Annotated in this window: 44 protein-coding genes; 13 read left to right on the top strand and 31 right to left on the bottom strand. The window is 41.8% G+C overall.

Annotated elements, in window-relative coordinates:
- Positions 1 to 156 precede the first annotated feature (156 nt).
- Positions 157 to 816: a uracil phosphoribosyltransferase gene (gene upp / locus HMPREF1505_RS06445; protein ID WP_009013109.1), complete on the top strand. Its 660-nt coding sequence runs from the start codon at positions 157 to 159 to the stop codon at positions 814 to 816.
- A 79-nt stretch (positions 817 to 895) separates the two neighbouring features.
- Here the strand turns inward: upp and HMPREF1505_RS06440 are convergent, their stop codons facing one another.
- The 6 genes from HMPREF1505_RS06440 to HMPREF1505_RS06415 all read right to left on the bottom strand — a co-directional run bounded on the left by HMPREF1505_RS06440 (position 896) and on the right by HMPREF1505_RS06415 (position 6,265).
- Positions 896 to 2,626: an MAG1210 family protein gene (locus HMPREF1505_RS06440; RefSeq protein ID WP_036923796.1), complete on the bottom strand. Its 1,731-nt coding sequence runs from the start codon at positions 2,624 to 2,626 to the stop codon at positions 896 to 898.
- A gap of 14 nt (positions 2,627 to 2,640) precedes the next feature.
- Positions 2,641 to 3,390: a LemA family protein gene (locus HMPREF1505_RS06435; RefSeq protein WP_013264589.1), complete on the bottom strand. Its 750-nt coding sequence runs from the start codon at positions 3,388 to 3,390 to the stop codon at positions 2,641 to 2,643.
- 234 nt (positions 3,391 to 3,624) lie between these two features.
- Entirely contained in the window at positions 3,625 to 4,260 is a 636-nt protein-coding gene (locus HMPREF1505_RS06430) for a hypothetical protein (RefSeq protein ID WP_036923795.1), read from the bottom strand.
- Between the two features lie 570 nt (positions 4,261 to 4,830).
- Positions 4,831 to 4,986, bottom strand: a complete 156-nt coding sequence (locus HMPREF1505_RS13150) for a hypothetical protein (protein WP_155948921.1) — start codon at positions 4,984 to 4,986, stop codon at positions 4,831 to 4,833.
- A gap of 61 nt (positions 4,987 to 5,047) precedes the next feature.
- Entirely contained in the window at positions 5,048 to 5,401 is a 354-nt protein-coding gene (locus HMPREF1505_RS06425) for a hypothetical protein (protein ID WP_004359294.1), read from the bottom strand.
- A gap of 456 nt (positions 5,402 to 5,857) precedes the next feature.
- Positions 5,858 to 6,265, bottom strand: coding sequence for a hypothetical protein (locus HMPREF1505_RS06415; protein WP_036862139.1), 408 nt, complete (start codon positions 6,263 to 6,265; stop codon positions 5,858 to 5,860).
- Between the two features lie 964 nt (positions 6,266 to 7,229).
- On the opposite strand from HMPREF1505_RS06415, the gene HMPREF1505_RS06410 reads away from it, so the two are divergent.
- Positions 7,230 to 7,958 carry a DUF1266 domain-containing protein gene (locus HMPREF1505_RS06410; RefSeq protein WP_036923793.1) on the top strand — a complete coding sequence of 243 codons (729 nt, stop codon included), beginning with the start codon at positions 7,230 to 7,232 and terminating at the stop codon, positions 7,956 to 7,958.
- Positions 7,959 to 7,988: 30 nt separating this feature from the next.
- Positions 7,989 to 8,519 (top strand): hypothetical protein, encoded by a 531-nt coding sequence (locus HMPREF1505_RS06405; protein ID WP_036923792.1) that lies wholly within the window; start codon positions 7,989 to 7,991, stop codon positions 8,517 to 8,519.
- Positions 8,520 to 9,424: 905 nt separating this feature from the next.
- Here the strand turns inward: HMPREF1505_RS06405 and HMPREF1505_RS06400 are convergent.
- From HMPREF1505_RS06400 to HMPREF1505_RS06385, 4 genes are all read right to left on the bottom strand, one after another.
- Positions 9,425 to 10,258, bottom strand: a complete 834-nt coding sequence (locus HMPREF1505_RS06400) for a LytTR family DNA-binding domain-containing protein (protein ID WP_036923791.1) — start codon at positions 10,256 to 10,258, stop codon at positions 9,425 to 9,427.
- Between the two features lie 76 nt (positions 10,259 to 10,334).
- Positions 10,335 to 11,345, bottom strand: coding sequence for a 2-oxoacid:ferredoxin oxidoreductase subunit beta (locus HMPREF1505_RS06395; protein WP_036923790.1), 1,011 nt, complete (start codon positions 11,343 to 11,345; stop codon positions 10,335 to 10,337).
- Positions 11,346 to 11,558: 213 nt separating this feature from the next.
- Positions 11,559 to 13,457, bottom strand: coding sequence for a 2-oxoacid:acceptor oxidoreductase subunit alpha (locus tag HMPREF1505_RS06390; protein ID WP_036923789.1), 1,899 nt, complete (start codon positions 13,455 to 13,457; stop codon positions 11,559 to 11,561).
- 69 nt (positions 13,458 to 13,526) lie between these two features.
- Entirely contained in the window at positions 13,527 to 14,531 is a 1,005-nt protein-coding gene (locus HMPREF1505_RS06385) for a glycoside hydrolase family 16 protein (RefSeq protein WP_036923788.1), read from the bottom strand.
- 1,051 nt (positions 14,532 to 15,582) lie between these two features.
- Between HMPREF1505_RS06385 and HMPREF1505_RS06380 the strand changes: the two genes are divergently transcribed.
- The 3 genes from HMPREF1505_RS06380 to HMPREF1505_RS06370 all read left to right on the top strand — a co-directional run bounded on the left by HMPREF1505_RS06380 (position 15,583) and on the right by HMPREF1505_RS06370 (position 17,817).
- A complete protein-coding gene (locus HMPREF1505_RS06380; RefSeq protein ID WP_036923787.1) occupies positions 15,583 to 16,362 on the top strand; it encodes a polysaccharide deacetylase family protein in 780 nt (259 codons plus the stop codon).
- A gap of 79 nt (positions 16,363 to 16,441) precedes the next feature.
- Complete coding sequence (locus tag HMPREF1505_RS06375; RefSeq protein ID WP_036923786.1) at positions 16,442 to 17,386, top strand: glycosyltransferase family 2 protein; 945 nt, start codon at positions 16,442 to 16,444, stop codon at positions 17,384 to 17,386.
- Positions 17,387 to 17,397: 11 nt separating this feature from the next.
- The gene (locus HMPREF1505_RS06370) at positions 17,398 to 17,817 is read left to right on the top strand and encodes a GtrA family protein (RefSeq protein ID WP_036923785.1); all 420 of its coding nucleotides are present in this window, start codon (positions 17,398 to 17,400) and stop codon (positions 17,815 to 17,817) included.
- A gap of 279 nt (positions 17,818 to 18,096) precedes the next feature.
- On the opposite strand, the gene HMPREF1505_RS06365 is transcribed toward HMPREF1505_RS06370, so the two are convergent.
- From HMPREF1505_RS06365 to HMPREF1505_RS06350, 4 genes are read right to left on the bottom strand one after another with little or no spacing between them, the layout of a single operon-like run.
- Entirely contained in the window at positions 18,097 to 19,221 is a 1,125-nt protein-coding gene (locus HMPREF1505_RS06365) for a glycosyltransferase family 1 protein (RefSeq protein WP_036923784.1), read from the bottom strand.
- Positions 19,214 to 20,395 (bottom strand): glycosyltransferase family 87 protein, encoded by a 1,182-nt coding sequence (locus HMPREF1505_RS06360; RefSeq protein ID WP_036923783.1) that lies wholly within the window; start codon positions 20,393 to 20,395, stop codon positions 19,214 to 19,216. Before HMPREF1505_RS06360 ends, HMPREF1505_RS06365 begins: the two co-directional genes overlap by 8 nt.
- A gap of 5 nt (positions 20,396 to 20,400) precedes the next feature.
- Positions 20,401 to 21,183, bottom strand: a complete 783-nt coding sequence (locus tag HMPREF1505_RS06355) for a glycosyltransferase family 32 protein (RefSeq protein ID WP_304412346.1) — start codon at positions 21,181 to 21,183, stop codon at positions 20,401 to 20,403.
- 10 nt (positions 21,184 to 21,193) lie between these two features.
- Complete coding sequence (locus HMPREF1505_RS06350) at positions 21,194 to 21,907, bottom strand: glycosyltransferase family 2 protein (RefSeq protein ID WP_036923781.1); 714 nt, start codon at positions 21,905 to 21,907, stop codon at positions 21,194 to 21,196.
- 171 nt (positions 21,908 to 22,078) lie between these two features.
- On the opposite strand from HMPREF1505_RS06350, the gene HMPREF1505_RS06345 reads away from it, so the two are divergent.
- On the top strand, positions 22,079 to 22,864 hold the full coding sequence (locus HMPREF1505_RS06345) for a glycosyltransferase family 2 protein (protein ID WP_036923780.1): 786 nt from the start codon (positions 22,079 to 22,081) through the stop codon (positions 22,862 to 22,864).
- 64 nt (positions 22,865 to 22,928) lie between these two features.
- On the opposite strand, the gene HMPREF1505_RS06340 is transcribed toward HMPREF1505_RS06345, so the two are convergent.
- The 5 genes from HMPREF1505_RS06340 to miaB form a co-directional block, all read right to left on the bottom strand.
- Positions 22,929 to 24,911 carry an LTA synthase family protein gene (locus HMPREF1505_RS06340; RefSeq protein WP_036923779.1) on the bottom strand — a complete coding sequence of 661 codons (1,983 nt, stop codon included), beginning with the start codon at positions 24,909 to 24,911 and terminating at the stop codon, positions 22,929 to 22,931.
- Between the two features lie 329 nt (positions 24,912 to 25,240).
- On the bottom strand, positions 25,241 to 26,056 hold the full coding sequence (locus tag HMPREF1505_RS06335) for a glycosyl transferase (protein ID WP_036923778.1): 816 nt from the start codon (positions 26,054 to 26,056) through the stop codon (positions 25,241 to 25,243).
- The gene (locus tag HMPREF1505_RS06330) at positions 26,053 to 27,027 is read right to left on the bottom strand and encodes a lysophospholipid acyltransferase family protein (RefSeq protein ID WP_036923777.1); all 975 of its coding nucleotides are present in this window, start codon (positions 27,025 to 27,027) and stop codon (positions 26,053 to 26,055) included. The genes HMPREF1505_RS06335 and HMPREF1505_RS06330 overlap by 4 nt, the downstream gene beginning before the upstream one ends.
- A 35-nt stretch (positions 27,028 to 27,062) precedes the next feature.
- Complete coding sequence (locus HMPREF1505_RS06325) at positions 27,063 to 28,922, bottom strand: ABC transporter ATP-binding protein (protein WP_036923776.1); 1,860 nt, start codon at positions 28,920 to 28,922, stop codon at positions 27,063 to 27,065.
- Positions 28,923 to 29,022: 100 nt separating this feature from the next.
- Positions 29,023 to 30,351, bottom strand: a complete 1,329-nt coding sequence (miaB, locus tag HMPREF1505_RS06320; protein WP_036861979.1) for a tRNA (N6-isopentenyl adenosine(37)-C2)-methylthiotransferase MiaB — start codon at positions 30,349 to 30,351, stop codon at positions 29,023 to 29,025.
- A 566-nt stretch (positions 30,352 to 30,917) separates the two neighbouring features.
- On the opposite strand from miaB, the gene HMPREF1505_RS06315 reads away from it, so the two are divergent.
- The 4 genes from HMPREF1505_RS06315 to HMPREF1505_RS06300 all read left to right on the top strand — a co-directional run bounded on the left by HMPREF1505_RS06315 (position 30,918) and on the right by HMPREF1505_RS06300 (position 35,071).
- Entirely contained in the window at positions 30,918 to 32,162 is a 1,245-nt protein-coding gene (locus HMPREF1505_RS06315; RefSeq protein WP_036923775.1) for a peptidase U32 family protein, read from the top strand.
- A 225-nt stretch (positions 32,163 to 32,387) separates the two neighbouring features.
- A complete protein-coding gene (locus tag HMPREF1505_RS06310; protein ID WP_036923774.1) occupies positions 32,388 to 32,804 on the top strand; it encodes a SufE family protein in 417 nt (138 codons plus the stop codon).
- A 414-nt stretch (positions 32,805 to 33,218) separates the two neighbouring features.
- Entirely contained in the window at positions 33,219 to 33,794 is a 576-nt protein-coding gene (locus tag HMPREF1505_RS06305; RefSeq protein WP_036923773.1) for an RNA methyltransferase, read from the top strand.
- A 446-nt stretch (positions 33,795 to 34,240) separates the two neighbouring features.
- Positions 34,241 to 35,071: a hypothetical protein gene (locus HMPREF1505_RS06300; RefSeq protein ID WP_036923772.1), complete on the top strand. Its 831-nt coding sequence runs from the start codon at positions 34,241 to 34,243 to the stop codon at positions 35,069 to 35,071.
- A 104-nt stretch (positions 35,072 to 35,175) separates the two neighbouring features.
- On the opposite strand, the gene HMPREF1505_RS06295 is transcribed toward HMPREF1505_RS06300, so the two are convergent.
- From HMPREF1505_RS06295 to rnr, 4 genes are all read right to left on the bottom strand, one after another.
- The gene (locus HMPREF1505_RS06295) at positions 35,176 to 36,177 is read right to left on the bottom strand and encodes a C1 family peptidase (RefSeq protein ID WP_036923771.1); all 1,002 of its coding nucleotides are present in this window, start codon (positions 36,175 to 36,177) and stop codon (positions 35,176 to 35,178) included.
- 162 nt (positions 36,178 to 36,339) lie between these two features.
- A complete protein-coding gene (locus HMPREF1505_RS06290) occupies positions 36,340 to 37,155 on the bottom strand; it encodes a hypothetical protein (RefSeq protein WP_036923770.1) in 816 nt (271 codons plus the stop codon).
- A 27-nt stretch (positions 37,156 to 37,182) separates the two neighbouring features.
- Positions 37,183 to 37,839, bottom strand: coding sequence for a hemolysin III family protein (locus HMPREF1505_RS06285; protein ID WP_036923769.1), 657 nt, complete (start codon positions 37,837 to 37,839; stop codon positions 37,183 to 37,185).
- A gap of 8 nt (positions 37,840 to 37,847) precedes the next feature.
- Entirely contained in the window at positions 37,848 to 40,145 is a 2,298-nt protein-coding gene (gene rnr, locus HMPREF1505_RS06280; RefSeq protein ID WP_036923768.1) for a ribonuclease R, read from the bottom strand.
- A 266-nt stretch (positions 40,146 to 40,411) separates the two neighbouring features.
- Here rnr and HMPREF1505_RS06275 point away from each other — a divergent pair, with 266 nt between their 5' ends.
- A complete protein-coding gene (locus HMPREF1505_RS06275) occupies positions 40,412 to 41,401 on the top strand; it encodes an NAD(P)-dependent oxidoreductase (protein ID WP_036923767.1) in 990 nt (329 codons plus the stop codon).
- 82 nt (positions 41,402 to 41,483) lie between these two features.
- Entirely contained in the window at positions 41,484 to 42,452 is a 969-nt protein-coding gene (locus HMPREF1505_RS06270) for a phosphatase PAP2 family protein (protein ID WP_036923766.1), read from the top strand.
- A 140-nt stretch (positions 42,453 to 42,592) separates the two neighbouring features.
- Here HMPREF1505_RS06270 and HMPREF1505_RS06265 read toward each other — a convergent pair whose 3' ends face one another.
- From HMPREF1505_RS06265 to HMPREF1505_RS06230, 8 genes are all read right to left on the bottom strand, one after another.
- Positions 42,593 to 43,726 (bottom strand): ATP-binding protein, encoded by a 1,134-nt coding sequence (locus HMPREF1505_RS06265; protein ID WP_036923765.1) that lies wholly within the window; start codon positions 43,724 to 43,726, stop codon positions 42,593 to 42,595.
- 368 nt (positions 43,727 to 44,094) lie between these two features.
- Positions 44,095 to 46,572 (bottom strand): TonB-dependent receptor domain-containing protein, encoded by a 2,478-nt coding sequence (locus HMPREF1505_RS06260; RefSeq protein ID WP_036923764.1) that lies wholly within the window; start codon positions 46,570 to 46,572, stop codon positions 44,095 to 44,097.
- Positions 46,573 to 47,096: 524 nt separating this feature from the next.
- A complete protein-coding gene (locus tag HMPREF1505_RS06255; RefSeq protein WP_036923763.1) occupies positions 47,097 to 49,118 on the bottom strand; it encodes a glycoside hydrolase family 97 protein in 2,022 nt (673 codons plus the stop codon).
- Positions 49,119 to 49,138: 20 nt separating this feature from the next.
- The gene (locus tag HMPREF1505_RS06250; protein WP_036923762.1) at positions 49,139 to 50,371 is read right to left on the bottom strand and encodes a glycoside hydrolase family 71/99-like protein; all 1,233 of its coding nucleotides are present in this window, start codon (positions 50,369 to 50,371) and stop codon (positions 49,139 to 49,141) included.
- Between the two features lie 516 nt (positions 50,372 to 50,887).
- Entirely contained in the window at positions 50,888 to 52,450 is a 1,563-nt protein-coding gene (locus HMPREF1505_RS06245) for a RagB/SusD family nutrient uptake outer membrane protein (protein WP_036923761.1), read from the bottom strand.
- A gap of 39 nt (positions 52,451 to 52,489) precedes the next feature.
- Positions 52,490 to 55,426 (bottom strand): TonB-dependent receptor, encoded by a 2,937-nt coding sequence (locus HMPREF1505_RS06240; protein WP_036923760.1) that lies wholly within the window; start codon positions 55,424 to 55,426, stop codon positions 52,490 to 52,492.
- 59 nt (positions 55,427 to 55,485) lie between these two features.
- On the bottom strand, positions 55,486 to 56,706 hold the full coding sequence (locus tag HMPREF1505_RS06235; protein WP_036923759.1) for a hypothetical protein: 1,221 nt from the start codon (positions 56,704 to 56,706) through the stop codon (positions 55,486 to 55,488).
- Between the two features lie 136 nt (positions 56,707 to 56,842).
- Positions 56,843 to 57,349, bottom strand: coding sequence for a DUF5004 domain-containing protein (locus HMPREF1505_RS06230; protein WP_004358977.1), 507 nt, complete (start codon positions 57,347 to 57,349; stop codon positions 56,843 to 56,845).
- Positions 57,350 to 57,671: the final 322 nt, after the last annotated feature.

Below are 57,671 nucleotides of genomic sequence, written 5' to 3'. Positions count from 1 at the left end.
AGTATTTGCTTAAAAGGTTAAAGAAATAAAAAAAACAAGAAGCATGGCTATATTTGCAAATCAGACTTTGCAAAACCTCAGATTTATTTCTTAATTTTGCCGAAATTTTGCAGAGCAAGTTGCTAACTTGCTTATCTATAACACCTAAGACTTAAAATGGACATCATTAATTTTTCAGAGCAGAACTCTATTATCAATCAGTATTTAGCAGAAATCCGTGATAAGGATTATCAGAAGAATCGTTTGCTCTTCCGCAACAATGTTATGCGTATCGGAGAGTTCGAAGCTTTTGAAATTTCTAAAACACTGAACTACGAACCAAAGGATGTTGTTACTCCATTAGGTACAGCTCAGGTTAATGTACCAACTGACAAGATTGTTTTGGCTACTATTTTCCGTGCTGGATTGCCTTTCCATAACGGTTTCCTTAACATATTCGACCATGCTGGTAATGCCTTCGTTAGTGCTTATCGAGAATATACGGATGCTGAACATCATGAGGTAGGTATTCACGTTGAATATCTTGCTACACCAGACATCAATGGTAAGACACTTATCATCGCTGACCCAATGTTGGCTACTGGTGGTTCTATGGAGTTAGGCTACAAGGCTATCCTTTCAAAGGGAACTCCTCGTCATGTGCATGTTGCTTGTCTTTTGGCTACACCAGAAGGTATCGCACATATCCGCAAAACTTTCCCTGAAGACTCAACAACCATTTGGTGTGCAGCAATTGACGAAGGATTGAACGAGCATAAGTACATTGTTCCTGGCTTCGGTGATGCTGGTGACTTGTGCTATGGTGAGAAGTTATAAATTACTCCATATACAACAAAGGACGATAAAAGCGAGATGCTTTTATCGTCCTTTGTTTTTTTATTCATTTCCTTCATCGTTATATCTTAGAGGCAATATGCCTTCTATAAACATCCAAGTGCGATTTCTGTAAGACATCACTGATATGGCTCATACGCTGTTTCTGACTCATATCGGTATCGTTTTGCGTCTCATCCTCCTGCATCATAATACGACCATTGCCCTCAACAGGTAAGAACTCATACCACTCCACGGGTACATCATGCCATGAACCGTCACCACCATACTTACTAATATATGACATACGACGTTCTGAACGGAAGCCATAAGCTGTCACGTTAATCAGCGTACTGCCATCCCCCTGTGCCGCAGAAGAAGTCTTCATAATACAAGGAGTTACACAATCAGGATGTTGGAAATTCTCCTGTCCCCAAAAGTTAGCCAATGCTTCATGCTCCCAGAACGAACTCTTCTGTTCCATATCATGTCCGTAGATATCCTTCTGTGGTCGTATCTGCTGATACATCGGTACACACAACAAGGGTGCAAAACTAAAGTAGATAGCACGGAAGTATCTCTCATTGATTTCGTAAAAGTCTTTCTTAGCCTTCTCAAAGTCAAAACTGCGATACTGAGCAGGGTTCATATCGAGGTCTAACATTTGTAGATGCTCTGGCATGATAGTATTAATCATGTAATGCTTATCGAAATCAAAGTCATCACCATAGCCCTCTTTCTCGTCCATCAACAATGCCATCATACTCTGTTGTGCCAATGGTGTGAAGAGTAAAGCATATTGCTGATTGTTATTACGATTACTTGTATTGAACGCAACCTCAAACTCTTCATTCGTCAACATCGCAAAATCGCCACTCTCAAGGTTGCGTGCTTTACGTCTCAACATAAACCGATCCCACTTATAACGTAACGAACCTTCTTTTCCTGCCAGCCCACTTGGCTTACGATAGAAGGTCAAGTCGGGTGCTGCTGTATTACCATAAATAAGCCTTGTACGCTCAAAATAATTAGGATAAGGCGCTGTTACACTGGCATGTAAGGTTTCTGAGTGAGACACAGTACGTGGCTTTCCATCAGGACCCGTCTCTGTTGTTGTCCAGAAAATGGTTTTCTGACCGTGATAAGTCTTCTCTCCCATCTCCATCTTTCGTGTTCGACAGATGACGAAAGGATTACCATTAATAAGTCCAGAATGGGAATAAAGCACAGAACGCTCGGTATTAAAAGAGTCGTTCCATCCGTATGTTTTACGAAGGTCTGCCAGTCGTTGTGTCGTAAAATAAGGGTCGAACTCCAGTCTGGGTACAGTCTTCGACATCATACGCGTAAAGACATCCCAGTCGTAAAGCCTATTCAGAGCAGCCATCTGATTCCATGCCTGTTCCTTCAAAGTTTTCACCTTATTATCTAATTCATTGTGCTGAGTACGTAAGGACTTCAATTTTGGATGTACCTTGAGTAATAGAAAGACAAGCAATAAGACCGCTCCTCCACCTATCATCAAGAGATGCTCCATTGGAAACTCATTCCATTTCACATATACAACAGCACCACCTGCCACCACAGCTATCCACAGAATGACACACACGATAGTCCACATCGTAATACGACCAGACACATCCGCAAGATTCTTCTCTCCTGCATAGATTTGTCGACACGTCTCACGATTAGCCTCAACATCAACCTGCGCCTCGTCAGCAAGTGCATTAAAGGTTTCATCAGCCACCTTCTTGAACTTATCTTTGAAGGTGCTGATGTATTCGTTTAGTGGATCATATATATCCTCTATCATTTACTTCTGTAGTATTAGAAGAACTTACCTCTCGCTGCCTCTCGTGTTTCTGCTGTTGCAGTAAATGGTATGCGAGTTGTATAACCCTGCTGAGCAGCAACAATCATCTTTGTTGGCCAAGAGAAGATATCAGTATTCCATTGTGTCACACGACTGTTATAAACAGTACGAGCTGCCGTAATCTCACGCTGCAAGTAGTTATTCTGCTGCATCGCATCAGCAATGGCATTGTGTGCTTTCAACTCTGGATAAGCCTCAACCTGTGGAAAGAGTCGACCGAAGGCTGTATTTACTTGTGCATTCACATCACTTCTGTTACCCTCGTTCACACCACCACTACGAAGAGCTGCAACAGCCTTCATCACGTCTTTATCAAGGTCGATAGCACGTTCTACCAATCCAACTACGTTCTGCAGTATCTGCACTCGCTGTTCCAAATAGTTGTCTATATTAGATGCCTCAGCCTGAATACGCTGTTCTAACTTCTGGAAATAGTTACGAGCTGATATCTTCATAAAGATAAAGATAACACCTGGAAGAATTCCCACCAAACAGCCTACAACACCTACAAGCAATGGATTTGTCATCGTACTACCCAATAACAGCACAAACAACAATACCAATACCGGACCAACTACCCACAAAGCAATCTGGAAAAGGGTTGAACCAAAACCAACTTCAACAGGAAGTTGCTTGTCTATTACATGTACATCACGGCCAGCATCATTAACTGGTCCTGTCACTTCGTCTAATGAATTTGCCATAGCTTAAATCGTTCTTTGTTTTCAATAATATCTGTTTTTAGGCTTCAAAGATACATTTTTTTCTTAAAGAGAGCAAATCTATACTCTTTATCTTCTGTTTTATGAAGACTTGATGACGATTTATAGTATCTATTAGCATAATTTCTTTGTGTACTAAAAGACCTCACAAAGAAAGGGGCATACACTTGGTACGCCCCCAATCTTTATGAGTTTAATGTCTTCAGCAGATTACTTCTACTTGCAAAAGTCTATCAGATTACGTCCCCATGCTGGCTGTAGACCATTCTGCTTTTCCTTGCTAAACAGCTCTTTGATAGTCTCTAAATCCTTTGGACCATTCATACTCGGCTGTCCTGTCTGCTTGCTCATAATATCAAAGAACATGTAAAGAAGAATACGAGGGCGAGGGTTTGTTGGGTTAATGGCAATAGCTGACTTGTAACAACTGATTGCATCGCGGTAATAAAGTTTACCATTCTCAACAGGATTCTGTGTGATAAGGGCCGTGTAATAGAACCCCTTCAATGTAAACAGCTCTGAACGGTCAACGTCATTCTTTGTTTGTAGCGCCTCGACATCATCCTTCACTGCGTCTAAGAATAAAGAAGAATAATCGCTCTGTGGGTCTCGAGCAGCATACTGAAGGGCATAGAACACACGATAATAGGTAGGAAGCCAAGCATTAGGATACTGATTTTCCATGTGTTTCAAGTCATTCATTACCTTTACAATAGATGTAGGTACGTTTGCCTTGACATTACTTAAAGTTGTTTTTAACTGTGCATCGAACTGATTATTGTTCTGTGCATTCATACTGGTTGCGCACATGAGGGCAACGATAACGACGATTTTAGAAACTAAAGTTTTCATACGCTTTGATTTTAATAAGTGAAACAATGATTTCTGTTGCAAATGTATCAAAGCTTTTGATTGCCTCCAAATAATAGGGACAGACAGCAAAAAAGTGGTTTAAATAACTATCAAGCCCGCTGAAATACTATCTTTTGGGACGAACAACTAACACGCTTAGTTCGTTGGATAGTTAAGAGAATGATGTAATATTTCTGACTAAAGTAAGAAGACACACACTACTCATTTCTACAAGAATAATTTTTATTTCAGTTTGCTGTCACTTTTAACACTTCGCATAACCCTACTGTAGTTTAACAAGTTAAGTCATCATAACGAATGACAGCAATGACAGGAAACTCAATTCTAAAAGAATTACCTTACGATAGACAGAGAAGAATAGAGTGGATAACCTCTATATAAAATAAAGTTATTTACAGCTTTATAATATGGTGTAAAATAGTTTTATTGTTAATTAATATAGAGGCTGTTCCTGTCATATTATGTAGAATACTATAACCTTTTCTACTAACTTGCACGTGAGCCATAAAGAAATTGTGCCCATCTTGTTTTACTGGAATGTGTGAAATATTACCTTCCATAAATCATATCAACAGTTCCTACTCCTAGCCAACTGGCACCAAAAGATCCACAAATACCACCTACAGCACCTCCTATGATTGCTCCAGAAATAGCACCAACACCTCCAAACCATGCTCCTATCGCCGTATCAACCTTTGCTCCCAATGTCGAACCAGATACGCCAGATACGAATACACTGGTTAAGTTAAGTTCATTTCATGTCTGATTATATCTGCGGGATATCCTCCATAGAGTCTACGGAAGGAATATGGCAAATTTCTGAATCATCTACCTTCCAAAAATCTAATTCATAGAGCGTATCATTAGAATCTATTAAAAGATAAACCGCTACTTCAACATTATCAACATCATGAAACTTGCAACATGAAAGAACTCTACTTTGTCTTCGAGTATATTTCTGGTTATTTTTAAAAAGCCCAATACTGCCTATTTTCTCTTTTGTGAGAGGATAAGCGATAAATTTATTTTCCCAATTACTTTCTAATTGGAATTGAGCTTTGGACGCTAGAAAGGCAATAAGAGCTACTTCCTCAGGAAAAATTTTTCTTTTATATTCCATAAATCCGACCTATATTATAAATATATTCACCATTCTCCAACCTTTTGAATACAGTATATTGAAGTTTGTCACCTGACACATTTATTATTCTATTCACTGGTTTACCTACAGGAAAATTACTTATACGTTTCAAAACATTTATAACGGAACTTCGCACCATGTTTCTGTTAAGACCCATATCATCCACATGTCTAAATGTATGATGCACTTGGTTAGGGTTATTACCAAATTGAACTGTTCTATTTTGCAATTTGCTAAATTCGTGGAATAAACCCAATCCGCTTTTTATGCATCTCATGCCCCATGCAACCACAGTGCAGGCCCAATGGTGTTGAGCGTTTCCGTCTGCTTACCCCCACGCATCGTATGAAGCATCGAAGACTTTCGTGCCCTTCTCATCCATAACGTAAAGGATGCTGCCCAAAATGTCCGTGAAGGCAAGATTGCATACATTCTTTAGTCTCCATTTTTGATAACAGTCTGCTTGAATTCTTTTGCTTCTCTATCGTAATAGACCGAATTCCATAAGTCGTTAAATTCTTTTTCGGTTATCATATTTATACCCATCTTTTTGAAATCTTCCAATTCGCAATTTGTATCCAGCCAATAACCATAATTTCTATCGTCTGGCATTTTTACAATAATCCTACCATCTTTAGCAAATCCAATTTCTCTGTTTGCAATATGATTTACCACATCGTCATATTCAATAAACCATAGAGTAACATCCTCTATTTTATCATCAAAATCAGGATTTGCACTGAGTGGAACGATCATCTTATGCAGCAAACGACACCATAAGCTTCGTTTTGTTTTATTGTTCTGCTTTTTTTCTGATGACCACTTTAAAATAAAATATTTCATAAATTTGTACTACTTAATATTTAACGAAACCAATGCCATGAGTCTTCATCATTTAATCGCCATTTATAATGAATATGTCCTGGATCAGCAGTGCGCCAATTGTCATAAGGAAATTTTGTATTTCTCAAATTATTATTTTGTTTATAGTAGCAAGTCTGGTACAAATATATAAATAATTTTTATTTATAACAATGAAAAAAAAGTTTTTTTTAAAATTTATGTTTTCTTGATATTTTAACTGTGTTTGGTAACCATTCAGCGGTATTAACCTATTTGTATTTTTTCCTCTAAAATCTTCGTATAAAGACTATAAAGATGCTCAATTTTCTTGCGTATTTCAGATTTTCTTTGTACCTTTATACCTATGAAATAGCAAGTTACGGACATATCAAAAGTATTACAAGACATGACGGAAGAGATGCGATTGTTGCGTGAAATTGTCAGCCAACAGTATGCCGAGATTATCAAATTGAACCGTAACATAAATGCTCTGAAAAACCAGTAATTTTGCTAACAGCCACATCATATTAATCAATACAAATAGTTTTTCCGTTAAATGTATGAATGCTTTTCGTATACCTCTGACGGAAAAACCGAAGTTGCTCATTAAACAAACGCATAGCTAAGTCTCTCGACTACCTATTCTATTATTATTCTCCATCACTGAAAATCTTTTCATCTTAATACTTCAAAAACACAGATAGATACTTGAAAAAACATTATGTCTTATACCAGATTTACTTCACATCGTTTTACCATTTAAAATTCAAAATGGGATTTAACAAGTTAAGTCATCATAATGAATGACAGCAATGACAGGAAACTCAATTATAAAGGAATTGCTTTACAATAGTCAGAGAAGAATAGAGTAGACAACCTCTATATAAATGTTAAAGAAAATAATAGCTTCGTCATTTCTAATGATTTTTCATACCTTTGAACTTATATTTTTAAAGCCACAATAATGGGACTATTCAACTTCTCACGTAAACTAACTGACGAACAATTACGCCGTATCTCCCTAAGTGCACAATACCAAGAACAACAGGGAGGTAATCATTTTACACTTTCGGCTAAGATTCGTTCACGTGCGAAGGTCTTTCTCCAACAAGGATGGGGCATCACAGACCGTCAAGGACTCTGCGATACCATAGAGACACTACTCGGACGTATTCGCTCGGCTGACATTACTATTATTAAAGAAGAGATAATAGCAGAGTTACAAGAGGATAGTAATATCAATACAGAGGAACAACGCTTATGCTCAATGGCTGGTATTGCTGGTAAGTATCACATTACCGAGGAAGAAGATTTAGGCGACTTGCTCAATATGTTGAACAACTATATTGCTGATCTTGACACTCTTCTCGCCAATCAATTGATAACTTCATGGGATGTCATAACAGGGAAAGACGTTATAGGATGGGATATAGGGCGTGCTGCCTATCTCGTACGTGTTGGCGTAGAAGTGAACTATTTAAAGGCAGACGAGGCATGGAACTACCTCGAGAGAGCGTATCAAAGAGCCATTAGCACATTCAACACATGGGAGGAGTTCGGACGTTCCTATATCATCGGCCGTAGTTTCTGGGCTTATTCACCAGAGGTTCGAGACGTCTTAGGCTTTTGTAACGTAATGAAATGGCTTATGAAACATCCTGATAGCCCATGGCTAAAAGTTACTCTAAAATAAATAATTAATAACATATAAATCATTAAGATTATGAGTCAAAGTATTATTCCGTTTATTTTCATGTTTGTTGCGATGGCCGTTATTGCCTTTTCGTTGATACTCTATGTATATAGAAAAGGCAAGAATAGTAAGGGAGTCTACACAGCAAAGGCAATGGAATTTATTGCAAAGAAGTATCCTACTATCGACACAAGCAATATCAAGTGTGTAGAGTTTTGGTATCCTCTGGGCATAATGGGGAAAGCTGATGTCGCACTCGTTGCCTACAATGATGACGACCTGTATATAATGTCTGTTCTTCCTCGGCCTATACCAGGCTTTTATAGAATCGTTCCTAATGAAGAGTCAGAATGGGATATAGTTTATTATCCTATGACAAGCATAGAACGGGCTGGCTTTGACGAACAGCAGAAACACTTCATTTTCATTATTAATGGAGAATCAATTAAACTGAAAATCAGGAAAAGAAATACCTTCCAAGAGGATCAGCAGGAAGAGATAAATGACTTCTTTGCAACAATATCACAAGCATTACAGAAGAACACAGCATTGAACGTATAATCCTATCGGGACACGTCAATAAAACACTGAAGGGTGCATAAAAGCAATATAAAGTCTTTTATGTGCCTTTTTTTTGAATTCTTCCGTTAAATGTGTGAGTGCTTTTCGGGTCTTCAGGATTTTGGAGTGATAAGATTTACCACTTAAGGTTAGGTCTCTGACGAAATGTCACACGGAGTAAAGGAGAGGACGGAGGATTATAAAACAAAGCAGTGGAAGGCACGGAGGCACCGTCGGTGCATAGAGCGACGAAGCTTGTTTGCACACTTTTTTAGTTACTTTATACCCAAATCATTTATCCCAAAACTTATCAAGAATCTGTACGCTACACCTCCGTCGCTCTTTGTGCCGTCGGCACCTCCGTGGCATTGCGTTTACCTCCGTTCCCTTCGTGACTCCGTGTGCCTATTACATAAGACTTTTAGTTGAGCACTCCAGATCTCGGAAGAACCTGCTTTTCGTATAGCTTTGACGGAAGGACAGAAGTTGCTCATTTGAGAAAAACATAGCTGAGTCTCTCAGGTGTCTATTCTATTATCATCCTAAGGCAACAGGAAATCTTCTCATCTTAATACTTCAAAAACACAGATTGTGCATTAAAAAATCATTACATGTTATCAAACAAAACAGCTATAAATAAGGACAATAACATGGATAAAAAGTAGGTTTGTAACCGACAGGAAATCAATTGGTTACAGGGTAGTAGAAGAAAAGGTGCTTAATTGGATTTCAAAAGGGCGTTAGTTGGATCTTAAAAGGGCATCTTTTGCAAGTCAATTAGGCGTCTTTTAGAAGCCAAAGGAGCATATATTGATTTTGAATTACACGAAAATAGTTTACAAACATCTATTGATAAGGGAATAAGCTGTTTGTAAAAAATAGAAATATATACTAATGGATAGATATTAACCAACGAAGTGGCGAAGACCGGGAACAAAGGTGCGGGAGACCGGAATAAAGTCATCACAACCTGAAAGGCGCAGCTGATAACCGTTGGAATTGCCTTTTGCAGAAGAAATGTTATTGATATTCACAAGGAAGGAACGGTGACACTGAAAGATATTATCGTAAGGGAGGTCATCTTTCAAGGCTGTCAACGTAGAACGAAGTTCGGTTTTTTGTATCTTACCTCCTTTTAGATAACATACGCAGACATTGTTTTTTCGAGCTTCGATATAGAGTAGATTGTTAATAGGCAACGTGAGGTCGGTTCCACGCAGGTTCTGATCATGCAGCGTGATAAGGATATCCTCCTGCTCATCAGTAGTCTTCTTTATCATTTCTTCCAATCTACTATTCAACATACGGTTATAGTTTACCAACGTAAAAATAGCTGTAACGATTACCCAAACAAGGAAGGTCCAATAAAAGAATATACTGAATAGCCGCCATGTTAATGGCATCTGGAAGAAGAAAGCAGCATAGAGCGTCATAGAGATTGCCATTGCCAACTCAATAGCAATACTATAAAGAATTATATAACCATTGGTGATTGGGACATTTTTTCGTAATGGTCTTTTGAAGAAAAGGAAAGCACAAAGCCATTGAACGAAGATAGTCATGACACAAAAACCAAGACACATCAGGAATGTATTACCCCGATACTGGCTGATTCCAAATGGCTGTAGGAGGTAAAGAAACAAAAAAATGCCAACTCCTAACGCAACACTCGTGCGCCAGGAAGTGGCATTTGTCTGTATCGCACACCTGCTATGTAGAAATGAGGTTAGTCTACTCATGATGTCTTAAATGGTTGGTTGTCCACAAAGTTACATCTTTTCCTCTTTTCGTGCAAGTGTATTTCGTCTTAAATTTTTACTCTTTTACTTCCCAAATATCATTGGTTTCGAGCATCTCCATAAAGGTGTGATAATGCTTCTGTGCCTTCACCTCTTCTATCTGCTGATTGACAGCAGCGTCATAGGTAGGTGCTTCAACGTCACGGATAACTCCGAGGGCTACAGGGAAGCCGTCTTCGTTGCTCATCATTGCGAGCTTTAACTGCAAGGTATTATCCTGACAGTGAGCATCATGTACGAGGATATCATCGCGAGTAATACCGTTCTCACCGATTTTAACCACCTTCAAGCCGAAGCCTTCTTGTACAAGTCCAAACTCTTGGTTGGGACCGAAGATCAATGGTTCGCCATGCTTGACATAGATAGCATTCTCCTTACGACCTTGTGAGGTATAAACAGAGTTGTGACAACCATCGTTGAAGATAACACAGTTTTGTAAAATCTCACACACGGCAGCACCCTTATGTAGATAAGCAGCCTTGAGGATTTCAATTGTCTCGGTATTGTCGCTGGCAACACTACGTGCGAAGAAGTTACCACGCGCACCGAAACAGAGTTCTGCTGGGTGGAATGGGTCCTCCGTAGTACCATAAGGACTTGACTTAGAAACGAAGCCACGTGGACTGGTTGGTGAATACTGTCCCTTCGTTAGACCATAGATACGGTTGTTCAGAAGAATCATATTCAGGTCCACATTACGACGCATCGCATGGATAAAGTGGTTACCACCGATGGCAAGTGCGTCACCATCGCCCGAAACCTGCCAGATGGTAAGGTTTGGGTTGGTCACCTTTGCACCTGTAGAGATGGCTGCTGCACGACCGTGAATGGTCTGCATAGCGTATGTATTAGCATAATAAGGTAATCGGCTTGAGCATCCGATACCACTGATAACGGCTGTTTCGTAAGGTGGAACACCTAACTCTGCCATTGCTTTCTGCAAGCTGGCAAGGAAGAAATGGTCGCCACAGCCAGGACACCAACGTGGTTGTCCCTTCTTAAAATCTTGTGCTGTATATTGATTCATGACTTTTAATTTAATTCAGAATTCAAAATTCAGAATTCATAATTATGATTACCATTAATTCAGAATTCAAAATTCATAATTCACAATTATGATTACTTCTATTCGCTTAACTCTTAACAAGCAACTTGTTAACTCGTTAACTCGTCAACATGTAGACTTATCAACGTCGCAAGCAACTTGTAAACTCGTTAACTTGTCTACTCGTCAACTCCCTTACTCAAGTATCTTCGTATAGAAAGTACCAGTTTCTTCCTTTGGCAGTGGAGCCTTGAGGAGTTTCTCGAAAGTAGTAACCAACTCCGTGACAACGAATGGTTGTCCCTTAACTTGGTTATACTGATAAGGCGCGAAGTGGTTGATACGAATACGCAAGAGGGCTGCAAGCTGACCAAGATTTTGTTCTGCAACAACGACTTTCTTGTAACGACTAAGCACTTCTGCTGTGTTCTTTGGTAATGGGTTCACATACTTGAACTGTGCCAAAGCAACCTTATGTCCCTTACCACGCAACACCTCCATAGCTGAATAGAGATGACCGTATGTACTACCGAAGCCTACAATGAGTAAATCAGCATCATCCTTGTCGCCTAAAACTGTCAAATCAGGTACAGGAATACGTGCCACCTTGTTCCAACGGATGTGGTCCATCTTGTCATGGTTCTCTGGATCGGTTGAGATAGCACCTGTCTCACCATCTTTCTCCAAACCACCAAGGATGTGTGTATAGCCCTCCGTACCAGGGATAGCCCAGTAACGTGCTAATGTCTTAGGGTCACGCTTGTATGGAGTATACTTATACTTTTGGTCTTCTGTAACGAAGTGTGGATGGATTTCTGGCAAATCTTCGATGTTTGGAAGTTTCCAAGCAGAAGAACCATTAGCAATGAATGCATCGGTAAGGAGCACTACTGGTGTCATATGTTCCAATGCAATCTTACAAGCGTTATAGGCTGCATCAAAGCAATCGGTAGGACTTGTAGCTGCAATGACAGGCATTGGACTCTCACCATTACGACCATAAAGCACCTGCAAGAGGTCGGTCTGCTCACTCTTCGTAGGCATACCCGTTGACGGACCACCACGCTGTACGTCGATAATCACCAATGGAAGCTCATCAATAAGTGCAAGGTTCATTGCCTCACTCTTCAAACAGATACCCGGACCAGAGGTTGAAGTAGCAGCCAAAGCACCAGCGAAAGCAGCACCAATAGCCGATGCACAACCAGCAATCTCGTCCTCACACTGTACGGTTGTCACACCCATTGACTTATGCTTTGACAACTCATGTAAGATATCTGTTGCTGGAGTGATAGGATAAGAACCTAAGAAAAGACGCAAGCCAGCACGCTCAGCCGCAGCCATCAGACCGTAAGCAGTAGCCTTGTTACCCGTAATATCCATATAACGGCCAGGCTGTTTCACTGTTGACTCAATACGATAGGTATTAGGAACAGAAGCATGTACGTTATGACCATAGTCATATCCTGCACGTACTACCTTTATATTCGCCTCTGCAATGGCTGGTTTCTTCTTAAACTTTGTCTCAAGATAGTTGTTTACCAACTCTAAGTCACGATTGAAAAGCCAGCAGACAAGACCCAAGGCAAACATATTACGGCACTTTAGCATAGACTTATTATCCATACCAGTATCAGCCAAACAGTCCTTCACCATCTTTGTTATCGGACAAGCCACTACCCGATCAGGGTCGATACCCATCTCGCCTAAATAGTCATCACTGCGGAATTCAGCCTTCTGAAGGTCACGCTGTCCGAATGAATCAGTATCAATAATAATTGTACTGTTAGGCTTACAATGCTTATACTGCATCTTCAACGCAGCAGCATTCATTGCTACAAGAACGTCACAGAGGTCACCAGGCGTATAAACCTTGCCCGCACCGATATGAACCTGGAATCCACTCACACCTGTCAAGGAGCCTTGCGGGGCACGGATATCAGCTGGATAGTCTGGGAAAGTAGATACACCATTGCCGACTGTAGCCGAGACAGTGGTGAAAATGTTACCCGCAAGCTGCATACCATCACCTGAGTCACCAGAAAAGTGCACTACAACACTGTCGAGTTCTTTCACTTCGATTTGTTCTTCCATAGATTATTTCTTGTTTATGTTAGTAAATCGTTTCTGTATTTCTTAGCTTTTCCACCATAGCGGTAAAACTTATTTAACAAATTTCTTACCATTAAGAACATAGATTCCCTTTGGCAATTCGCTCTCATGAGTCCCTATCTTAGCACCCTGCAACGAATAAATATCATCGCTTTCAGTACTTTCCTGTATCTTTGTCATTGGAACACTGATACTCGTAGGGATATGCTTCTCCTTTTGATAGACACGTATCCAATCGACGCGCATCTCATAGGTATGGTTGACATCTGCCTTTTTTGCCCATGAACCATTGCCCACTGACTGATTGAGAATCAGGTAGAAATTAGACTTATCAAACGGCCATTGCTCCTGACTATCATTCTGTTTCTTATATTGGAACACGCGCTTACCATCAGCAAAGAAGGTCAGCACGTCCTCTTCCCACTCTACGGCATAGGTATGATAACGATTCATTGGCATCCAAAGATTACCAGAATGTGGCTCATTTTCATGACTTTTTGTCCACGCAGAGTGTACAGTTGCATAACAACGCTGCTCATTATCAATCTGCTCAAAGATATCAATCTCACCGCCTTTCGGCCATCCAAGCTTTGACTTTGGCATCATCCAGATAGCAGGAAAATTACCTATAAAAGGATTAACCATTGCCCGACACTCTACACGACCAAAGCGAAAGGTGAAGCTCTGACTGGTTTCGATACCGCCTGAAAGCATTTCCACATCATCTTTTGACCTATCAGGATTAGGAATGGCACGCAGAACGAGATTACCATCCTTCATAAAAGCGACCTCAGGAGAGTTGCTCAAGAAGCGTGCCCATGTCACTTTGGGACGGCGTGTACAGTATCTCCACACCTTTGTATTAGGTAAGGTGCCATCTGGCTCATTAAACTCATCATGGAAGACAAGCGTATATTCTGAGCCCGGAGTTTCTGCATCCGCAGGCAATGGCTCAACACCATCAGCCAACTTGACTCCCTGTGCAAATGATACTATGGAAAACAATGCCATTGTAAGCACTGCAAGCAATCTCCTGTTGTTCTTCTTTTGTGACATGATTTTATGAAGATTCTATCTGAAGCGGTACAATCTGAAAAGCATAGAATCATCCTATAGCACAGATGAAAACATAAGGAATTTGACATAACATAGGTCTACATTTCCCCACATTGCTTTCTCGACTTTCCGTTTTTTAGATTATCTTTTGTTTACGTTAGTGTATTCTGAGGACAAAAGTGCGAAATATTATTGAGAAAACAAAATCTTTTGAGGAGAAAAAATATATTTTTATATCTTACGAGTAAAAAGCATCAAGAAATCAACTCTCCAACCACTTGAAGACAGTAAAAAGCATATAAAATACCAACTCATATTGTTGACTATCTTTATCAATCATCTTATCATTTCATCAACACCTAACATTAAACACCCAACACCCATCATCCAACACCCAACACCCCAAAACTCACATCATCAACACCTAACATTAAACACCCAACACCCACCAATCAATACCCCAAAGATTCAAGATAACATTTTAAAAATCATTACATAATTTCTAATAAAACATCTGTAAATAATGACAAATACACGTATAGAAATCAGGTTTGTAACAAACACGAAATCAGTTAGTTATAAAGTAGTACAATAAAAGGTGCTTAATTGGACTTCAAAAGGGCGTTAATTGAACCTCAAAAGGGCATCTTTTGCAAGCCTATTAGGCGTCTTTAAGAAGCCAAAAGAGCATGTATTGATTTCGAATCACATAAAAATAGTTTACAAATTCCCATAATATAGGAATAAGTTGTTGGTAGAAGACGGATAGACATAGTATCTATTTACAAACTATACATCTAACAGAAGAACCATATTAATCCTCTTCTACCCAATTATTGATGGTTAATAAGCCCCAAATCAACACCTTATTATACAAGTAATATCAGAGTTTTATTGTAACTTTGCAATACTTTCCACAAATGAAAGCTTACAACAATAAAACAAGACATGGTCAAAGCCGTTGTTAAGGCTATCCTCAAAAGGGAAAAGGGTTTGTAGAATAGCTTTCTTTTGATGAAGGAAACCAGACAAATAAAGAAACAGAAGAGAAATGATATTACTAAGCTTCGATACGGAAGAGTTTGATGTACCACGCGAACATGGGGTAGACTTCTCCCTTGAAGAGGGCATGAAGGTATCCATTGAGGGTACGAATCGCATCCTCGACATACTGAAGGCGAATAACGTCTGCGCTACCTTCTTCTGCACTGGCAACTTTGCAGAACTGGCACCAGAGGTCATGGAGCGCATTAAAAACGAAGGACACGAGGTGGCTTGTCATGGTGTTGACCACTGGCAACCTAAGCCTGAGGACGTTTTTCGTTCTAAGGAAATCATCGAACGTGTAACAGGTGTGAAGGTTGCGGGCTATCGTCAGCCACGTATGTTCCCCGTATCGGATGAGGATATAGAGAAGGCTGGCTACCTTTATAACTCTTCTTTGAACCCTGCTTTCATACCGGGTCGATACATGCACCTCACCACTCCACGCACATGGTTTATGCAAGGGAAGGTCATGCAGATACCTGCCAGCGTTAGTCCACACCTACGTATTCCACTCTTTTGGCTGTCTATGCACAACTTCCCAGAGTGGTTCTATCTTCGTTTAGTTCGACAGGTATTGCGCCACGATGGCTATTTCGTGACCTATTTCCACCCATGGGAGTTCTATGACCTCAAGTCACATCCAGAGTTCAAGATGCCTTTTATCATCAAGAATCATTGTGGACACGAATTGGAACAGCGACTTGACCGCTTTATCAAGGCAATGAAGGCAGACAAGCAGGAGTTTATTACCTACGTAGACTTTGTCAACCGCCAGAAGAAATAAGTTCGATTTACGCCCTGAACAGCAGACAGCAGGCAAAGAAACACTCCCTATAAACACCCCAACAAGCAGAATATAAGATATGATAAAACTTGCAACGGTCTCTCCTTGTTACAACGAGGAAGAGGTTTTAGAACAGTCGGCAGCACAGCTCATGGAGCTATTCGACGAACTCATCAGTCAGGGAAGGATTTCTGATGACTCGATGATAGTGTTTGTCAATGACGGAAGCCGTGACCGAACATGGGAGATTATCCAACAGCTCCACAGCCAGCATCCACGTATAAAGGGTATCAACCTCGCTCATAACGTGGGGCATCAGAATGCTATCATGGCTGGTATGATGACTGCAAAGGACTGGGCTGATGCTGTTATCACACTCGATGCCGACTTGCAAGACGACTATCAGAAATGTATTCCGCAGATGGTTGATGCCTTTGAGGAAGGCAATGAGATTGTCTATGGGGTGAAGGTTTCGCGCAAAGCCGACCCAATCTTGAAGCGTATGTCTGCACAGGCGTTCTATCATCTACAAGAGAAGATGGGCGTGAACAGTATCTTTAACCATGCCGACTTCCGTCTGATGAGCCGTCAGTCCTTAGAGATACTCTCTGGATATAAGGAACGTAACCTCTATCTGCGTGGTCTCATCCCTTCTATCGGACTCAAGTCTACAACTGTTGACGACCGCATCAGCGAACGTAAAGCTGGTACTTCTAAATACACTTTGCGCAAGATGCTTAGCTTGGCATTGGATGGTATCACGTCATTCTCCGTAAAACCAATCTACTATGTCATCTATCTTGGTATCGCCTTCTTGTTCGTCACTTTGTGCATTGGTATCTACGTTATCCACGCTTTCCTCAATCATACAGAGGTAGCAGGCTGGGCTTCGCTCATTCTTAGTATTTGGCTCGTGGGTGCTATGCTGATGATTTCTATCGGTGCGGTGGGAGTTTATATTGCCAAAATATATGAAGAGGTAAAGCAGCGTCCACTTTATAACATCAGTCAAATACTCGATTAATCCCTTCTCACATGGCGATACGCATTAAAGAGCTTTGGCAACGCTGGCGAAAAGACTTCTGGCGACTTTTCCGTTTTGGTATAACGGGCACTATATGTTCGCTTATCCATTATGGAATCTATTGTCTCTTTCTACTCTTTACGAATACAACCATAGCTTATACAGCTGGTTACGGAGTGGGACTTCTTTGTAACTACGGACTTACAACTTACTTTACTTTTAAAGGAAAACCGTCAAAAAATAATGTTGCTGGCTTCGTTGGTAGCCACATACTCAACTATCTTTTAGAGATAGGATTGCTCCATCTCTTCCTTTGGTTAGGTATCAGCAAATGGCTGTCGCCTATCCTTGTGATGGTGATAGTTGTTCCTATCAACTTCGTTTTACTGCGTCTTGTGTTTGTAAAAGGGAAGAAGGGTGATGGGTGTTAGGTGTTGGATGGTGGGTGTTGATGGTTTGTGAGATTCTGTGATAGGTGTTGAATGGTGGGTGTTAATGGTTGGCAGGATTGGATGATAGGTGTTGAATGGTGGGTGTTGATGATTTGCGAGATTCGTATTAGCCGTTCGCACCATTGGTGTTAGGCGTCCGCACACATGGTGCGGAGCGTTCGCACGATTGGTGCTAAGCAGTAATACAGCAATAGAAAAGGGAAGAAAAAACTCATCCCCAAGCTCTTTATGATAAGAAAAGGGCTTGGGGATGATGCTTTATACCTTATTATACACTTCAAGAATCTGAGAGGCTACATCTTGATTTTCGAATCGTTTTACGTAGCGTTGGCTCTTGCTGACCATTTCCTTACGATGCTCTATCGCTGAAAGGATTGCAGCGGCATTGCCGTCGACATCGTCTGGACCTACATAAAGGCAATCTGGGCCACCCGCTTCCTCCAAACAACTACCCGTAGCAGCTACAACTGGCAATCCACTTTGTATGGCTTCGATGATAGGAATACCAAATCCTTCATAACGTGAAGGATAGATGAAAGCCTCAGCCTGATTGTAAATAGCTGCAAGAAGGTCGTTGGGTACACCTTGAAGGAAATGGATTCGCTCGCCAATTCCTAAACGTTTGATTTCTGCATCGAGCTTTTTCTGATACTTGGTCTGCCGTCCTACGATGACAAGATGTAAGTCAGAAGGTAGCTTTGCCATTGTACAAATACCCAAAAGGATGTTCTTTCGCACTTCTACTGTTCCTACATTTAATATATAACGTTGTGGGAGTTGATACTTACGGCGGGCTTCCTCTATCAGTGAAGGACTTACCGACTGATTAAAGTGAGTGCTACAGCTTTGATAAACAAGGTCTATCTTGTCCTCTGGAAAGTCACCATAATATAAGATGTCACGCTTCGTACATTCGCTAATCGCAATGATACGGCTTGCTTCGCGTAGTGTCTGATAGAACTTCCGCTTATAGAAGAATACGTCAATAGCGGGATAAAACTCTGGATGACGTAGGAAGATAAGGTCATGAATAGTAACAACACCGGGGATGCCGGCTGCTGCCAAACCTGAAGGCAGTTCACCCGAAAGACCGTGATAAAGTTCTACTCCGTCTCCTTTTAGGTCCTTTACTACCCCTTTCACACGCCACCAGTCACGCTGCAGACGAAAACGAAGGTGGTCGGGATAGCAGAATTGCACGTTATCTCGTAGTTCTACCTGATTACGAAGGTCGTCACGTCCAGCATCAGGAGCATAGAGTCGTAAGTTTGTGTCAGGCATCAACGGAGCAAGGTCGTTGATGAGCGTACGCCCATAGCTACCAAGTCCGGTACCGTTTCTTACGATTCGTTTAGCATCATAACCTATTATCTTCTTATTCATCAGCATCAACCTTTTCTATTGGAGTATAATCCTTTGTGCATAACTCATAACAAAGCCATAGCCAGAGAATACTGATTGGCAAGGCACGGAGGGCGTATTGCTTGATATATGCTTCTCGGATGAACTTCGGGAAGATGTCGCTGCTACCCATACCAGAGAGTAGGAAGACAAATACCATGAGTGCTATCGCCCATCTTCCACGCTTCCAAGGAGCAGCAGTGTACCATATACAAACGCCTAACAAGGCTATCACATATCCGCTGGCTTCGCTACCTGTACTGAAAAGAATGACAAACAAAAGTACAGAGGCGAGTATTGTCTCACGGAAGGCAAGGTTCTTGTACTGAGAGAAACGCAGGTAAGGAAGGGCAAAGAGTGTCATTCCGGGCAGAATCAGCCATAAGTCAGAATAATTCATACAACCTGTTGTACGACGAACAAGTCCTAAAAGGGAGATATTCTGCTGAATAGAACCGAGGTTCTCAGCATTCTTTTCCACCAAACAAGTGAACCATTCGTGGTATTGTCCTATGACATAAGCAGGCGAACTAATAGCCATTGGCGCACAGAAAAGTACGACTGACCACACGGCAAGCCACATCAATAAACGCAACTTATGCCGAGAGAACAAGAAGAAAGCCAACCCCACGATGCCATATAACTTCACCAACGTACCTAAGACGATGAAGAAAGCTGCCCAACCATCCTTTTCTTTCTCAATAAGGAAGAAAGAAGAGAGAATCATTGCAGCCACAGCAATATTGAACTGCTGCATAAAGAGGGCCGTTGGGAGCGTTATTCCACAGAACCAAAGTATGAAAATCTTTTGTTTTTCACGCAGTCCTGAACGGACAATAGCTAAATATAGCCATGCTGTTAGGAACACTAACCATAGCAACATACCCGCCCAAAGAGGCAGAATAGCAAAAGGTGCGATGACAAGTGAGAACACCGGACCATAATGATTCACATCCCAATATTCCGCAGGATAGGCTGTATAGAGTGAAGTTTGATTCACTGTGTGCCAGTAAACACCACGAAAGATAAGGAAGTTATTGAAACTTCGATTGTACTTCAGCATTCCTGCGAGGGCAATGATAAACCATAAGCCCATAAGGAACCAGCGGTTAGAGAGTAAAGGATGGTGTAAGAGTTGCTTTATTCTATCTTTCATCACATTTATTTCTTAGGAAACAGACAAGGGATGTTCTTTTTCAACCATCGGTTTAACTTTTCCATCGGGGTTCGTTTCCAGCTATGAGCACAATAATGTATGGCGTATGAAGCTGGTGTTGCTTCATACTTGTTACCTGCAAAGATTTCCGAACGGAACACCATCATATTGTTTTCGAGTGGTTGGTCTTTATCCAAGTACTTAAAGCCATACTTTTCCATTACCCTTGCATAGACAAATGGCGAGATTACTCCCTTACCATTAGAGCCTTCTGGATAGATAAACTCACGTTTCTCATAGTCGTCTAAGACGTCTTTCACAAACTGACAGCCAGCCTCAGAACCCATCACGGCAGCCTGAATCTGTATTCCTGAGACGAAATCATCCTTGATACGATTGCCTTCTTCATCAATCATATCCATCGCACCGGTCATCTCTATCTGCTTTGGATGATACTCTAATGAAGTGAAGAACTTATAGTTAAGGAATTCATCAAACGACTTCAACACCTTTACATCAGAGTCAAGATAAATACCACCTTCGGTATAGAGCGCATACATACGGATATAATCTGCTGCGAAAGCCCACTTACGTTGCTCGAAAGCTTCGCGCACATAGACGGGAGCCTTTGACATATCAAAGTTCTCTGTGTTCCATAATTTTATCTCATAGTCGGGCAACACCTTCCTCCAAGTGTCCATACACTTCTGTATTTTATCAGGATATGGGTCGTTGCTGAGCCAGCAGTAATGAATGACTTTGGGTATCATAGCGATAGGGTTATTAATTGTTACAAACTTATTGATTCTTTAATTTACAGAGGAAATAGACGAAATAAAGACGTGGTAGAAGTCGAATCTGCTCTAAACAGCCGTCTAATTCTCTGATAATTTGTATGTTGTCATATAGTCCTCGTGACCGATTCGTATTGGAAACACCCGTTGTATCAAAGTTGGCAATAGCAAAAGGCAGTTGAAGAAAGCGATAATGCTTTTTCCAAAGCAACTTATACAACTTAAAGTCTGCTGACATTCGATGACTTATATCGTATGGGAAAGTTCGCAGACAGGCTGTACGTGTCAGACAACTTTGGTGACAAAAGTACATTCTATGACTATTATGCGGTGGCTCTGCAGCCTTAACAGTTCCATTCTTTACGACATCACCATAGATAACATCAGCCTCGCGCGGAACTTGAAAGACCCGATTCAAAACATCATCAGCTGCAAATGTGTCACCAGCATTGAGAAAGATGCACCACTCTCCTGTAGCCATTGCAACTCCTTTGTTCATTGCATCATAGATACCCTCGTCTTGTTCTGTTATCCAATGACTGATATGAGCTTCATACTTACGAATTATCTCTATCGTACCATCGGTAGAACCACCATCAACAACAACGTATTCAATGTGCTCATACTGCTGTGCCAAAACGCTACGGATAGTCTTCTCTATCAGTGATACAGCGTTATAACAAACGGTAATGACCGTAACTAAGGGATTTTCTATCATAGCAATGAATTATTCAAACACATTTTATACCAATAAAACACATTGCCTTTACCAAATCAGTAGGTATTTCTATCTTTCAAATATACTTTCCAACAAATCCGATATTACGTTGTTTTTTTTCAATTGGCATAATGCAAATGTACAGAAAAAAATCGTATCTTTGCCCATAAGATGGAAAAAAAAGAGATATCAGTTGTTATCAATACCTACAATGCAGAGAAATTCCTGCAGCGTGTACTCGACTCCGTTAAGGACTTCGATGAGGTTGTTATCTGCGATATGGAGAGTACTGACCATACCGTAGAGATTGCTCAACGTGCCGGATGTAAGGTTGTTACTTTCCCAAAAGGTAATCATACCTGTGTCGAGCCAGCCCGAAACTTTGCCATACAGAGTGCTAAAAGTCCGTGGGTACTCGTCGTTGACGCTGACGAATTGGTGACACCAGAACTGAGATCTTATCTCTATCAGCACATCGACAACCCTAACTATGCGAGAGGTCTTTATATTCCAAGGCAGAACCGATTTATGAATACCCCTAAGAAAGGGTTTTCAAAGGATTACCAACTGCGCTTCTTTATCTGCGAAGGAACTGTATGGCCTCCATACATACACTCCATTCCACAAGTGCAGGGACCTATTGAACACATCGACAACCATCTTTACAACGTACAATTAATTCACTTAGCGGAGAACTATTTAGCTGATATGTTAGAGAAATGTAACCGCTATACCACTAACGAAGTCCTCAAAAAACAAGGCAAGAACTATGGAATCGGCGCATTACTCTTCCGTCCTTTCTGGCGTTTCTTCAAATCCTACTTTATGAATGGAGAAATAAGAAACGGTGTTACAGGCTTTATTGATAGTGTTATGACAGGCTTCTACCAGTTTATGATTGTTGCGAAAGTAATAGAGGCAAGGATAAAGAAACAGAGTGAAGACGAACAGAAATAAACGAATCATTATAATATAACAATAGAGGGTGTAAGCTTCAAAACTTACACCCTCTATCGTTTTGTTACTGTTGCGTCCTCCAATACAAACCAAAATACACCTGACGGAGTAGGTTGCGGGCTGCCGTAAGTCGCTCAGCCTTCTTCTGATAGCTTGGTATAGCTTCTATCTGGTCAACGTTTGCACTATAATAAGTACTGTCCGAAACGGACGTATCTAAGAGGTTCTTACCCATCTTGAAATACTTTGTATTACGGAAAGCAAAGGGGGCAAGCGTTGCTAAGATATCATCATGGCTTCCCCATCGATTTGTTAACTTGTTATAAGCCTCCTTGCGTAGGTAAGGTGGGAGATAGACATAGAGCGGAACGGAATGTTCATACCGCTTATCGATTACATCATGATTAAGAATAACGCGCACGTTATGGTCACCTGTGATAACAAGTATCGTATTCTTTGCTGCTGCAGAGGCTTTGAAGCGATTGAGAAAATCGTTCAGTGCTTTGTTATAATAGCGGAATCCAGTGAGATACTTATCCAAAACCTTACGATTATGCTCTGCAAAACACTTCTTACCATAGAAAGAATCGGGCAAAGGAGGAAGTTTCAAGTCCTTTGGGAACTCAAAAGGTGGATGATTTGTCGTCGTCATCACAGTTATCATCTGCCGTTTCTTTGATGGTTTATTTAACTTATCTAACAACGCTTGGAAGAGGTATTCATCGTAAACACCAATACTATTATAAGTCGCATGAGGATAGTCTTTCAAGAGAAAGAACTTATCATAGACTGCATCAAACTGCTGATGAGGCAATGCTTCAGCACAGTTCTCCCACGCAGCATCCATTCCCGACATGAACATCGTTGTATAGTTGCTGGCTTTGAAAGGTAAGGCAATCGACGTAGGAAGCGTATTGAAACGATAAGATGAAGTAAAGAAGTGTGGGAAAGGAGTAGACACAAAGAGGTTTTCAAGCGAATTTATCGTACCATTCTGAACCGATTGGAAGTTGCGGAAAAGCAAATCTTCTTTGAAATGACGGTCCAAACCAAAGTTCATCTCCGCATCCTTCTGTTGTAGATTGAACAGATAATTGCTCCAACTTTCGCTATAAATAATTACAACATTAGGCTGTGGTTGCTTTAAACTGTCACCCACTTCTGCGAATAATGCACGCTGCAAGGCTGTTAGCGTGTCGTTCTTTGCTATCTTTATCTGCCCATCGGTATAAACATCTAATGCTTCTTGCAGACTCTTAAACTTATATTGTGCTAATAAGTCATCTGTACTCTCAACCTTAAAGGCCTTAGCTTTCTCTTTACAAGCCTTCTTCAACATGTAGATAGCATTGGGAACAAGGTCGTTCAGAAGCTTCTGATTTGATACAAAGGTGTCTTCTATCTGCAAAGGGAAACGCCATACCGACCCACGCATACCAATAACTACAAAAGCAATATACAGTAAAATGATAACCGAAAGTTTAATAAGTTGACAGCGTGAAGTCTTCCGACCGCCTGAAGAACAGTTCGAATGACGAGACAACGACCTATCTGATTCGATTCTACGAATGACATAAAGGATCAATAATGAGAGGAGAAGGAAGGCTAAACCTTCATAAACACAATGGTATTCTTCCCATATAGCCTGTATTAAACTTAAGGGTCCTTCATTGAAGAAGTCAAAGAAAGTGAGGTTAATATGGCTATTGAAATTAGAAAAGAAGCCCAAATCTATACCGCTGAGTGCCAGTATAAGAATGTTGACAATAGCGTAATAAACCTTACGGAAACGGCTCAATACACGATCAGTCCACGGCTTACGAAGGGCTGCAAAAACAAAGGTCAGAACCGTTGGAAGCAACAAAACGTAACAAACTACCTGCATATCAAAACGCAGGACATTGAAAAGTAAACGTGGAAGAACAGTTAGGTTGCTGCCTATAAGACCCATCGGAACAAACGCAATAGCAAAGCAAATGCGAACGAAAAAAAGGATAACAAGGATGACAGCAGAGTGCTTTAGCAGATATGTTAAGTTCTTATACATTATTTCTTATTACTTATTTCGGGGTTTGTTCTTACTTATTTCGACTTTAAAATAGAATGTTTTCTGTAACAACAGAGCATCAAGAGTCATTGATTTTATCGTTATTTCTACTCCTGTTATGTATCGTAAGTAGTCTTCTCAACAGCTTGTGGCGTTTTTTTTTCATGTAAATAAATCTTTTTCTTCATGACAATAAATATTTATTTTCATGAAAATAATTCTTTCTTTTCATGAAAATAATTCACTAACAGAAGTCGATTGTATGACCATACACTACGGAATATTGATGAACTATTACAGTTTTCTTATGTTATTTACGGCTTCAAAGACTATATGATATTGCGAAAGAGATTATCAAAGTAGTCAAAGCAATCCTCTTGTAAGGGCTTGTTGATATCTTTAATCCAATACAATGGAGTGTTACGATACATTGATGCAACGAGTGTAAACGTACTCGGTGGACCGATTAGATAATCGCAATGAGAAAGAAGGCACAGGTCCTCTCCTGGATTACCTTGTGGAAAGACGACATTCTCTTGCCCAAAGGCCTCGCTATAAGCTTGCTTATTGAGTTTTGGATCATTACCACAAATATAGATTACAACACGTTTATTAGGATGAAGGAGAATAAACTGACGGATAATATTAATCATCTGCTTATCGTCATAGAGAAATCTACCATCATTCCATGTGGCATAATCACCACGACGGATATGTACACCCAATCTGATAATACCCTCTTTAGACGATGCTTCCAACAATGAAGTAACCTTGTTTTCGATGTGGGAATCAAAGGCAAATAAGGATAATATATCTGGCTTATACTGTAAGAAAAGGTCATACCAACGAGCAAACCAGCCCTCGGCAACAAGACATCCATGCCTCATTGCATTTTCCTTTTCAGTTAAGTCTTCGTCAGGTGTATCAAATGTGACGGTAGGTATTAGTTTTAATTGGGCTGCATACTTTGCAAAAAGATAAACAAAAAAATTATGCCAACGAGTCCTACAGATATGAAAGTATTGATACTTGTAAGCAAATCGCATTGAAACCGTCTTCCGATTGTTCGCCCTTGCCCAAGCATACAGATGTCCATATTGCAGGATGTTATTACACATCCGCCCTTTATCTCTTACAAAAATCATTCCTTATCTTTTTTCCTTATAATCTCATCCAGTGGCTCCAAACTTACTCTTCCAGTCTTCTCATCATAGCGTAAGTTAAACTCTTCGCGCGTACGCTTCCATCTTTTATGACTCCAAAGATAAAGTTCTGGCTGTCGACGGATAGTTTCTTCTAACAACTGAAAGTATTTATCGGTTATTTCCCAATCCTTATACTTTGCTGGTTCAGTGGTTATCAACTTGAAATCACACTGATAATAGCCTCTTCGCACACGTGAAACATCACCATAGAAAACGGCTTGTCCAGTCTTCTTAACGATACGTTCACTACCTGTTAAGACGGGTGTATCGTGATTTAGGAAGCCTACCCAATGATGAATATTATTCCAAAAAGGTGCTTGATCAGCGATATATCCAATCACAATAGGTTGTTTCTTCTGGCGATAAGAAACTACTTGTCGCAGTGTCTCTGCCATTGGAATACAAAGTGCATGATGTTTTTCACGTACAGACTTGAAGAGTTTATCAAATCTTTCGTTCTTCAACGGATGATAAACTTGGCAACACTGTGCCTTCTCAGAAACCCATAAAGGCAAGGATGTTATTAACTCCCAATTACCATAATGTCCAAGATATACAGCACAGGATACTCCTTTTTCAAGCAACTCGTTCATTTCTTCTATTCCTGTGAAAACCATCCTCTGACGAAGTTCACGCTTACTCATATTGAGAAGCTTGATAGTTTCTACAAGATAATCACAGAAGTAATGATAAAAACCACGTTCTATACGCTGCAATTCAGCCTCATCTTTCTCTGGAAAACTGTCCTTGAGGTTCTTCCAAATAACCTTATGACGATACTTTACAACCTTTCCGACCAAAAGATAAAGGCAGTCAGAAAAGACATAAAGTAGGCTCATTGGCAACAAAGACATCGTATACCAAAAGATATATGATAGTGCGTAAGCAATATAAGAAAGTCCTTTTTTCATTTTACAAGAAGTCTCTCTATCTTCAATGATATTACTTATATCTCCTGCATATCATGCAGTTTCTTATAGTAGCCTTCGATATCCATAAGCTCATCGTGCGTACCCCGCTCTACAATCTCACCTTCGTGCAGTACGCAAATCTCATCGCTATTCTTGATAGTAGATAGGCGGTGCGCTACAGCTATGGTCGTACGCGTCTTCATAAGCTTATAAAGAGCATCCTGTACAAGGCGTTCACTCTCTGTATCGAGGGCTGATGTTGCTTCATCAAGGATGAGGATTGGAGGGTTCTTAAGGATAGCACGCGCAATACTCACACGCTGACGCTGTCCACCAGAGAGACGTCCTCCACGGTCACCAATGTTTGTGTCGTATCCTCGCTCACTATTCATGATAAACTCATGAGCGTTGGCAATCTTCGCAGCTTCGACTATTGCCTCGTCTGTAGCATTGACACCGAAAGAGATGTTATTCTTGAAACTATCGTTGAAGAGGATTGCCTCTTGGTTTACATTACCAATAAGCTGGCGAAGGTCGTGTACTCCTAAATCCTTAATATTGATTCCGTCAATGAGAATCTTACCTTCCTGCACATCGTAATAACGTGGGATGAGGTCGAGCAAGGTAGACTTTCCGCTACCGCTCTGTCCTACCAAGGCAACAGTCTTACCCTTTGGAATAACGAGGTTAATATCCTTCAATACCCAATGGAGTTCTGGCTTGCCCTCATCGTCCTTACCATCTGTATAAGCAAAGCTGACATGTCGGAACTCAATCTCATGTTCGAAGCTATCAATATGTACTGGATTCTCTGGGTCATTTATCTTCACTTCTGCCTGTAGAATCTTGTCAATACGCTCCATTGAGGCAAGTCCTTTAGGAATGTTGTAACCTGCACGAGAGAATTCCTTCAATGGATTGAGAATGCTATAGAGGATAACAAGATAGTAGATAAAGGTAGGACCGCTGATAATTGGTGATTCACCCAAGACAAGGGTACCGCCAAACCAAAGTACAACAACAATCATGACCGTTCCAAGGAACTCACTCATCGGATGCGCTAACTGCTGACGAATGTTCACTCGCATGATGTCGCTGCGGTATTCTGAGTTGATTTTATCAAAGCGTTCGTTCATCATTCCTTCAGCACAGAAGGCTTTGATGACTCTTAATCCGCCTAAAGTCTCTTCCACCTGACTCATCGTATCACTCCACAACTTCTGTGCTGTCATACTGTTCTGCTTTAGCTTTCTACCAACAAAGCCCATAAACCATCCGAAGATAGGTACGAAAATGAGCGTGAAGAGTGTCAACTGCCAAGAGATAACAAGTAGTGTGGTAAAGTAAATGATGATAAGAACAGGGTTCTTAAAGAGCATGTCGATAGATGACATGATAGAGTTGTCAACCTCTTGTACGTCACCACTCATACGAGCGATGATGTCTCCCTTTCTTTCCTCACTAAAGAAGCCTAAAGAAAGGGATGTAATCTTCTCATAGAGTTGGTTACGAATGTCACGCACTACACCTGTTCGGATAGGAATGATTGATGCAGAAGAAAGGAAGTAGGCACCAGTCTTTAAGAAAGTCATAAAGGCAAGAATCAAACCGATAGCCAACAGGACGGTTGTTGGTCCCCAACTGGTGATGTATATCTGCGTGTAATAATCTGCATTGTTCGATAGTACCTCCTTGAAAGAGCCTTCGCTCCAAGCCATAGCACGCGTTGCTCCCGTTCCTGCATCTACCTTAAAAAGAATCTGAAGGAGTGGGATAAGGGTAGCAAAGGAGAATATATTGAGAAAGGCTGACAATATATTGAAAATGATTGACAGCACAAGATACTTCTTATAGGGTGGTATGAACCTGCGTAAAACGTGTATGAATTCCTTCATCAACTAATCTTCTTATCTGTTTATCAATTTTGCAAATATAGCTATAAATAGTAAAACCGCAAAATTGTTTTGCGGTTTTATCTTTTTATATAAACTATATTTACACTTCTTCTCCAAAGAGTGTGGCACTGGTTGAGCCTGTGATGCGTACACGTACCGTCTCACCAATATGATGATTGCCACGTGGCATGACTACAGCCTTGTTCTGTGGCGTACGTCCCATCAGCTGTTCACGACTACGTTTTCCAAAGCGTTCGATAAGGATATCAAACTCTTTGCCCTCGTCTTTCTTGTTCTGTTCGGCAGAGATTTCGGTCTGTAAGCGAATCAACTCATTCAAACGACGAATCTTCTCTTCCTCAGATACATTGTCAGGGAGGTGCTTTGCAGCATAAGTACCTGGTCGTTCAGAGTACTTGAACATAAAGGCTGAATCGAAACCTACCTCTCGCATCAATGAAAGCGTTTGCTGGAAGTCTTCTTCTGACTCATTATGATAACCAATAAAGATATCAGTTGTCAATCCACAATCAGGAATAAGACGACGAATAGCAGCTACTTTCTCAAGGTAGTCCTCACGTGTATATTTACGATTCATCACCTTCAGCACACTATTACTACCGCTCTGTGCAGGGAAGTGGATATGATTACAGAGGTTTGGTTCGGTAGCTACCGCCTCAATAATATCTTCTGTCATATCTTCTGGGTTAGAAGTCGTGAAGCGCACACGCATATCTGGTACGCTCTGTGCCACCTTATGCAATAGTTCTGCAAATGAAACACCATTCTCTGGACGCTTACCATTAGGCAACAAGCCGTATGAATTGACGTTCTGACCTAAGAGTGTAACCTCCTTAAAGCCCTTGTCGTGCAAGTCTTTAACCTCTTTCAAGATACTCTCTACATCACGAGAACGCTCACGACCACGTGTGAAAGGTACGATACAATAGTGACAGAAGTTATTGCAACCACGCATGATACTAACGAAGCCCGACACTCTATTGCCACCAATACGCTGTGGGATAACATCACGATAGGTCTCAGTGGTAGAGAGTTCGATATCCAAAGCATTCGTACCGTTCTCACACTGTGCTATCATATCAGGCAAGTTAAGGTAGGAGTCTGGTCCACACACAAGGTTGGCATGGTGATTTTGAATTAAGTCGTCTCTTACTCGCTCTGCCATACATCCTAACACGCCCAAGATAAGGTCGCGCCCTTTCTTCTGCTCAGCGTGCAAAGCCTCTAAACGATTGTATATCTTGTTCTCTGCGTTCTCACGTACAGAACAGGTATTAAGGAAGATTGCGTCTGCTTCATCCTCATTCTCACATACGTCATAGCCTGCCATCTTCATGACTGAAGCCACGACTTCAGAGTCTGCCACATTCATTTGGCAGCCGTATGTCTCAATATATAGTTTCTTCATTCTGTTGTTATCTCGAAAAATTTAGCATGCAAAGATACTAAATTTATCGCATACAACCGAAAAACGTTCTGACTATTTGAGTCTTATGGCGTGCTAACACGGTCTTTTTATCTAATTAAGTCGCTTGATAAACATTTCTCATACAAGTTTTGCCAGTGATATATCATTCCTTTTATCACGACAATTATGCTGTGTCTTACATATATTCAACCAATGTGTTAAGGCGCAGCACGAATGGTGCGAAGGCTTAGCACATATGGTGCGGAGGCTTAGCACCACACGTGCGGAGGGATAAACATCCTACAGTATATCACCAATATAGATGGAACTTATTATCAAGAAGGACTATACAAACGGCATTTAGGTTGATCAGATAGTAAGATTTGCAAAACTTACAAACTCGTTTACGCCCTTTATCGGATATTTTCCGTACCTTTGCAGACCGATTAGACACATTCACAATAAATAAAGGATAGCTACAGGTCAGTAAAAGCATAGAGATAAGTAGGCTAAAGGTTACTGATAAACTCAATGCCTGATAACTGCCTGGTAATGAAAATAAAACAATGAACAAGAATACAAATGATTTTGAGATAATGGCACCTGTAGGCTCACGAGAGTCACTCGCAGCTGCCATCAATGCCGGAGCTAACTCTGTTTACTTCGGTATCGGAAAGCTGAATATGCGTTCACATTCAGCTAACCACTTCACCATCGACGACCTCAAAGAGATTGCCGAGACCTGTAACGCAAAGGGAATACAAACTTATCTGACTGTAAACACTGTCATCTATGGCGAGGATATTGAGACGATGCACGAGATTATCGATGCTGCTAAGGCTGCAAATATCACCGCTGTCATCGCCAGTGACGTTGCTGTAATGATGTATTGCCGTCAGGTGGGGGTTGAGGTTCACCTCTCAACACAGCTGAATATCTCTAATATTGACGCCCTAAAGTTCTACGCTCAGTTTGCTGATGTTGCCGTATTGGCACGCGAGCTGAACATGGATCAGGTAAAGGAGATACACGAACAGATTATCAAACAGAATATCTGTGGACCAAAGGGACAGCCTATTCGTATCGAGATGTTCTGCCATGGTGCGTTCTGTATGGCAATTTCGGGCAAGTGTTATATGAGTCTTCACGACTCTAACCGCTCTGCTAATCGTGGTGCTTGTACTCAGATATGCCGTCGTAGCTATACGGTTACAGACAATGAGACTGGCAATCAGTTAGAGATTGACAACAAGTACATTATGAGTCCAAAGGACTTAAAGAGTGTTCGCTTCATTGATAAGATGATGGATGCTGGTGTACGTGTGTTTAAGATTGAGGGTCGTGCGCGTGGACCAGAGTATGTTCACACCGTTGTGAGCTGCTACAAGGAGGCTATCGAGAGCGTACTCGATGGTACCTTCACCGAAGAAAAGAAGGACCAGTGGGACGAACGACTCTCAACAGTCTTCAACCGTGGCTTCTGGGATGGCTACTATCAAGGTCAGAAGATGGGCGAATGGACTAAGGATTATGGCAATAAGGCTACCGAAAAGAAGGTGCTCATCGGTAAGGTGATAAGGTATTTCTCTCGTCTTGGCGTAGCTGAGGTGGCTGTTGAGGCTAACACCTTCGTAAAGGGAGAGAAGCTTCTTATCACTGGTAACAGCACTGGCGCTATGTTCCTCAATGCTGAAGAAATCCGTTACGACCTCAATCCTGTTGATAAAGCAGAACAAGGTTGGCGTGTTTCTATCCCTGTACCGGACAAGGTTCGCCCGAATGATAAACTGTTTAAGTTAGTAACAAAGTAAATTAATAATTCAGAATTCACAATTCATAATTATGATTACTATGATAATTCTGAATTCAACATTCATAATTCACAATCCAAATTCACAACGATGATTACTTCTATTGGTTAATATTATATGGTAAATAACAATATAGTAAATTGCTTGTAGCAATAAACTCTACCAACAAAGGTAATCATAATTATGAATTTTGAATTATGAATTCTGAATTAAAATAAGGCAATTATGACAATAAACGAAGCACAAGATGCGGTAATTGGTGAGTTTGAAGACTTCACTGATTGGATGGATAAATACCAAATGCTCATTGACTTGGGTAACGAGTTGGAGCCATTAGAGGAGCAGTATAAGAACGAGCAGAACCTTATTGATGGTTGTCAGAGCCGTGTATGGCTACAGTGTGACAACGTAGATGGTAAACTTATCTTCACTGCTGACTCTGATGCACTCATCACAAAGGGAATCATTGCCCTTCTGATACGTGTATTGAGTAATCATACTCCACAAGAGATTATCGATGCTGACCTCTATTTCATTGATCAAATAGGTCTCCGCCAGCATCTCTCACCTACACGTAGCAATGGCTTGCTGTCTATGGTGACAAAGATTAAGGCATATGCTGTAGGGTTTAGTTTGCAGTAAGAGGAGCCTCCCCCAACCCCTCCGAAGGGAGGGGAGTGCAGATAACAAAGGGCGAATAATATAGGTTTGCTTTGTTGAGGTTTCTATAACATTTAGCATATATCCCTTATTCTATAATAATATTATACAACTATAACCCACACACAAGCTAAGACTCCTCCCCTTAGGGGAAGTTAAGTAGGGTTCTACAAGCTAATAATCCTCCCTTCGGATAGGTTAGGTGGAACTTCACAAGCTAAGACTCCTCCCCCTTAGGGGAAGTTAAGTGGGGTTCTACAAGCTAATATTCCTCCCTTCGGTGAGGTTAGGTGGAACTTCACAAGCTAAGACTCCTCCCCCTTAGGGGAAGTTAAATGGGGTTCTACAAGCTAAGACTCCTCCCCTTTCGGGGAGGTCGGGTGGGGACTTTCCTTTATGAGAAAACTACGCACAATCGAGATGAATAGGCTTTCCCTTGAGGAGTTCAAGGAAGCTGATAAACTGCCACTCATCGTTGTATTAGACGATGTGCGGTCGTTACATAATGTGGGAAGTGTCTTCCGTTCGGCTGATGCTTTCCGTGTGGAAGCTGTCTATCTATGCGGTATTACCGCCACACCTCCTAACGCAGAGATTCATAAGACGGCACTTGGTGGTGAGGACTCAGTTGACTGGCGTTATTTTGAACGTACAGAGGATGCCATCGAAGAACTCCATCGTAAAGGCGTATTCGTGTATAGCGTAGAACAGGTAGAAGGCTCAACAAAGCTACAAGACCTCAACACACAGCACCCAACAAACCATCAACACCCAACACCCAACACCCAACACCCAACACCTCGCTACGCTATCGTCATGGGTAATGAGGTGAAAGGTGTAAAGCAGAGTGTCGTGGATATGAGCGACGGCTGTCTTGAAATTCCACAATTCGGCACCAAACACTCACTGAACGTAAGTGTAACAACTGGTATTGTCATTTGGGAGTTTGCGCGTCAGCTACTTATAAAGTAGGTTTCAAACAACTGACGATAGAAGATATTGGGGGCAAATATGCCCCCTTTTTAATTTTAAATCACATGAAAACAGCCTGCATAAGTGGGAATAAAGCAGTAGTAGAGTTCACCTTCTGCGAATTATTTTCATGAAGAAAAATAATTATTTACGTGAAAAGAAATATTTATTTTCATGAAGAAAAAGAATTATTTTCATGAAAATAAATTATAAGCCTTGCAATGTTTGACCGCTTATTATTGTGGATAGGATTTGTTAATACGCATACTTCCACTACCCTTCATGGTGTATAAATCCTTAAAATCATATTTTTACAAGCAAGCTTCTTGCTTGTTTTTCAAATATTACATACCTTTGTGAAATCGAAATCAATATAGAAGGATGGTATCATATTAAAGCTATGATATCTAAAAACGACTTAACTTAAAACTAAAAATGAATAGATTATGAAGAAGGTATTATTGTATCTACTTGCTTTACCAGTAGTTATGTTGCTATTGGCAAGCTGTCATTCTGAAGAAGATGACTTTATTGATAGGCCTGATGCGAAGAGTTTGATTATTAAAGGGGTTGCTAAAACGCCAGACGGACAGCCAATTCCTAACATAGAAATAAAGTTGGATTATATGATTATATATAATCCTTATTCTTCTAAGGTTTATCATAAGGCCAAAGCAACGACGGATAAGGATGGTAACTACATAATGTTTTTCAACTTAAACGACAAAGAATTAAAGTCTTTGACCACTGATTCAGCTGGAGTAGCCACCTGGTACTCTCTACAGATGACGTTGGATTTGAGTAAGTTGGATGATAAAGTGTATCTATTACCTACTGATATCACAGCAGTACGTCCGTTGAGAGAGAAGAAGCTCTTCTATTGGGAATATATAGTGCCAGGTCGTTTACAAAAAGGACAGGTGTATGAGCAGAACATATTGATCCCTCGCAAGCAGCTTGTGAAGGTAAGGATAGAAACGAATGGAACTATTAACGAGAAGGATAGCTTTGCCATTTGTAATAAAGTCAGGTATGGTATAGAGAGACAAATACCGAATGGGGTTAATGGAGAAAGAGGTTATCTAATGTTTTACCAACCCGTGAAACTGAAGAATACACATAGTCAGACGGTGCAGATCTCATGTGCTGCTGAGGAAGACAGTAAGCTTAGTTTGTATCGTCTACCAGATGGAGAGTTTAATTATAAGGAGTATTCTTCGGAGGTTGAGGTCCCTGTGATGCAGGCAGGAGGTGAGTTGATACTTAGGACGCATTAGGCTTATTCTGTGGCTGTTTAGTCTTAGTAGGGCTACTCTCATGGGTATAGAAACAAAAATAGGGGCTGAGTGCTCAGTCCCTATCACCTTGTATTGTATTCGTCTTAAATAGCTCGAAGCACCACGGCAATGGTCTTCATGCGCACATAGTTCTCACTTAAGAACATAAAACCATGGTAGCGATTGGCTGTTCCCCAGCTATTTTTGCAGAGGAAGAAGCGACGGCCGTGCTGGTCGTGGGCCAATCCAACGATTTCCATAACGTGATCATCCGTTGTGCGACGCGCCTCAAAAGAAGCCTGCCGACGCTCTGCTGTCACCTTTTTGTCTTCATGTTTCAACACAGCAAAGCCATTTCCAAATAAGAAACCGGGCTCTGAGGTGTCGCCTTCCCAGCACACAGGATGTCCTGAACGTAAACTCTGAACAATGCGGTTCATCATCGTGTCGAGTGGGACATTGAGGAAAGTGTCATGAAAGTAATTATCAGGTACTTCCAAAGGGAAGCGTTGTCCGTATGGATGATGTGTGAAACTCGTTAATGCTATGTACTCATCATCAGTGCATACGCTATGTGCAAACTCTAATGGAGTGTATAATGCGCCTAACATAAAGACCTGATTTGGTAGCGGTCCGATATACTTATCCAATAGTTTCTCCGCATCATTGCCCTTATCCAACTTACGACAAAGAACGTTATAGTCCATATCTGGCTTATGACGATAGGCATCATAATGCTGCAAACCGTAGGTTTGTATAAGGTCGAGTGCCATAGTACACATACCACGCGTTGTGATACCAGCCTCCTTTTGAACGACCTTATTAGGGAGTAAACGACGACGATTTGCCTGCTCACTAAGGTACATACGTGCCACATAGTCAGGACTTAAGTTTACAGAATCACCCCGCATAATATGCTCTGTCTCAAGGGTTGCAAGCATACCATAGACCCAGCAGAGCGAACTCGACCCTTGATCCTTCACTGGGGTAGTAGGAAGACACAAGTCGAGTGTGAACTTCTCTTCTGGAAAAGAGATGTTACTCCGTTGCTGCCCACAGCTTACTAACACTAAACATGTCAAGAATACAAAGATACTTTTCTTCATTCTTCAATCCAATATTACCGTTTCTGTCTTGCACTTGGTTCTTGATAATGCTGCATTATCCCATAACCAGTACTAAAAACAATCGCAAAGTTAACTATAGAACATTTGTCTTAACTCCTTTCACTCCCTTTCACTCCTTAACTCCTTAACATCCTCTCTTGCTCAATACTCCACCATCTTAGTCCAATCCTCAGCCACTTCCTTGTCTAATGGTGGGACAACAGCAGGGATAGAGAAGGTCCAAACGCTGTTCTTCTCTTTCTTAATACGTTTGAGTTCACTATCAGTGATAGTCATACGGTCTGATACATAGAACTCACTCCAGACGTCAATTCGCTCGTCATCATCCTCTCCACGGTAGTGAGCAAAGAAGGTTTGATGCTTCTGTGAGGCAAGGAGAAGATTGTTAGAGAGGTAACTCTCGCTCTCATCATACTGAGTCATCCGAGCCACGATACCATACATACGCAGCTGACTCATGTCTATTTCGTGCTTTGGTTGTCCGACAAGTTCGTCCATCTCAAGGGTTGTCACGACCTCTGTCTTCCCATTAATCTTCCGCTTTTCCTTGCTTATCTTACCGCATTTATCAGCCCATCGGTACACATCTCCATTGTTGCGAGTGGAGTATTCCTCGCTGTCAATACTATTAAGGAGCGTCTGTCGTTCCAAGTTAGGGAGTGAAATGCGCACAAAGGTATCATCGCCATTGGCTTTCGGAGCCTTACGACGACGTTCACCAAGAAACTTTCGTTCAACAAAAGGCGATCCTTTCTTCCCTTCTGAAGCCTCAGTAGCAGTGTCAGAAAGCGGTATATAAAACTCCATCATACCGTCAATAAAATAGCTAAGCATGGAGTTTGTTGCCTGATAGACACGATAATAGCCTTTCAGACGAGTGTATTGTCGTTCCTGCGCCTGTGTATTCACGACTGCAAGAATGAGTATTATAGAGAGCAAGAAACTACGTTTCAACATTTCTTTTTGTGTTTATATGAATACAAATCATAGGTATTCCATTAGGATTCCCCACACAGCTATAATATGACAAATGCTACCTGCAAGGACAAAGAAGTGGAATACTGTGTGCATATACTTACGCTTGTTGAGCGAATAAAACAGTGCACCAGTAATATACATGACTCCTTCTGCAAAGATCCAGACGAGCGATTGCGTTTTTAAAGCATCGACTAATGGTTTGAAGGCAACCAATACTGATAGCCCCATACCGATGAATGTCAATGTTTCTAAGTTACTATGGTCACGCAACTTTCGGAAAGATGAGATGGTGCCAAGTATTGCACAGAACCATACAAAAGCAAACAAACCCCAGCCCCAAGCACCTTGATTGCGCAAGGCTATCAGTGTTATGGGAGAATAAGAACCTGCTATATGCCAATAAATAGCGGCATGGTCCCACTTTCGCAACCGTTCTTTCCATACAGAATGAGCAGAGAGGGCATGATAGACGGTCGATGTGATATAGCTGAAAAGCATCCCGACAAGATATAATATCACACCCGCTGTTGCCCAACCAGACCGCTCCTTAGAACACCAAACAAGGAAAATCGTACCGAACACTACGCCCAGTACGATTCCTCCACTATGACTCCATGAGTTCCATAGTTCCTCTTTGTGTGAAAAGAATATCTTTCGTCTCACCTTGATAACTACTTTCTTCTGCGGCTCTTGCTACCACGCTTGCTGCTCTTTCGGTCGTTCTTCCTATTTACAGCATACTCTGCAGCGGTCTGCTTAGTCTTTAATGGGCGACCATCATCAAGTGCGAAGTCGAGCTGTCTACGCTCTAAATCGGCCTTAGCCACCTGAATGCGGATAGGATCACCAAGCTGATAAACGTGGTGACGACGACGACCAACAAGACAATAGTTCTTCTCATCGAAGTCGTAATAGTCATCATCGAGGTCACGCATTGGTATCATACCCTCGCAATGGTTCTCATCTATCTCCGCATAGATACCGAAACTCTGAATACCAGATATGTGTGCATCATAGCATTCACCGATATGCTCGCTCATGAACTCAACCATCTTATACTTGATAGAGTCGCGTTCTGCATTCTGTGCAACGAGTTCCATGTCTGAACAATGCTCACAAAGCTCCTCGTAATGTTCCTTATTAGCCGATCGACCACCGTTCTGGTAGCGTGTTATCAAGCGATGAACCATCGTGTCTGGATATCGACGAATAGGCGAGGTAAAGTGGGTGTAATAATCAAAAGCAAGTCCGAAGTGACCGATGTTATGCGTAGTATACTTCGCTTTCATCATCGAACGGAGTGCAATCGTCTGAATCACCTTCTCTTCACGTTTGCCTTGTACCTCGTCCATCAGCTTGTTCAATGCCCGAGCAGTAGCTCCCTTCGTACTTGCAGACTTGAGTTTATAACCGAACTTGGCTGTAAATTCACGCAAGTTCTCGAACTTCTGCGGGTCAGGATTGTCATGAACACGATAAGGAAGGGTCTTTGCTTTCTTGCCTTTCTTCACGATTCCGACGCTTTCTGCTACTGTCTTATTAGCTAAGAGCATAAACTCTTCAATCAACTTGTTGGCATCCTTTGAGCGCTTAAAGTAACAACGGATTGGCTTACCCTTCTCATCAATGTCGAAGTGGAGTTCTTCTGAATCGAACTTCACGCTTCCTGCCTTCATACGACGACCACGAATCAACTTTGCAAGACGGTCGAGTGTAATGATTTGTTCGGCATTCTCGCCCTTATATCCAGCCTTTCCTGGGTCTGGAGCAGGCTCGCCTGTACCATCAACAACACCATTGTCTTCTAATATTTGCTGTGCCTCTTCGTAAGCATAACGACGGTTTGACTTGATAACCGTGTGCACAATGCGGTAAGCCTTTACGTTTGCTTCATCGTCAAGGTTGAATATACAACTGAAAGCAAGCTTCTCTTCATCTGGACGGAGCGAACAGATGAAGTTACAAAGGCGCTCGGGAAGCATCGGGATAGTGCGGTCTACAAGATAAACTGACGTCGCACGCTGTTGCGCTTCACGGTCGATAATATCTCCTTCCTTGACATAATGCGACACGTCAGCGATATGTACACCCACTTCCCACAGTCCACTCTCTAACTTTCGGATAGAAAGTGCATCGTCAAAGTCCTTCGCATCACGTGGATCAATCGTACAAGTCCACACGTCACGGAAGTCTTCACGTTCCGCATAGTCCTGTGCTGTAATCTCAGCACTTATCTTCTCGGCAGCATCCTCGACACGTTTAGGATACTTATAAGGCAAGCCATACTGAGCAAGGATGGTATTCATCTCCACATCATTATCCCCTGCTTCACCCAAGACGTCCACCACTTCGCCCACAAGGTTCTTATGGTCGGCATCAGGCCACTTGGTAATCTTCACCAAAGCACGGTCATCTGTCTTTCCTCCCTTTAGTTTCTTCTTAGGAATAAGGATGTCATGAATAAAGAGATTCTCCTGTGTTACAAGGAAGGCAATGTCCTTCTCGACACGCAACCTTCCAACGAAGGTGTCTTTCTTCCGTTGCAGTATCGCGATGACCATTGCCTCTTTTATATGATTCTGACGGCGTGCCATGAACTGAACTCTCACTTGGTCGCCATTCAAAGCCGCCATAGAATTACGCTCAGAGACAAAGACTGGTGTACCACCATCCTCTGGCAGGAATGTATTCTTACCATTCGCCTTACGAATAAAGGTACCTTCCTGCACCTGTCCTTTGGTATTCAACGTGTAAGCACTCTCTCCAACCTTAGAAAGGAAGTCGTCCCACGCCAATTCCTCCATCACATCTATCGCCAACATTTTGGCTGGATGGGTGGTAAGTTTGAGTGCATGAAATATCTGTTTAAAGCTAAATGTCTCTTCGGGTTGTGTCTGAAAGAAACTCATGAGTTTCTCTGCAAGCTGCTTCTTGGTCAATCGCTTGCTGCTTTTCTTTTCTTTCCTCATAGTGGAATTAGTTGTTTTGAACTCAAGTAAAGGTTATCCTAAGCAATCCTAAAAGCCATCGAACATTATTGTCCGGAGGCTTCGGACAAGTTGTCCGAAATAGCCGTAGCACATGTCCGGTAGACCGAGACAAAACGGTTTGATACTTAGTTGCAATGCTGTTCATTACATACAAAACATCTAAAAACCGAAACTTGAGTTTTGTTATTTTCCACAAAGTAACGAAAAAGTTTGTATCTTTGCAAACGTTTGCAACGAAATTTTTAATGAAAAAGATACTTATAACAGGCGCATCGGGCTTCATTGGCTCCTTTATTGTGGAGGAAGCACTGCGCAGAGGTATGGAAACTTGGGCGGTAGTACGACGTACTTCCTCACGAGAATACCTACAAGATGAGCGTATTCATTTCATAGAATTAGACTTCTCATCTGTCGATAAACTAAAAGAACAGCTCTCTGGACATCAGTTCGACTATGTTGTTCATGCCGCTGGTGTAACAAAATGCTTGAACAAAGAGGATTTCTTCCGTGTCAATCGAGATGGTACGCGCAACTTCGTACAGGCGCTGCAGGAACTTAATCAGCCTTTGGAGCGTTTCGTTTTCCTCTCAAGCCTTAGCATCTTCGGTGCTATCAGAGAGCAACAACCTTATAAGGAGATTGAGCCAACAGACACTCCTCGACCTAACACGGCTTACGGTAAGAGTAAGTTAGAGGCTGAACAGTTGTTGCCTTCGTCCTTCCCTTATATCATCTTGCGCCCAACTGGCGTGTATGGACCACGTGAGAAGGATTACTTCCTGATGGCAAAGAGCATCAAGGGGCATAGCGACTTTGCTGTTGGTTATAAGCAGCAGGATATTACCTTTGTATATGTTAAGGACGTGGTGCAGGCTACCTTCCTTGCACTTGACCACGGAAAGATAGGCAGTGCCTACTTCCTAAGCGATGGAAAGGTCTATCAGAGTACTACCTTCAGCGACCTTATCCACGAGGAGTTAGGCCGTCCTTGGTGGATTCGCATCACAGCTCCGATATGGGTATTGCGTGTTGTCACGTTCTTTGGCGACTTTATCGGACATGCTACAGGTAAGATTTCGGCTTTAAACAACGACAAATACCAGATTCTAAAGCAGCGTAACTGGCGTTGTAACATCCGCCCTGCGATTGAAGAGTTAGGCTATAAGCCTGAATATGACCTCCAACGAGGTGTGAAAGAGACTATTGAATGGTATAAAAAAGAAGGCTGGCTGTAATTTAGCTTATTATTATTAGCCTTATTGGCCCAATTAGGCTAATAAGGCTAATAGGCCTAATAAGCCCAATAACAACAAAACAATGAAACAATTCATCATAGACTTATTCAAATTAGAAAAGAAGCCCGTAAAGGGTCTTATGGCATACGAATGGGTGGTAATGGCTTACTTGGTGCTGACCCTCATCGTCATCTTCTTTATGTACACCACCATAAATAACCCGCAGGCAATGATCTTCGGGCGTTTACGCATCGTCGCTTTGACGGCTGCTATGTGGGTGGTTTATCGCTTAGCTCCCTGTAGGGCGACTCGTTTCCTACGTGTTGGCGTACAGTTAGGACTACTTGCTTGGTGGTATCCAGACACCTTTGAAATCAATAGACACCTGCCCAACCTCGACCATCTATTTGCTCAATGGGAGCAAGACCTCTTTGGTTGTCAGCCAGCCCTACTCTTCTCAAAGGCTTTGCCGGGTCCTATCTTTAGCGAGTTGTTCGACATGGGCTATGCTGCCTACTATCCTATGATAGCTGCAACAGCTGTTTATTACTTCGGGTGGTACTATAAGGAGTTTAACAGAGCTACCTTTATCATCCTCTCTTCCTTCTTTATTTATTACATCGTATTCATCTTCGTGCCTGTAACAGGACCTACCTTCTATTACAAGGCAATTGGTTTACAGAACGTGACAGCGGGTATCTTCCCTAATGTTCACGACTACTTCAACCATCATCAGGAGTGTTTACCAAGCCCAGGATACACTGATGGCATCTTCTATCACCTCGTTGAGGATGCTAAAGCTGCTGGCGAGCGTCCTACTGCAGCCTTCCCAAGCTCACACGTTGGTGTCAGCACCATCTGTATGTTGCTCCTTTGGCACGATCGCAACTATAAACTTCTGGCTATCCTTGCACCTTTCTATCTTCTGCTTTGCTGTGCCACTGTTTATATTCAAGCGCATTATCTCATTGATGCCATCGCTGGTTTCATCACTGCAGTTATCTTCTTTGCCATCCTCCTACGCATATCACGTAAGATGATAACGGAGTAATGCTACACTATGGATAAGGAATAAGACTATAATAAAGCCAATTAAAGGCGTCAAGTCAATAGTTTCTTCGTATAAGAAAAGTATGTAATACGATAAAAACTATTGACTTGACGCCTTTTATTTTATGCCTTCTAAGATCTTTAAAACATCATTTTTCGTTGGAACCACTTGGCAAAAACAGGGTCAGTAATAGCCAACTCCGTCCCACGCTTTTCTATCAAGTCACGCTCAAAGAGTGCTTTCTGCAATCGGTTGATATTCGAGTAACTACCCAATTGATATTTCTCTCGTATCTTTGCAAGTCCAAAGTCTTTCGTTACACCAGAGCATAAGGCACGCAGAAAGTTAAGTTGATACTCCGAGAGGGGTTCAACCATCTGCATAAAGAGTACCTCATTCGTTGCTAAAAGGTCGTCTGTTGCCTGCTTGATATCGGTTTCATCCACTGTCTCTCCTTCTTCCTTCTGTGTATAAACGAGCCAAGATAACTGCTGAACGTAGGCTGAATAGTTGTCGGTAAAGCTGCATATCTCCTCCGCAAGGGCTGAACTGATAGTCCTCTTACCATCTGCAAAATGACTGACAATATACTCCACCCACTCAGCCGATGGTATCTTGTCGAGCACTATCAAGTCGCCAAACTGATAGAAAGGCATACTGCGGTGTAGGAAAATGCTACTCATCAAGTGATGCTTACTACCGAAAAGACAGTAAGATACGTGCTTCTGATGTTGCCATACACTCCTTAATCGTGCCTGTACATGCTTGCTATCGGTCATTTCACCTATCTGTTGGAACTCATCAATACAGACAACAATCTGCTTTCCTTTCTTTATGGCAATTTTTTCAGCCATCTCAAGCACTTCTTCTGGCGTATGTGTCTTCGGAGTTATACCCAAAGAAATAGCAAAATCACTGTTCGGTTCGGGACTAAATGATATCTTTGGCGTAAGTCTATACAAGAACTCCTTTGCCTCCTCGAGCCACATACTCTGCTTTGATGCCGTCTGCTTCAGTACTTCTGATGCCAAACGGTTGTAAAAGTCATATTCGCTCTTACAACCAAAGATGTCTAAATAAATCGTTATAATATCTTCTGACTTCAGCTTTTCACACACACGCATCACCAAGGAGGTCTTTCCCAGTCGACGAGGAGACATCAGAATGGTATTGATACCACCTCTGAAATTATTCATCAATCGGTTTGTTTCCACTTCTCTTCCTATGAAGTTATAATCGGAAACAGCTACTCCATAAACAAATTTCTTGCACATAACGATTACAGTTTTAGCTTGTCTTACGACTGCAAATATAGTAATAAAATAGCAATCACACAAGTTTGTATCACACAAACTTGTGTGACACAAACTTGTGTGACAACTAACAGGCTTACAAACAAACATTTATAAGATACAAGGAAAGGAAAAAGCGATATCAAAAACACCTTGATATCGCTTCTTTTTTATGCTCTTTTTACGTAGGATAAACATATGGGGAACCAACATTCTACGTATGCTTATCCTACAGAAAGACCGCAACTACGAATTCTTTTCATGAACAAAAAGAATTATTTTCACGATAAGAAATATTTTTCTTCATGAGAAGAAATATTTATTTTCATGAAAATAATTCGGAAATAGGACTACATACCAGTGCCAGCACCCATTCCAACACCATTCATTTGCTGGTCATTCTTCTTCTCTTGGAAGTCATTTGAAATCTTACTCTCATGTGTTTGGAACTGCTTCTTAGTATTTCCAAAATTCCAAGTGATGGTTAATGCCACGTGTTGTGCTGGTATCGTGATATTCATGTGGTTCTCGAAGTTAGCACCATGGCTGTATTGCTTGATATGCATCTTTCCTGTCAGCGGTACGAAATACATCAAACTGAGGTTGAGTTTGTCCTTGATGAAACTCTTTGAAAGGGTTGACGTAAACATATTAAAGCCTCCGTTATATCCCTGCAATGAACGTTTCTTTGTCAGTCCACCCATAAACACACTCCAATTCAGCTTCCATGGGAAGGTTTGCTGTACGCCTAAGAATGCGCTTGCTTGCCATCCAAAGTTGTGTTCGCCCAACTGTTCTGAACGAATATCTCCATAGTCAACTCCTCCATTGAGCATAATACGTGTCTTAGGGGTGACTGCATAGTTCATAAAGGTGCTGAAGTTAGTCCAACGACTACGCACGATATTGCCATAAGTTGTGTTCAGCACTGTTCCGTTCATAAATGAATACTGCTCAATCTGGTTGTTGGCAAAGGTCTCACCAAGCGTCATATTCATCATAAACTTCGGTGTAAAGTAATTGAATACTAAGCTAACGTTGTGACTCTTCTCTACTGACAAGTTTGGATTACCGTAACTCAAGACCGTAGGATTAGACCGATCGACATACGGATTGAGGTAGCTAACACCCGGACGGCTGATGCGCATGTTATAATTCAAACCTAAATTGACTCCTCCAGAGATATTATAACTGAAGCTGGCAGAGGGAACAAGACTTCCATAATTCTTCTTAAAGTCGGAACCAGAACCAACGATAAAGTTCACCTTCTCCCACGTATGTTCATAACGTAAGCCTGCCTTTGCACCCAACTTACCCATCGTTGCACTGTACTCAGCATACTCTGCCAAGATACTCTGTGTGTTCTTATAGTCCACACTGTTAGCTGCATTATAGACCTCTGTACCTCCTGTGATGTCATAGAACTTAGAGTCTGACGAGTTGCGATGAGAGATAAACTTCAAACCAGTACTCAATGTTTGTCCTTTTCCTAATGGAGTCGTAAAGTCAACCTGCACAGTATGCTCCGTTCCACGTGTCTTTGCTGTTGAATAAAGGTCGGATAAAGGAATCGTCACACCTGTTGGAAGCACGTCATAAGTGCGTCGGTTATTACTCTCAGCAGGAGAAGTAGTGAAGAGATAACTCAATGTCAAGCTACTTGTACGTGCCTTATTGAAGAAACGTTGATAGTCAACACTTCCGTTAAACGACGTACTCTTATTCTCCATCGTCATCTGGTTGCCATACGTGAAACCAGTTCCGTAGCTTCCACCAGAGAAGGTTGTCGTAGGGTGTCCATCGTTTTTCATCGTGTGACCAGTCAACCCGAAGGTAGCACCAATATTACTCATAGAGTCGAGTTCATAGCCTAAGCTAATATTACCCATCGTGAAATTAAAATTGGTATTACCCCTCTGCCAATAGTCCATACGTGACCCATCAGATGAAGTACGGCGCATCTCTGTTTCTGTTCCGCCTGCCTTACCTTTTGAAACCATCAGGTTAGCACTGTAAGTGAGCTTTCCTTGTTGTCCACTCAAGAAGGTTGAACCACGATATCCCTTGTTGCTTATGGTGGCAGCAATACTACCGTTGTATCCGTTCAACTTCGTTTTAGCCTTTCCATCAGCATTATTCATGACGATATTCAGTACACCACCGACACCTTCTGCATCATATTTTGCACCGGGGTTTGTGACTACCTCGATTGATTTCACAGCCGAAGCAGGCATCGCCTTGAATATCTGTGAGGGATTGGAAGAGAACATTACGTTAGGTTTTCCGTCCACATAGACCTTGAAGGAACCTTGTCCATTGACGGTGATATTGTCCTGTCCGTCCACTGTTACCATCGGAACCTTACGCAACATATCAAGTACGGTGTTCGTCTTAACATCGTTGTCACTCTGAACATCGTAGGTCATCTTGTCAGTTTCCATCTTTACAAGCGGTTTCTGAGCCACGACTTCAACCCCTTTCAGCTGCTTTGTATCATCTTGTACAAGGAGGTTTCCGAGGTCAATAATGCCACCTGCCTCCGTAAGTTGTACCCTACGCAGAATCTCTTTACGTCCCATTGAAGTGAAGGAAATAAGATAGTTACCTTGTCCTGTTACCTTTTGAGAGAACTTTCCGTCCTTTTCTGTCACCGACATAGCCACCGGTGTCTCGCTTTTCTTACCTTTGTAGACTCTGATAGTGGCGTATGGTTCGCCCTCATGGGTCAAAGAATCGAGTAATACACCCGATATTGTTGAGGTCTGACCATGTGCGGTTATGGCAATAGCCATCATACCCAAAGTAACGATTAACCTATTAATTTTCATATTCTCTATGTTTTTACGGCTGCAAAGATGATATAGATGTAATACAAAGTTGTTTCCCATTACAACAAACAACATCAATAAAATCATTATCAATCACCTAACCAGTAGTGTTTTACTATCTAATCTATGTACGCATTATACAATGCAAAACTAACGAAAATATTCTAATAAAACAAGTTCTGAAGGTAAAAAAGAACAACTTAAAATAGGATTCTTTCCTACTCTTTCTATGCTATACAATAACTATACTAACAACGTATTACATCGTGTTTAAGCCTCCGCACCATTGGTGCTAACGCCCCGCACCACTCGTGCTAACCATCCGCACCATATGTGCGGGATATCAACATAGAGAAAGAAAAGCGTTATAGAGAATCATGATTGGCATGATAAGAGGTATCGTAAGGCGTTAAAGCCCCACTTCATAAGGGTAGACATTTACCCAATAGTACAAAAGAAAAGATGATTACCAAGCCCAGACAGACAATCGTAAAGGCTTGATAATCATCTTTAAAAAAGTTATCTTACTTCAAACAAACCAACTGGATAGCAAAGCCACCACTCTTTGCTAAGTGCAAGTTGAGTACTGTTTCGTTGTTAACCACCTGCTGTTCGATCGTCATAGAATAAGGATTCTTATCGTATTCAGCGTCAGGACCATCCTTATAGATGATAGCCTTGTAACTTGTACCGGGTGAAAGAAAGCCGAGTTTCAACTTGATATCACGTGCATTCTCGTCACTCATACCTCCAACAAACCAGTTCTCACTATCGCGATCCTTACGTGCAGTAACGATATACTTACCTATCTCCGCCATAGGAATCACAGTCTTTTGCCAGTTAGAAGGCATTGCCTCGATGAAAGCAAAGGCTGGCTGATCCTTGTAGTTTTCGATTTCGTCGGCTGCCATCTGCCATGGAGTATAAATAACAACATACTCAGCCAACTGCTTAGCAAGTGTTGTGTGCGGATGCGTATTAGGATAAACCCTACCTTCAAGGTTAAAGATACCTGGTGTAAAGTCTATCGGTCCAGCCAACTGACGAGTGAAAGGAAGTACACAAAGATGGTAAGGAGGGTTACCACCATTGCCATCCCAAGCATTCCACTCTTGTCCTCTTACACCCTCACTGGCGATAAGGTTTGGATAAGTACGCTGTAAACCGGTTGGCATAGCAGGCTCATGATTAACCACCATAATGTGGTGGCGGGCTGCAGCCTCTATCACCTTGCGATAGTGACGCACACCATATTGAGAGTGCTGGTGCTCCTTATCGTCCATTAGATTATTGACATAACCCGTCTTAACAGCCTTGATGCCCATCTTCTCATAGAGAGAGAAGGCTTCTTCCAACTGGTTCTCATAGTTCTTTGCAGCACCACCTGTCTCGTTGTGAGCGATGAGTGAGACACCCTTTGACAGTGCATACTTCTGCAATCCCTCAAAGTCATAATCAGGATAAGCCTTTGTGAAGTTGAATTTATCACCTTCCTTACCCCAGTCGTTTTCCCATCCATAGTTCCAACCTTCAACCAATACGCCTTTGAAACCATGCTGTGCAGCAAAATCAATATAGCGTTTTGTATTCTCGGTTGTAGCACCATGCTTAGGACCTATAGCCCAAGTCGCTGTCTGCATGTGGTAAGACCACCATACACCAACATACTTTCCTGTTGTAATCCATGATGTATCCTTAATCTTACAAGGGTCGTTAAGGTTCAACATGACACGGTTTGTAACCAAACCACCCGCCTTATTCTCCACTGACAACATACGCCAAGGACTAACGAAAGGAGCTTTTGCACGTACCAAGTCGCCATTTGACCATGGAACCAACTCAGCCTTCAATCTTACGTTACCATCTTTTGTCTCTACAGGCTTAACATTCAGCGAAGAATAGTCTGTCAGATTTGCCTCGTGAAGCATCATATAAAGGTCTGGTTTCGCCTCGATAGTAACAGGAGTGCATACCTTTCCCTTCTTACTCAAGTGGTCCTTTGTCCACAGTCCCTCATAGTAACCAGCATCATAAGGCAATGTCCATGCCTCTGGATCGCCCTTAAAGCAGAATTCTGTAGCCTCATCTGTGATGACAAAGTCCTTCAACTGCTTTTGCTCTGGGAATACATAACGGAAGCCCATACCATCGTCAAAGACACGGAAGACGATATTCAGCTGTCGCTGCAGTCCTTTCTTCTGTGCCAACTTCATAGTCAACTCGTTATAATGGTTGCGCACATCGACTTCTTCTCCCCATGGTTGGCGCCACGTTTCGTCCTTTGTAGCTCTTGCAAAAGCCACAACACGGAAGTCACTATCAAGACTTCCATCTTTCAGTTTCATTCCCAAAGATGAAGGGAGAAGGATTACCTCCCCACCACGACGCAAAGAATAATAAGGTCGTCCAGCATTATCAACACCCACTGTCAGCGTCAGATTGCCCGAAGGTGAACTTACCGTAGCTTCCTGCTTTGCCATCATTGCCATTGGAAGAAGTGCAAAGCACAGCACTAAAAAGAGATTTTTAAAACGTTCTGTTTTCATTTATTGAGATTTTAATAATATTAATTCTTACCATTAACAGCATCAAGTAAGGCTTTCGCCTCACCTGTCTTCAATTGTACAAGGGCGTTATATGCCTCCTTTACCTTCGCGTTATTAGGTTGTGCAACACGTGCTTGATACCAGCGATAGATAAGTTCTAAGTCGGCTTGTTGATAGCTTACACCTGTGAACTTCTGCAACATGAGGAGGTATTTATACCCATACTCTAATGTTGGTTCGATAGTAGTTCCCTCGCCATAGTCGTTCCATGTGCTTATTTGCAGATACTTCAGACCTGCCTGTCGGGCTGCATCAAGCTGTCGCTGGAACAACGCTCCGTTCTCAGCATTATAGGTTTGATAACCTGTACCGCCCTCACCTTCTTTGTAATAGTCCCAGAAACCAGGCATAGCACCGCCTACAAAGCACTTATAATCCTTAGCTATAGCATAGTTAGGATTAGGATTCACCCATGTATAAACACCTTGTGCATTGTCTGAATAAGTAGCATTATTGACACTACCCATCTTTCCTTCCAGTACAAGGAACATTGGTTTTGTAGTGAGGATAGAGAAACTACGATACCAGTCTTTTGGCAATTCCATCTGAATAGGACCGAAGTCTAATAACAATGGACGACCCTCAACCTTCACATAACTATCATCTTTAAAGAAGTTCTCAGCTAAATAACGTAAGTCCTGACGTACTGTTCCAACCTTATCTGTCACTCCTTCGAGTGTTCTGTCTTCATAAACGACACTCATCTTGAGCCCTGCACGTTTCAAAGCACGGAAGAGTGCTTCAGTATTCGACTTATGTAAGGCGATAGAATTATCACTATTAACGCCATACCAGTCGACCATTACACCGTCTAAGCCGGCATATTTCATCAGCAAACACTGATAATCCAACACAGCCTCATCGCCACTTGCATAAGGACCCGTCTGTGGATAATAGTGTGAAGCTATCTGTCTTTTGCCGTTAGCATCGGTTTTGTTAGGGTCACAGTTCTTCATTGTCCAGTGGTAACCCCACTTTCCTTCGTTCTTAGGGTTGGATGTGGTCGTTTCAAACCAAGGCATATAATGTGCATACACCTGCATGGTGTTTGACTTCGTAACGGCAACAGGCACGACTTGCGTAGTCTGCTGACTGCCTTCAGGCTTCTTAGGTGCACCCTCATAGCTGTCTGCACAAGACGCAAAAAGCAATCCTGAGACAGCTGCAAATGTAAATACTAATTTCAACTTCATCTTGTCTATTGTTCTCTTAGCTGACCTTCCTATTCTTTAAGTAGGTATAGGTAATTTTTTACTTATTACGTTGCCACCTCTACCCTACTTTCTATTGCTTTGAAAAAGATGCCCTTTCGTTAGCACAAAGATAAACTTTAAATACCATAAAGGTAAACTCTAATAGTATAAAAAGTCATCTTCTCCGAATTATTTTCATGAAGAAAAAGAATTCTTTTCATGATAATAAATAATTCTTTTCATGATAATAAATATTTCTTTTCACGATGAAAAATATTTTTTTTCATGAAAGTAATTTGCCACAGACAGCTTTTCTATAGGAGAAAGTCATGTTATTAACTTGATATTACATGGGTTATTGCATCATAAAAGAGGCAGTTTTCGTAAGCGTTAGTAGCTTATTCCAAGCAGTATAAAGCTTCTCTAATAAAGCCCTTAAAACCCAATGGCAACTGCATGGACCTAAAATTCCTGCCGTACCATTGGGCATCTTTATAACACTAAACCCATCAAAAATTAACTTTCGTAGCCAGGATTCTGCTTTAAGTTAGGGTTCTTGCTCAACTCCTCTTGTGGAATTGGATAGATACCTGTATGCTTATCGGCAGGATCGGCTGGCTTTTCCCACCACGCTTTGAAGTAAGTTCCAAAGCGGATGTTGGTTGTACGGCGCAGATTCTCAAATACAAACTCGTGCTTCCACTCTGTGTCAAGGTCGTCGAGGGTGAGCGTTGTGAGGTCGTCAAGGCCTGCACGCTTGCGAATCTGATTGATATAAGTGAGTGCTGTTGAGGTGTAACCCAAACGGAAGTTGCACTCAGCTTGCATCATTAAAATCTCCGCATAGCGCATCAGTACCCAGTCGTTGTCGCGCTCCCAAGAGTCATTAGCACTCCATTCGTACTTGTTCAGACGTGCACCAGCATTCTTAGCAGCATCGGTGAAGTTGTCAATCTCCTCCGTATAGTTCAATGGTGAGCCATCATCCATCAGTACTTCAGAACCATCCTTAGCACTGTATTGCTGACCGATGAGCAGACTTTGGCGACGTACATCCTTCGCATCGAATGATGAGTAGAGTCCAGGCTGTGCGCAGATACCATTACCACACCACTGATAAACGCCAGCTGGGTCGAAAGCTAACTTCTGATTATAGTGGTAGGTCATACTTGCAAGATAGTTACCTACGGTTCCCTGCTTGTGATCGTAAGGTATTGCGAAGATGATTTCAGGAGATTTCTCGTTCTGAATAGCGAAACTTGCCTTATAATTTGCAGTCAGCGAATAGCCTTGAACCTTATTACAAGCATCAAGACAGTCCTGCCAACGAGCCGTACCAGTAAACACCTCGGCATTAAGATAGAGTCGTGCCAAGAGCGTATTGGCTACGTTCTGGGTAAAACGACCGTAGGTAATGCCAGTAGGCAAGAGTGGGATAATCTCCTTGAGTTCCTTCTCAATGAAGGCAAAGACATCCTTACGCGGAGTATTCGTTGGGAGTTCCTTCTGTGTGAAGTCGGTCACAACAGGTACGTTTCCAAAGCAGTCGAGCAGGTTGTAATAGTAGTAAGCACGCAAGCCACGCAACTCTGCCTCCACTTTCTGCTTATCCTCTGTGGTCAGTCCACTCTGTTCTACTTGATAGATGATGGCATTCACCTTAGAAACACCAGTGAAGTTATATCGCCAAACAGAGAGGATACCAGAGTTCTTAGCGTCCCAGTTGTGGCGTTGGAACTGCTGATAGCGACCACCATCATACCAGTCTGTACCACGGGTTGGGATACATGCCTCATCACTTGAGCACTCCTGTGTGAAGAATACATACTCACAAGTAGGATAACAGATGATACCTGCGCCCTCAGGAGTACCTGAACCATAGCCTCGGAGTGTAGCGTAAGCACCTCCAACGATAGTTGCTACCTCAGAAGAAGTCTTGCCATAGTCATCCTGCGACACCTTATCGTAAAGTTGTTCGTTAAGGTCAGTACAGGAAGCCATTGCCAAGAGCAGTCCTACTCCTAACCAAGTCTTCCGTCCTGGAAGGATATTTGATATGCTAATATTCAATCGTTTCATAATAATTATGTTCTTATAATGTTGAATGTTACGGTAAGATTAGAAGCCAATGTTCACACCCAATGAGAAAGTGCGTGGTCGTGGGTAACTGTTGAAGAAGTCAATACCAGGTGAGTTCAGTACGTTATCTGGTACACTTACTTCTGGATCGATACCCTTATAGCCTGTAATACAGAAGAGGTTTTCGCCTGTCACATAGAAACGTAGACGACTAAGACCCATCTTCTTCACTGCATTCATCGGAACAGAATAACCCAAAGTGATAGACTGTAGACGGAAGAAATCACCATTCTCTATGAAGTAATCAGAGAAAGTTGGATTATCAGTAATACCGCTCTTCATGAAGTCGTCGAGGGTGTTCTGTGATGGGAAGCGTGTTGGATCATACATCACCATGCGGCTAACATTCAGTACCTTCTGTCCGAACATACCATAAGCAGCTACGCTTGCATCGAAGTCACGCCATGTTGCATTGAGTGAAAGACCAAGGTTCCACTTAGGCATTGCGGAGCCTAAATAGCCTTCCTTCACCTTTCCATTCTCGTCTTTCTCAAGCATATACTTGCCGTCGTCTGAGATTCCTGTGCAATGAGGACCCCAGAAGGCACCTGCTGGAAAGCCCTCTTTGATGACCTGTGCGTACGTGTTTGACATACCACGAACACTGTGCAATGGACCTGCTTGAAGTCCTACTGCCTGATATTGGTCGTTAGAAAGCTTTGTAATCTCTTGATGGTTGTAGGCAAGAGAGAGGTTAGCATCAAGTGTCCAATCCTTCGTGCGGACTGCTTTATAACCCAAAGTAAGCTCAAATCCTTTGTTCACTAAGTCACCAACATTCGCCAACATCGTACCCACAAGGTATGGAGGTTGTGGCACTGGATAAGTCCAAAGGAGGTCGGAAGTCTTCTTATAGTAAAGTTCTAACGTACCATTCAATCTATTGTATAGAGAGAAGTCAACACCAAGGTTCCACTGTGCTGTTGACTCCCATTTAAGGTCAGGGTTAGGGTTTTGAATCTGTGTGTAGGAGTTCTTCCATGTTCCAGTAGTCCCATCATAGTAGGCAGAACCTGCTGCAGAGAGGATAGAAAGCGACTTATATTCGCCAATACCATTCTGATTACCAGTCACACCGAAGCCTGCACGAAGCTTTAAGTTGTCGAGCCACTCACGTGTTGAAGCCATGAAAGGCTCTTCAGAGATACGCCAAGCCAAAGAAAGAGAAGGGAATACGCCCCACTTATGGTGCTGACCGAAGCGAGAAGAACCATCATTACGCAGCGTAGCAGTAAGCATATAGCGGTCCATTAGGCTGTAGTTCACACGACCAAAGAACGAAATGAGTTTTGATTCACCCTTATAAGAACCCACATCTCCCTGTCTGTGGTCTGTTCCTGCACCTAAGTTGTTATATCCGAAAGCATCAGAATCGAAGCCAGAGCGTGTTGAGCTGAAGCCTTCATAGGTGTTATCGAGGTAAGAATAACCACCCATAAGATTCAAATGGTGGATGTCTGCGAACTTTTTATCGTATGTTAAGTAAAGTTCTAACTGCTTATTTGTATAGTCATCATAGATTCTTTGACCCCATCCATGCTCACTCTGTCCCTCCATTCGAGCGTAAGTAGGCTTGTATAATCCCGACTTAACAGAGTTGAATTCATAGGATGTATTCACCGTAGCAACCAATCCTTCGAGGAGAGAAAGCTCTGCCTTCAAGTAGCCTAAGAAGCGATGACGCTTGCGATCTTCAGTTCTGTTGTTGTTTAACTCAACAGGATTCTCTGTGTTTGTACCATTGAATTGAGCATAGCTGCCGTCTTGATTATAGACAGGGAAGGTTGGTTGAAGGTTAGTCATGCGTTCAAAGATACGGTTATCGACTGGATGCCAGCTGTCAAAGTTGGTATTGATGCCCTCATCCAAGCGTAAACGACCATTCATTCCAATCTGATAAGCAGAGAGAGAACCAGCAAGTCGGTTCATAGTATTGTTCTTAATGACACCTTCATTGTTGTTATAAGTGAAGCTGGCACGATATCCATGCTTCTTCTTAGACGATGAGAAGTTGATATTATGCCCATGAGAGATAGCCGTACGCATAAGTTCTTTCTGCCAGTCGGTACTTGCTCCGAAGTCTAAAGCACTCATATTGCCTGTTGAACGAACATAACTACGCCACTGATTTGCCGATAGTAAGTCGAGTGTTTTGGCTGCAGAAGCTAAGGCAACATAGCCATTATACTGAATAGTATTCACCTCAGTGTCTGAGCCTTGACGATTGGTAGTAATGATGATAACACCATTTGCACCACGAGAACCATAGATAGCTGCAGCAGAGGCATCCTTAAGAATATCCATGCTGACAATCTCTGAAGGTTGAACAGAGTTGATATCAACACCTGGAATACCATCTACAACAACCAACGGACCATTACTTGCCGACAAAGACGTACCACCACGAAGACGGATAGAAGCACCTGACTCAACAGCTCCAGAGCTTTGTACGATAGAAAGACCAGCCACCTTACCTTGCAACAACTGCTCAGTAGAGGTGATAACACCCTGTTTCATATCCTTAGAATTGACTGAGGCAATGGCACCCGTAAGGTCGCTCTTGCGCATCTTACCGTATCCGACGCCCACGATAGTCACCTCATCAAGTGTCTTGGCATCCTCTTCCATCACGACTTTTAGGTCTTTTCCTGCCTGCACCTTACGACTTGTATAGCCTACATAGGTGATTTCGAGCATATCACCTTGTCGGCACTGGATAGTGAAATTACCATCAATATCAGTGATAGCACCCACTTTACCGCCTACAATACTCACCGAAGCGCCAATAAGTGGTTCATGACCGCTATCAGATACCGTACCAGTAGCAGTGAAGTCCTGTGCTGATACCTGACTACAGAACATCATCAACGCAAAGAGGATGAGTCCCGATAGTTTATTTTTTATTGTTAGTTTCATAGAATTTAATGCTTTTATGGATTGAATAAGACGAGGAATCATTCTCTCCTCTTCCGTTATTAATCAGCCACAACGAGCGGTATTGTTGATGTAACAACCGTCTTATCGTGCTGATCCTTTACTGTTACCTTCAGCTCAGAAGCTTCCACACCCTGCAACTCCTTGTTCAAGTCGAGTGTTGCCTCACGCTTATCGCGCACGCCAGGCATAGTACCAGTAATCGTCTTTGTACCTGCCACGATAGTATATTTCAAGTCACCAGCCGTACGCTCATTGTATTCACGCGTCAACGTAAGGATGTCCTTACTGCTTAGACGTGTTGGGAAATAAGAGAAAACAGGGTCTGGATAAGGAGTAGCCGTACCTGCCTTTTGCTTTTGGTCACCACTATTCACACCCCACTGGTTAGCTCCTGCAGCATCCTTAATGACCTTTACGATAAGATAAGTCATATTTTCAAGCTGAAAAGCTGCCTTTTCATCGGGATCAGCAAGGATGGTTGGCTTGTCTGCCTGCCCTGCATCTTGTGGGTTATAAGCATAGTATTCACTTGGAACACCTACATTCCAAACGTACAAACCATTAGAAAGTTTCTTCAAACCTGTCTTTGCTAACACTGCAGGACGCCATACATCCAAGGTCTGTTGTACGGTCCAATCGTTCAAACCTGAGTGTGCAGCAAACTCTACGAAGTCGGCATCTTTTGCCAATTCTGTCAATGTCTTCTCACCTAATTTATATACATCAGGATTGAAAACTACTGTCAACGGCTCGTCTAAGGTGAACTTATCGGTGAAACCCTTATCTTTCTTGCCACTGAAGAAACGGATTCCATCACCCGACTTCTTAAACTCCTTGAACTCAGAACGGCTGTCAGGAGCTGCGAAAACACCCGACCACATACTACCATCCTTCGTCTTCAGACGTTGCCAAAAGCCTGGCCACGCATCATCTTCAAACTTTGAAATATCGCTGTTAAAGTACTGTGTTGGTACCATTGTCTTCTTATAGATGTTGTTACCAACGTATTCCAACTTCGCAAAGTCAGATGAATTGCCACCATGACCAGCATCTGGCTCAGTTGGCTGCCATGCCCAGAGATAGAGGTCAACACCCTCCTGAAAGCCGACATCGGTCAAATCATAATAGAAAGTAACCTCTTCATCAGCCGTGAAGACAGCAGGAACTGTCCAGCACTTTGGTGCCTTCGGTAGTTCTACACCATCAGCAAACAATGCCAAGGGGAACAAGCACATCAATGCAAATAATATCTTCTTCATATTGATTCTGTTATTTTAGGGGAGTTAGGAAGTAATAAAGTAAGATGGTAACTTATAGAAAAGTCCTACAAAAGGAAGACTTTGAAACTTTGATAAGCCCAAGAGAAAAAGTACTGATAACCTCCAAACTCCAAAATTACTTAACTGCCTGTGTCAGATTATAAGTGTAAGAGACAAAAGGCTGGCCGTTTGTCTTGCGTGTCAAACGATATTCCAGTGTCTTCGTATTCCCCGGCACAGCCGTTACAGTGAGTGCTGTCTCAGCCTTTCCGTCATTGAGAAGGAGTCGACTTGGCGTGTTATCACTCTTTGTGAAATTGTAATCCATCTTCCATGTGCCACTTGTAGGCAACAAGAGTGGTGCACTTCCTTCTACCGTGAAGGTCGATGGATTACCAGCCTCATCTTGGTTTAGATTGATGACAAACGTGTCAAAATCGAGTAGGTCTGTCAATGTCTTTGTACGAGCATTCGCCTCATCAGTCTGCACAACAGAATTAACAACCCACTTACCGCCAATCTTTTCACTTAGCGTTATCGGTGCTGTAAAACTTCCGTCATCAACTGTAGAACATCCCGTGAACGCCATTGCCGTAGAAAAGAGTAGTCCAATAGCGAACAAATTACCTCTGATTGTTCTCATAGTGAATCTTGTTTTTAGTTATTGAAAATTTATTTTTGTTGATTATTTCTTTATTGGCAAAGTTAGTTATCATTATTCATAAAGTAAAGAAAACTGATGATTGTATAAACATAAATCGGCTATAAAATTCATAAACTACTGATAATCAACACCCATTTGTTATCCTAAAGTATAAATAATATAACTTGAATATTACGCTTTTAGCCCTTTCAGAGCATCAAAACGACAAATTTTCAGCTAAAAGGGATGCAATTATTAACATTTAATCCAATTCGGTCATTAGAGCCTAAACATATTTTGTTTTATTATCGAGCAGATTGTT

Source organism: Prevotella sp. ICM33, assembly GCF_000517825.1.
GTDB lineage: Bacteria > Bacteroidota > Bacteroidia > Bacteroidales > Bacteroidaceae > Prevotella > Prevotella melaninogenica.
Note: the sequence above shows the minus strand (reverse complement) of the source record. Positions and strands in the feature narration are given on the sequence as shown.

Bases quoted from the DNA above. Each gene is read 5' to 3' on its own strand.
- HMPREF1505_RS06415 (WP_036862139.1), bottom strand. From the start codon at position 6,265: ATGAAATATTTTATTTTAAAGTGGTCATCAGAAAAAAAGCAGAACAAT.
- HMPREF1505_RS06405 (WP_036923792.1), top strand. From the start codon at position 7,989: ATGAGTCAAAGTATTATTCCGTTTATTTTCATGTTTGTTGCGATGGCC.
- HMPREF1505_RS06300 (WP_036923772.1), top strand. From the start codon at position 34,241: ATGAAGAAGGTATTATTGTATCTACTTGCTTTACCAGTAGTTATGTTG.
- HMPREF1505_RS06330 (WP_036923777.1), bottom strand. From the start codon at position 27,027: ATGAAAAAAGGACTTTCTTATATTGCTTACGCACTATCATATATCTTT.
- upp (WP_009013109.1), top strand. From the start codon at position 157: ATGGACATCATTAATTTTTCAGAGCAGAACTCTATTATCAATCAGTAT.
- HMPREF1505_RS06275 (WP_036923767.1), top strand. From the start codon at position 40,412: ATGAAAAAGATACTTATAACAGGCGCATCGGGCTTCATTGGCTCCTTT.
- HMPREF1505_RS06230 (WP_004358977.1), bottom strand. From the start codon at position 57,349: ATGAGAACAATCAGAGGTAATTTGTTCGCTATTGGACTACTCTTTTCT.
- HMPREF1505_RS06325 (WP_036923776.1), bottom strand. From the start codon at position 28,922: ATGAAGGAATTCATACACGTTTTACGCAGGTTCATACCACCCTATAAG.
- HMPREF1505_RS06315 (WP_036923775.1), top strand. From the start codon at position 30,918: ATGAACAAGAATACAAATGATTTTGAGATAATGGCACCTGTAGGCTCA.
- HMPREF1505_RS06370 (WP_036923785.1), top strand. From the start codon at position 17,398: ATGGCGATACGCATTAAAGAGCTTTGGCAACGCTGGCGAAAAGACTTC.
- HMPREF1505_RS06270 (WP_036923766.1), top strand. From the start codon at position 41,484: ATGAAACAATTCATCATAGACTTATTCAAATTAGAAAAGAAGCCCGTA.
- HMPREF1505_RS06350 (WP_036923781.1), bottom strand. From the start codon at position 21,907: ATGATAGAAAATCCCTTAGTTACGGTCATTACCGTTTGTTATAACGCT.
- HMPREF1505_RS06365 (WP_036923784.1), bottom strand. From the start codon at position 19,221: ATGAATAAGAAGATAATAGGTTATGATGCTAAACGAATCGTAAGAAAC.
- HMPREF1505_RS06250 (WP_036923762.1), bottom strand. From the start codon at position 50,371: ATGAAGTTGAAATTAGTATTTACATTTGCAGCTGTCTCAGGATTGCTT.
- HMPREF1505_RS06235 (WP_036923759.1), bottom strand. From the start codon at position 56,706: ATGAAGAAGATATTATTTGCATTGATGTGCTTGTTCCCCTTGGCATTG.
- HMPREF1505_RS06295 (WP_036923771.1), bottom strand. From the start codon at position 36,177: ATGAAGAAAAGTATCTTTGTATTCTTGACATGTTTAGTGTTAGTAAGC.
- HMPREF1505_RS06385 (WP_036923788.1), bottom strand. From the start codon at position 14,531: ATGTCACAAAAGAAGAACAACAGGAGATTGCTTGCAGTGCTTACAATG.
- rnr (WP_036923768.1), bottom strand. From the start codon at position 40,145: ATGAGGAAAGAAAAGAAAAGCAGCAAGCGATTGACCAAGAAGCAGCTT.
- HMPREF1505_RS06335 (WP_036923778.1), bottom strand. From the start codon at position 26,056: ATGATTTTTGTAAGAGATAAAGGGCGGATGTGTAATAACATCCTGCAA.
- HMPREF1505_RS06435 (WP_013264589.1), bottom strand. From the start codon at position 3,390: ATGGCAAATTCATTAGACGAAGTGACAGGACCAGTTAATGATGCTGGC.
- HMPREF1505_RS06410 (WP_036923793.1), top strand. From the start codon at position 7,230: ATGGGACTATTCAACTTCTCACGTAAACTAACTGACGAACAATTACGC.
- HMPREF1505_RS06260 (WP_036923764.1), bottom strand. From the start codon at position 46,572: ATGAAAATTAATAGGTTAATCGTTACTTTGGGTATGATGGCTATTGCC.
- HMPREF1505_RS06360 (WP_036923783.1), bottom strand. From the start codon at position 20,395: ATGAAAGATAGAATAAAGCAACTCTTACACCATCCTTTACTCTCTAAC.
- HMPREF1505_RS06425 (WP_004359294.1), bottom strand. From the start codon at position 5,401: ATGGAATATAAAAGAAAAATTTTTCCTGAGGAAGTAGCTCTTATTGCC.
- HMPREF1505_RS06240 (WP_036923760.1), bottom strand. From the start codon at position 55,426: ATGAAACTAACAATAAAAAATAAACTATCGGGACTCATCCTCTTTGCG.
- HMPREF1505_RS06340 (WP_036923779.1), bottom strand. From the start codon at position 24,911: ATGTATAAGAACTTAACATATCTGCTAAAGCACTCTGCTGTCATCCTT.
- HMPREF1505_RS06400 (WP_036923791.1), bottom strand. From the start codon at position 10,258: ATGAGTAGACTAACCTCATTTCTACATAGCAGGTGTGCGATACAGACA.
- HMPREF1505_RS06430 (WP_036923795.1), bottom strand. From the start codon at position 4,260: ATGAAAACTTTAGTTTCTAAAATCGTCGTTATCGTTGCCCTCATGTGC.
- HMPREF1505_RS06390 (WP_036923789.1), bottom strand. From the start codon at position 13,457: ATGGAAGAACAAATCGAAGTGAAAGAACTCGACAGTGTTGTAGTGCAC.
- HMPREF1505_RS06290 (WP_036923770.1), bottom strand. From the start codon at position 37,155: ATGTTGAAACGTAGTTTCTTGCTCTCTATAATACTCATTCTTGCAGTC.
- HMPREF1505_RS06265 (WP_036923765.1), bottom strand. From the start codon at position 43,726: ATGTGCAAGAAATTTGTTTATGGAGTAGCTGTTTCCGATTATAACTTC.
- HMPREF1505_RS06440 (WP_036923796.1), bottom strand. From the start codon at position 2,626: ATGATAGAGGATATATATGATCCACTAAACGAATACATCAGCACCTTC.
- miaB (WP_036861979.1), bottom strand. From the start codon at position 30,351: ATGAAGAAACTATATATTGAGACATACGGCTGCCAAATGAATGTGGCA.
- HMPREF1505_RS06380 (WP_036923787.1), top strand. From the start codon at position 15,583: ATGATATTACTAAGCTTCGATACGGAAGAGTTTGATGTACCACGCGAA.
- HMPREF1505_RS06375 (WP_036923786.1), top strand. From the start codon at position 16,442: ATGATAAAACTTGCAACGGTCTCTCCTTGTTACAACGAGGAAGAGGTT.
- HMPREF1505_RS06345 (WP_036923780.1), top strand. From the start codon at position 22,079: ATGGAAAAAAAAGAGATATCAGTTGTTATCAATACCTACAATGCAGAG.
- HMPREF1505_RS06395 (WP_036923790.1), bottom strand. From the start codon at position 11,345: ATGAATCAATATACAGCACAAGATTTTAAGAAGGGACAACCACGTTGG.
- HMPREF1505_RS06255 (WP_036923763.1), bottom strand. From the start codon at position 49,118: ATGAAAACAGAACGTTTTAAAAATCTCTTTTTAGTGCTGTGCTTTGCA.
- HMPREF1505_RS06245 (WP_036923761.1), bottom strand. From the start codon at position 52,450: ATGAAACGATTGAATATTAGCATATCAAATATCCTTCCAGGACGGAAG.
- HMPREF1505_RS06305 (WP_036923773.1), top strand. From the start codon at position 33,219: ATGAGAAAACTACGCACAATCGAGATGAATAGGCTTTCCCTTGAGGAG.
- HMPREF1505_RS06310 (WP_036923774.1), top strand. From the start codon at position 32,388: ATGACAATAAACGAAGCACAAGATGCGGTAATTGGTGAGTTTGAAGAC.